The 45269-nt window shown below is 73.6% G+C and carries 51 protein-coding genes and 4 tRNA genes; 30 read left to right on the top strand and 25 right to left on the bottom strand.

The window, feature by feature from the left end; genetic code table 11:
* The 5 genes from NUM_RS30380 to aroA all read left to right on the top strand — a co-directional run.
* Positions 1 to 387 (top strand): hypothetical protein (locus tag NUM_RS30380; protein WP_370467085.1); only part of this gene is annotated, 387 nt, incomplete at its 5' end.
* A 333-nt stretch (positions 388 to 720) separates the two neighbouring features.
* Entirely contained in the window at positions 721 to 894 is a 174-nt protein-coding gene (locus NUM_RS30375; RefSeq protein WP_157034974.1) for a hypothetical protein, read from the top strand.
* 385 nt (positions 895 to 1279) lie between these two features.
* Complete coding sequence (locus NUM_RS30370; RefSeq protein WP_030447754.1) at positions 1280 to 1798, top strand: tRNA adenosine deaminase-associated protein; 519 nt, start codon at positions 1280 to 1282, stop codon at positions 1796 to 1798.
* 29 nt (positions 1799 to 1827) lie between these two features.
* Complete coding sequence (locus tag NUM_RS30365) at positions 1828 to 2250, top strand: nucleoside deaminase (RefSeq protein ID WP_207128347.1); 423 nt, start codon at positions 1828 to 1830, stop codon at positions 2248 to 2250.
* 70 nt (positions 2251 to 2320) lie between these two features.
* Positions 2321 to 3613 carry a 3-phosphoshikimate 1-carboxyvinyltransferase gene (gene aroA / locus NUM_RS30360; RefSeq protein WP_207128346.1) on the top strand — a complete coding sequence of 431 codons (1293 nt, stop codon included), beginning with the start codon at positions 2321 to 2323 and terminating at the stop codon, positions 3611 to 3613.
* A gap of 103 nt (positions 3614 to 3716) precedes the next feature.
* Here the strand turns inward: aroA and deoD are convergent, their stop codons facing one another.
* From deoD to NUM_RS30340, 4 genes are all read right to left on the bottom strand, one after another.
* Complete coding sequence (gene deoD / locus NUM_RS30355) at positions 3717 to 4430, bottom strand: purine-nucleoside phosphorylase (protein ID WP_207128345.1); 714 nt, start codon at positions 4428 to 4430, stop codon at positions 3717 to 3719.
* A gap of 98 nt (positions 4431 to 4528) precedes the next feature.
* Positions 4529 to 4615 (bottom strand) — tRNA-Ser (locus tag NUM_RS30350).
* Between the two features lie 45 nt (positions 4616 to 4660).
* Positions 4661 to 5776 carry a pyridoxal phosphate-dependent aminotransferase gene (locus NUM_RS30345; protein WP_207128344.1) on the bottom strand — a complete coding sequence of 372 codons (1116 nt, stop codon included), beginning with the start codon at positions 5774 to 5776 and terminating at the stop codon, positions 4661 to 4663.
* Positions 5777 to 5946: 170 nt separating this feature from the next.
* Positions 5947 to 6180, bottom strand: coding sequence for a DUF2795 domain-containing protein (locus NUM_RS30340; protein WP_207128343.1), 234 nt, complete (start codon positions 6178 to 6180; stop codon positions 5947 to 5949).
* Between the two features lie 251 nt (positions 6181 to 6431).
* On the opposite strand from NUM_RS30340, the gene NUM_RS30335 reads away from it, so the two are divergent.
* Complete coding sequence (locus NUM_RS30335; RefSeq protein ID WP_207128342.1) at positions 6432 to 6896, top strand: DoxX family protein; 465 nt, start codon at positions 6432 to 6434, stop codon at positions 6894 to 6896.
* 143 nt (positions 6897 to 7039) lie between these two features.
* On the opposite strand, the gene NUM_RS30330 is transcribed toward NUM_RS30335, so the two are convergent.
* Together NUM_RS30330 and NUM_RS30325 are read right to left on the bottom strand one after the other, a co-directional pair.
* Positions 7040 to 8230: a S53 family peptidase gene (locus NUM_RS30330; protein ID WP_207128341.1), complete on the bottom strand. Its 1191-nt coding sequence runs from the start codon at positions 8228 to 8230 to the stop codon at positions 7040 to 7042.
* Positions 8231 to 8246: 16 nt separating this feature from the next.
* The gene (locus NUM_RS30325) at positions 8247 to 10232 is read right to left on the bottom strand and encodes a hypothetical protein (RefSeq protein ID WP_207128340.1); all 1986 of its coding nucleotides are present in this window, start codon (positions 10230 to 10232) and stop codon (positions 8247 to 8249) included.
* A 441-nt stretch (positions 10233 to 10673) separates the two neighbouring features.
* Here NUM_RS30325 and NUM_RS30320 point away from each other — a divergent pair, with 441 nt between their 5' ends.
* From NUM_RS30320 to NUM_RS30305, 4 genes are all read left to right on the top strand, one after another.
* Positions 10674 to 11723 carry an ABC transporter substrate-binding protein gene (locus NUM_RS30320; protein WP_207128339.1) on the top strand — a complete coding sequence of 350 codons (1050 nt, stop codon included), beginning with the start codon at positions 10674 to 10676 and terminating at the stop codon, positions 11721 to 11723.
* A gap of 104 nt (positions 11724 to 11827) precedes the next feature.
* On the top strand, positions 11828 to 12553 hold the full coding sequence (locus NUM_RS30315) for an ABC transporter ATP-binding protein (protein WP_207128350.1): 726 nt from the start codon (positions 11828 to 11830) through the stop codon (positions 12551 to 12553).
* On the top strand, positions 12543 to 13475 hold the full coding sequence (locus tag NUM_RS30310; RefSeq protein WP_207128338.1) for an ABC transporter permease: 933 nt from the start codon (positions 12543 to 12545) through the stop codon (positions 13473 to 13475). Before NUM_RS30315 ends, NUM_RS30310 begins: the two co-directional genes overlap by 11 nt.
* Before the next feature lie 102 nt (positions 13476 to 13577).
* A complete protein-coding gene (locus tag NUM_RS30305) occupies positions 13578 to 13910 on the top strand; it encodes a cupin domain-containing protein (protein ID WP_207128337.1) in 333 nt (110 codons plus the stop codon).
* Positions 13911 to 13980: 70 nt separating this feature from the next.
* Here the strand turns inward: NUM_RS30305 and NUM_RS30300 are convergent, their stop codons facing one another.
* Both NUM_RS30300 and NUM_RS30295 read right to left on the bottom strand, forming a co-directional pair.
* Entirely contained in the window at positions 13981 to 15363 is a 1383-nt protein-coding gene (locus tag NUM_RS30300; protein WP_207128336.1) for a TIGR01777 family oxidoreductase, read from the bottom strand.
* A gap of 53 nt (positions 15364 to 15416) precedes the next feature.
* Entirely contained in the window at positions 15417 to 16292 is an 876-nt protein-coding gene (locus NUM_RS30295; RefSeq protein ID WP_225918946.1) for a phytoene/squalene synthase family protein, read from the bottom strand.
* Between the two features lie 218 nt (positions 16293 to 16510).
* Between NUM_RS30295 and idi the strand changes: the two genes are divergently transcribed.
* The 5 genes from idi (at position 16511) to NUM_RS30270 (ending at position 18895) form a co-directional block, all read left to right on the top strand.
* On the top strand, positions 16511 to 17053 hold the full coding sequence (gene idi / locus NUM_RS30290) for an isopentenyl-diphosphate Delta-isomerase (protein WP_207128335.1): 543 nt from the start codon (positions 16511 to 16513) through the stop codon (positions 17051 to 17053).
* Between the two features lie 247 nt (positions 17054 to 17300).
* A complete protein-coding gene (locus NUM_RS30285) occupies positions 17301 to 18086 on the top strand; it encodes a polysaccharide deacetylase family protein (RefSeq protein ID WP_207128334.1) in 786 nt (261 codons plus the stop codon).
* A 237-nt stretch (positions 18087 to 18323) separates the two neighbouring features.
* Positions 18324 to 18396: transfer RNA gene (locus NUM_RS30280), tRNA-Glu, on the top strand.
* Between the two features lie 20 nt (positions 18397 to 18416).
* Positions 18417 to 18490, top strand: a tRNA-Asp gene (locus NUM_RS30275).
* 328 nt (positions 18491 to 18818) lie between these two features.
* Positions 18819 to 18895 (top strand) — tRNA-Phe (locus NUM_RS30270).
* Positions 18896 to 19219: 324 nt separating this feature from the next.
* Here the strand turns inward: NUM_RS30270 and NUM_RS30265 are convergent.
* Positions 19220 to 19600 (bottom strand): hypothetical protein, encoded by a 381-nt coding sequence (locus tag NUM_RS30265; RefSeq protein ID WP_207128333.1) that lies wholly within the window; start codon positions 19598 to 19600, stop codon positions 19220 to 19222.
* Positions 19597 to 20193, bottom strand: coding sequence for a histidine phosphatase family protein (locus NUM_RS30260; RefSeq protein ID WP_207128332.1), 597 nt, complete (start codon positions 20191 to 20193; stop codon positions 19597 to 19599). The genes NUM_RS30265 and NUM_RS30260 overlap by 4 nt, the downstream gene beginning before the upstream one ends.
* 332 nt (positions 20194 to 20525) lie before the next feature.
* Here NUM_RS30260 and NUM_RS30255 point away from each other — a divergent pair, with 332 nt between their 5' ends.
* From NUM_RS30255 to NUM_RS30235, 5 genes are all read left to right on the top strand, one after another.
* The gene (locus tag NUM_RS30255; RefSeq protein ID WP_207128331.1) at positions 20526 to 20873 is read left to right on the top strand and encodes a hypothetical protein; all 348 of its coding nucleotides are present in this window, start codon (positions 20526 to 20528) and stop codon (positions 20871 to 20873) included.
* Positions 20870 to 21448: a MerR family transcriptional regulator gene (locus NUM_RS30250; RefSeq protein ID WP_207128330.1), complete on the top strand. Its 579-nt coding sequence runs from the start codon at positions 20870 to 20872 to the stop codon at positions 21446 to 21448. The genes NUM_RS30255 and NUM_RS30250 overlap by 4 nt, the downstream gene beginning before the upstream one ends.
* 25 nt (positions 21449 to 21473) lie before the next feature.
* A complete protein-coding gene (locus tag NUM_RS30245) occupies positions 21474 to 22361 on the top strand; it encodes a phosphotransferase (protein ID WP_207128329.1) in 888 nt (295 codons plus the stop codon).
* Between the two features lie 43 nt (positions 22362 to 22404).
* Positions 22405 to 22905 (top strand): GNAT family N-acetyltransferase, encoded by a 501-nt coding sequence (locus NUM_RS30240; RefSeq protein ID WP_225918945.1) that lies wholly within the window; start codon positions 22405 to 22407, stop codon positions 22903 to 22905.
* A gap of 104 nt (positions 22906 to 23009) precedes the next feature.
* The gene (locus NUM_RS30235; protein WP_207128327.1) at positions 23010 to 23615 is read left to right on the top strand and encodes a DUF4240 domain-containing protein; all 606 of its coding nucleotides are present in this window, start codon (positions 23010 to 23012) and stop codon (positions 23613 to 23615) included.
* Between the two features lie 210 nt (positions 23616 to 23825).
* Here the strand turns inward: NUM_RS30235 and NUM_RS30230 are convergent, their stop codons facing one another.
* Positions 23826 to 24350, bottom strand: a complete 525-nt coding sequence (locus NUM_RS30230; protein WP_207128326.1) for a GNAT family N-acetyltransferase — start codon at positions 24348 to 24350, stop codon at positions 23826 to 23828.
* 108 nt (positions 24351 to 24458) lie between these two features.
* On the opposite strand from NUM_RS30230, the gene NUM_RS30225 reads away from it, so the two are divergent.
* Entirely contained in the window at positions 24459 to 25196 is a 738-nt protein-coding gene (locus tag NUM_RS30225; RefSeq protein ID WP_207128325.1) for an aminoglycoside adenylyltransferase domain-containing protein, read from the top strand.
* 43 nt (positions 25197 to 25239) lie between these two features.
* Here NUM_RS30225 and NUM_RS30220 read toward each other — a convergent pair whose 3' ends face one another.
* Together NUM_RS30220 and NUM_RS30215 are read right to left on the bottom strand one after the other, a co-directional pair.
* Entirely contained in the window at positions 25240 to 26043 is an 804-nt protein-coding gene (locus tag NUM_RS30220; protein WP_207128324.1) for a MerR family transcriptional regulator, read from the bottom strand.
* A gap of 128 nt (positions 26044 to 26171) precedes the next feature.
* Positions 26172 to 26696, bottom strand: a complete 525-nt coding sequence (locus NUM_RS30215) for a hypothetical protein (protein WP_207128323.1) — start codon at positions 26694 to 26696, stop codon at positions 26172 to 26174.
* 164 nt (positions 26697 to 26860) lie between these two features.
* Here NUM_RS30215 and NUM_RS30210 point away from each other — a divergent pair, with 164 nt between their 5' ends.
* The 3 genes from NUM_RS30210 (at position 26861) to NUM_RS30200 (ending at position 28616) form a co-directional block, all read left to right on the top strand.
* Positions 26861 to 27493, top strand: coding sequence for a GNAT family N-acetyltransferase (locus NUM_RS30210; RefSeq protein ID WP_207128322.1), 633 nt, complete (start codon positions 26861 to 26863; stop codon positions 27491 to 27493).
* A gap of 138 nt (positions 27494 to 27631) precedes the next feature.
* Complete coding sequence (locus NUM_RS30205; protein WP_207128321.1) at positions 27632 to 27826, top strand: hypothetical protein; 195 nt, start codon at positions 27632 to 27634, stop codon at positions 27824 to 27826.
* Between the two features lie 190 nt (positions 27827 to 28016).
* The gene (locus NUM_RS30200; protein WP_207128320.1) at positions 28017 to 28616 is read left to right on the top strand and encodes a hypothetical protein; all 600 of its coding nucleotides are present in this window, start codon (positions 28017 to 28019) and stop codon (positions 28614 to 28616) included.
* Positions 28617 to 28680: 64 nt separating this feature from the next.
* On the opposite strand, the gene NUM_RS30195 is transcribed toward NUM_RS30200, so the two are convergent.
* Both NUM_RS30195 and NUM_RS30190 read right to left on the bottom strand, forming a co-directional pair.
* Entirely contained in the window at positions 28681 to 29172 is a 492-nt protein-coding gene (locus NUM_RS30195) for an inorganic diphosphatase (RefSeq protein WP_207128319.1), read from the bottom strand.
* Between the two features lie 198 nt (positions 29173 to 29370).
* Positions 29371 to 29937, bottom strand: coding sequence for a DJ-1/PfpI family protein (locus tag NUM_RS30190; RefSeq protein ID WP_207128318.1), 567 nt, complete (start codon positions 29935 to 29937; stop codon positions 29371 to 29373).
* A 238-nt stretch (positions 29938 to 30175) separates the two neighbouring features.
* Between NUM_RS30190 and NUM_RS30185 the strand changes: the two genes are divergently transcribed.
* A complete protein-coding gene (locus NUM_RS30185) occupies positions 30176 to 31084 on the top strand; it encodes a PfkB family carbohydrate kinase (RefSeq protein WP_207128317.1) in 909 nt (302 codons plus the stop codon).
* A gap of 123 nt (positions 31085 to 31207) precedes the next feature.
* On the opposite strand, the gene NUM_RS30180 is transcribed toward NUM_RS30185, so the two are convergent.
* Positions 31208 to 31864 (bottom strand): SDR family oxidoreductase, encoded by a 657-nt coding sequence (locus NUM_RS30180; RefSeq protein WP_207128316.1) that lies wholly within the window; start codon positions 31862 to 31864, stop codon positions 31208 to 31210.
* Positions 31865 to 31954: 90 nt separating this feature from the next.
* Between NUM_RS30180 and NUM_RS30175 the strand changes: the two genes are divergently transcribed.
* The gene (locus NUM_RS30175) at positions 31955 to 32332 is read left to right on the top strand and encodes a winged helix-turn-helix transcriptional regulator (protein WP_225918944.1); all 378 of its coding nucleotides are present in this window, start codon (positions 31955 to 31957) and stop codon (positions 32330 to 32332) included.
* 76 nt (positions 32333 to 32408) lie between these two features.
* Here NUM_RS30175 and NUM_RS30170 read toward each other — a convergent pair whose 3' ends face one another.
* The 4 genes from NUM_RS30170 to NUM_RS30155 form a co-directional block, all read right to left on the bottom strand.
* Positions 32409 to 33800 (bottom strand): NAD(P)(+) transhydrogenase (Re/Si-specific) subunit beta, encoded by a 1392-nt coding sequence (locus NUM_RS30170; RefSeq protein WP_207128315.1) that lies wholly within the window; start codon positions 33798 to 33800, stop codon positions 32409 to 32411.
* 73 nt (positions 33801 to 33873) lie between these two features.
* A complete protein-coding gene (locus tag NUM_RS30165; RefSeq protein ID WP_207128314.1) occupies positions 33874 to 34257 on the bottom strand; it encodes an NAD(P) transhydrogenase subunit alpha part 2 in 384 nt (127 codons plus the stop codon).
* Positions 34258 to 34407: 150 nt separating this feature from the next.
* A complete protein-coding gene (locus NUM_RS30160; protein WP_207128313.1) occupies positions 34408 to 35520 on the bottom strand; it encodes a Re/Si-specific NAD(P)(+) transhydrogenase subunit alpha in 1113 nt (370 codons plus the stop codon).
* Between the two features lie 324 nt (positions 35521 to 35844).
* A complete protein-coding gene (locus NUM_RS30155; RefSeq protein ID WP_207128312.1) occupies positions 35845 to 36777 on the bottom strand; it encodes a LysR family transcriptional regulator in 933 nt (310 codons plus the stop codon).
* 125 nt (positions 36778 to 36902) lie between these two features.
* Here NUM_RS30155 and NUM_RS30150 point away from each other — a divergent pair, with 125 nt between their 5' ends.
* Positions 36903 to 37682, top strand: a complete 780-nt coding sequence (locus NUM_RS30150) for an alpha/beta fold hydrolase (RefSeq protein ID WP_207128311.1) — start codon at positions 36903 to 36905, stop codon at positions 37680 to 37682.
* A 25-nt stretch (positions 37683 to 37707) separates the two neighbouring features.
* Entirely contained in the window at positions 37708 to 38532 is an 825-nt protein-coding gene (locus NUM_RS30145) for an alpha/beta fold hydrolase (RefSeq protein ID WP_207128310.1), read from the top strand.
* Between the two features lie 65 nt (positions 38533 to 38597).
* On the opposite strand, the gene NUM_RS30140 is transcribed toward NUM_RS30145, so the two are convergent.
* Together NUM_RS30140 and NUM_RS30135 are read right to left on the bottom strand one after the other, a co-directional pair.
* A complete protein-coding gene (locus NUM_RS30140) occupies positions 38598 to 39029 on the bottom strand; it encodes an SRPBCC family protein (protein ID WP_207128309.1) in 432 nt (143 codons plus the stop codon).
* 14 nt (positions 39030 to 39043) lie between these two features.
* The gene (locus tag NUM_RS30135) at positions 39044 to 39400 is read right to left on the bottom strand and encodes a VOC family protein (protein WP_207128308.1); all 357 of its coding nucleotides are present in this window, start codon (positions 39398 to 39400) and stop codon (positions 39044 to 39046) included.
* 139 nt (positions 39401 to 39539) lie between these two features.
* Here NUM_RS30135 and NUM_RS30130 point away from each other — a divergent pair, with 139 nt between their 5' ends.
* Positions 39540 to 40364 carry a helix-turn-helix domain-containing protein gene (locus tag NUM_RS30130; protein WP_207128307.1) on the top strand — a complete coding sequence of 275 codons (825 nt, stop codon included), beginning with the start codon at positions 39540 to 39542 and terminating at the stop codon, positions 40362 to 40364.
* A gap of 75 nt (positions 40365 to 40439) precedes the next feature.
* On the opposite strand, the gene NUM_RS30125 is transcribed toward NUM_RS30130, so the two are convergent.
* Both NUM_RS30125 and NUM_RS30120 read right to left on the bottom strand, forming a co-directional pair.
* The gene (locus tag NUM_RS30125; RefSeq protein WP_207128306.1) at positions 40440 to 41717 is read right to left on the bottom strand and encodes an MFS transporter; all 1278 of its coding nucleotides are present in this window, start codon (positions 41715 to 41717) and stop codon (positions 40440 to 40442) included.
* A 91-nt stretch (positions 41718 to 41808) separates the two neighbouring features.
* Positions 41809 to 42690: a helix-turn-helix transcriptional regulator gene (locus NUM_RS30120; protein ID WP_207128305.1), complete on the bottom strand. Its 882-nt coding sequence runs from the start codon at positions 42688 to 42690 to the stop codon at positions 41809 to 41811.
* Positions 42691 to 42792: 102 nt separating this feature from the next.
* Between NUM_RS30120 and NUM_RS30115 the strand changes: the two genes are divergently transcribed.
* On the top strand, positions 42793 to 44229 hold the full coding sequence (locus NUM_RS30115; protein ID WP_207128304.1) for an MFS transporter: 1437 nt from the start codon (positions 42793 to 42795) through the stop codon (positions 44227 to 44229).
* Positions 44230 to 44307: 78 nt separating this feature from the next.
* Here the strand turns inward: NUM_RS30115 and NUM_RS30110 are convergent, their stop codons facing one another.
* Complete coding sequence (locus NUM_RS30110; RefSeq protein ID WP_207128303.1) at positions 44308 to 45117, bottom strand: hypothetical protein; 810 nt, start codon at positions 45115 to 45117, stop codon at positions 44308 to 44310.
* Between the last annotated feature and the right edge of the window lie 152 nt (positions 45118 to 45269).

Below are 45269 nucleotides of genomic sequence, written 5' to 3'. Positions count from 1 at the left end.
TGGCCGGCGCCCGGCCCCGGCGTCGACCCGCGCAGCGCCCGCCCGGCGTGGCCGCGCCCCGGGGTGCCCTGGACGCCGGTGGCGATCGGCCCGCCCCGGCCGTACTATCGCGAGCCGCATCCGATCCGGGCCCGCTCGGTGTGGGCCGGCATCGGGTCGACCGTGGTCTGGTTCGGCATGTTCGCCGCGATCAGCTGGTCGGCCCGGGCGTACGCGTGGAGCACGCTCGGCGCCGCGGCGCTCGCCCTGCTGGCCGCCATCGCGCTGCTGCGGTACGGCGACCGCGGTGTCGCGGTCGGGGTGGCCGCCACCGCCGGCTGCTGCCTGGGTATCGCCGGGATCGTGGTGGTCGTCAGCGCTTTCACCGGGCACTGGCTGCTTTGGTGATTTTGCCGCGCTGATCCGTTGCACCCTCTAAGGTCGCGGTTCTGGGGAGGTCCTGCGCGCGGGGGTCGTCGAGCGTGTCCTCGCAGCCAGCCGGCTGCGCTGTGAAGCACGTTCTGGCAGCAGCGCCGCGCCGTGTGCGGCGGCCTTTCCCGCGCGGACCTCGCGGACCGCTATTCGGAGGTGTCAGTGGAACGGCCGTGTCCGGCCGGGACCGCGACGGACGGTACCGGAACCAACCCGGCAGGTTGCCGGATGCGTACCCACCGTGTGGGGTCGACTGCAAAACCACGCCCGGACTTGACGCTGGCCGCGCCGGCCCGGCACATTCGCGGAATGCCCCCCATGAAGTTGCAGCGGCTCGACCCTGAGCGGCGGCGCCGGCGACTCCAACTGCTCGCCGAGCTGTCCGACGCGAAGGCGCTCCGGGACCGGGTCGCCCCCCGTCGGGCCCAGGTCGACCGGCTGCGCGAACTGATCGCCACCCGTCGCCGCCGCGAGGCCGTCTAGGGCCCCGCCGAGGCCCGGCCCGCGGCCTCGCGGCCACGGGCGTCGTCTCTCGGCCGGCCACCGTCGCCGGCCGCACCGTGTCCGTCGTTCGGCCCGGACGCGGGCATCCTCGTACCCGCGGTTCGCCGGTCCGCCGGTCGGCCGCCGGTACCGTCGTCGACCGCGTCGGGTCGCCGGCGAAACAGAACCCGGCGCGGGGTCTGCGTTCCCCGCGCTTCGGTCTACGATTTCGCTGTGGTCGCACCGCCGGTCAGTGACCTGCCGTACATCCGACGGCCGGGCTGCTGACGGCACCGGGCGCCCACACACAATCTCCGTGAGACGTCGACTCGGTGTTCCGCCGGGCCGGGCGTCGATCATCTCCTACACGTGCCCCGGGGGGATCGTGTCGTACTTCGCTGTCGCGGCGGCTCGCGGACCACGCGACTGGGCTGTCTCCGAGTTGGATCTGGGTCGGCCGGCCGACCTGGCGGACGTGGAGGACGTCGCCGACCTGCTGCGCGACGTGGACGTCGACGCGTCCGTGTCGCTGCTGTTCGTCGAGGTCGACGACGAGTACCTGGCGGTGCTGCGCCTGGACGAGGGCGAGGACCTGCGGGTCTTCGGCTCGGACGCGGCGTTCGTGGACGAGTCGCCGCTCGGCGCCGTGCTGCTGGGTGACCAGGACCGGCACGACACGATCGAGCTGCCGGACGAGGACGACGACTACGAGGCGCCGGAGCAGCCGGCCGGCAACGCCGACGACATCGAGCCGGTCGGCGACTCCGACCTGCTCGCCGACCTGGGCATCTCCGGGCAGAAGCTGGTCGAGCTGTGCGCCGGCGAGGGCATGATGCCGAGCGACGTGACGACCGAGATCTGCGCGGTGCTCGGCTGCGCCGACGCGGTCGAGGAGCTGCGCTGAGCCTGCCGCCCGCCCGTCATCCGGCGCTGATGCGACGCGCGCTCGCGGTGGCGGCGGCCGCACCGGCCGGCGACGTACCGATCGGGGCCGTCGTCGTCGACGCGGACGGGGTCGAGCTCGCCGCGGCGGCCAACGAGCGGGAGGCGGTCGGCGACCCCACCGCGCACGCCGAGGTACTCGCGTTGCGCCGGGCCGCGGCGGTGGCCGGCGAGTGGCGGCTGACCGGCTGCACGCTCGTCGTGACCCTGGAGCCGTGCACGATGTGTGCCGGCGCGCTGGTCCTGGCCCGGGTCGACACGCTGGTGTTCGGCGCCTGGGACCCGAAGGCCGGCGCGGTCGGTTCGCTCTGGGACGTGGTCCGCGACCGCCGCCTCAACCACCGCCCCGAGGTCTACCCCGAGGTACTGGCGGACGAGTGCGGCGCCCTGCTGCGCGCCTTCTTCGGCCGCTGACCTGCGTCCCCACGTGGGACGTCGCGGGGCCGGTGCGGGCCGGGTCCGGTGCCGGCGGCACCATGGGTGCATGACCGACCGCGAGGTACGGGCCGTCGTACCGCTGTCCGCGCCGCCGGACGCCGAGGTGCCGGCACCCGGCTCCAAGAGCGTGACGAACCGGGCGCTGCTGTGCGCCGCGCTCGCCACCGGTACCAGCACGTTGACCGGCGCCCTGTTCGCCGACGACACCGCGGCCATGGTCGGCGCGCTACGCGATCTCGGCGTCGCGGTGGACACCGACGAGTCCGCCGCCCGGATGGTGGTGCACGGCGTCGGCGCGGCGATCGGGGCCGGTGCGGGGGCCGGTGCCCCGGCCGTCACGGTGGACGCCCGGCAGTCCGGTACCACCTCGCGGTTCGTGCTGCCGGCGGCGGCGCTGACCGTGACACCGGTGGTGGTGGACGGGTCGGCGCAGCTGCGGGCCCGGCCGTTCGGCCCGCTGCTGGATGCGCTGGTCGAGCTCGGTGCCTCGGTGCGGCCGCTGGATCGCCCCGGGTACCTGCCGGTCGAGGTCGCCGGTCCGCTGACGGCGCGGGAGGTGACCATCCCGGGCCACCTGTCCAGCCAGTTCCTGTCCGGGCTGATGCTCGCCGCGCCACTGCTGCCGGACGGACTCACCGTCCGGGTGGCCACGCCGCTGGTGTCCGTGCCGTACGTGCGGATGACCGGCCGGGTGATGGCCGCGTTCGGTGCGGCGGCCGACGTCACCGAGACGCTGGTGTCGGTGCCGGCCGGTGCGTACACGGCGAGCGAGTACCCGGTCGAGCCGGACGCGAGTGCCGCCTCGTACCTGTTCGCGGCGGCGGCGCTGACCGGCGGGCGGATCACCGTGCCGGGGTTCGGCGCCGACCCGCTGCAGGGGGACGTGGCGTTCGTCGACCTGCTGGCGAAGATGGGTGCGCAGGTGGAGCGCGGCGCGGACGCGATCACCGTGCGCGGCACCGGCACGCTGCACGGCATCGACGTCGACATGGCCGACATCTCCGACACCGCGCAGACCCTGGCGGCGGTCGCGGTGTACGCGGACTCGCCGACCCGGGTGCGCGGGATCGGCTTCATCCGGGGCAAGGAGACCGACCGGATCGCCGCCGTGGTCACCGAACTGCGCCGGGCCGGCCTCGACGCCACCGAGGACGAGGACGGCTTCACCATCCATCCCGGGCGGCCGCGGCCGACGACGTTCGAGACCTACGACGATCACCGGATGGCGATGAGCCTGGCACTGCTGGGCCTGCGCAGCCCGGGCGTGGCGATCGCCGACCCGGGCTGCGTCGCCAAGACCTTCCCGACCTACTTCGAGGTGCTCGACTCGCTCCGCTGACCGGTCCGCCGCCTCGCTGGCTGGCCGAGCCGTGCGGCGGTCATCGCGCCCGGCCGTCGACTCACCTCGCCCGGCCGTCGGCGTGCCGGGCGAGGCTCGGCGGTCAGGACTCGGCGGTGACCGTGTCGAGGGCGATCTCGACCATCTGGGAGAACGAGCGCTCCCGGTCGGCGGCCGGCAGTGCCTCGCCGCGGACGATGTGGTCGGACACGGTCAGCAGCGCCAGTGCCCGCACGTCGAACTTCGCGGCCAGCGTGTACAGCGCCGCCGCCTCCATCTCCACCGCCAGCACGCCGTAGCCGGCGAGGCGTTCCGGCAGGTCCGGCCGGTCGGTGTAGAACACGTCCGCGGACAGCACCTGGCCGACCTTGACGTCGATGTCACGTCCGGCCGCCGCGTCCACCGCGCCGCGCAGCAGGCCGAAGTCGGCCACCGGGGCGTAGTCGATCATGCCGTCGAACCGCTGCCGGTTGATCGCCGAGTCGGTACTCGCGCCGATCGCCGCGATCACGTCCCGCAGCTGCAGCGAGTCGGCCAGCGCGCCGCAGCTGCCGACCCGTACCAGCGTCGTCGCGCCGTAGTCGTTGATCAGCTCGTGCGCGTAGATGGAGATCGACGGGATGCCCATCCCGGATCCCTGCACCGACACCGGCACCCCGCGGTACGTACCGGTGAAGCCGAACATGTTGCGCACGGTCGAATAGCAGGTCGCGTCGGTGAGGAAGGTCTCCGCGATCCACTTCGCCCGCAGCGGGTCGCCGGGCATCAGCACCCGTTCGGCGATCTGCCCGCGCTCCGCCCCGATGTGCGTACTCATGATCACTCCAGTCCTCGCGCTGGTCGGCGCCGCCGACCGGAAAGCAGAAGGCCGGCGCACCGCCGCGGAATCACCGCAACCGCACGCCGGCCGACCGGCGGTGGTGGTGGGATTTGAACCCACGGAGGGCGTGAACCCTCACACGCTTTCGAGGCGTGCTCCTTAGGCCGCTCGGACACACCACCGCGAAGGACTGTACCGGATGGGTCCGAGCCGGCTCCAATCCCCCGTCAGGCGCTGGCCGCCGCGACGTCGACGGCGTCGGCGAGGCGGGACAGCGCCTCGGCGAAGTCGGGCTCGGGCAGGTTGCCGAAGCCGAGCCGGAACACCCGGTCCGGCTCGCCGAAGGTGGCGCCCGGCTCGACGCGGGTGTCCAGTTCGGCCAGCCGCGCGTGGAACGCGGGTACCGCGGCGTCCGGGATCCGTTCCGGGGACAGCCGGACGCAGCACAGCGCGCCGCCGTCCGGCCGGACCAGATCGACCGGCACGGTGTCGACCCAGCTCGACAGCATCGCGAGGGTGCCGGCGAGGAACGCGGCGCGCGGCGCCAGCAGTTCGCGCTGCCGGCGCAGTACCGCGGCGCCGAGCACCTCGTCGATCCGGGCGCCGGACAGCGCGGTGACGAACTTCGCGTTCCGCAGCTGCTCGTACAGGTCGGGGTCGGTGCAGGTGAGCCAGCCGAGCCGGAGCCCCGGTGCGCCGTGCGCCTTGGACAGCGACGAGCAGGTGAGCACCCGGGGCGAGCGCGTCGCCGCGGACGGCGGGACGGGCGCGGTGCCGTAGGTGGAGGCGCGGTACGTCTCGTCGAGCAGCACGACCGCGTCGGGTGCGGCGCGCTCGGCGACGGCGGCGAGCAGCGCGGCCAGCTCGTCGTCGGTGTAGCGCACGCCGGCGGGGTTCTGCGGGGAGGCGAGCGAGACCAGCCGGGTCGCCTCGGTGAGCCGGTCGGCGACGGCGCCGATCGGCAGCCGGTACCCGTCGTCGAACCGGCCGGACACCACCTCGACCTCGGCGCCGAGCCCGGCCGGCACCGTACTGGTGGGCGGGAAGCAGGGGCCGACGACGAGGACCCGGCCGGGGGCGCGATCGAGGGCGAGCAGCGACATCGCGCCGGCGGCACCGGTCGTCACCAGGACCTGCTCCGGCCGTACTCCGGTGTCGGCGGCGATGAGCGCGCGCAGCTCGGCGTCGCCGGGCGAGGTGCCGTAGCCGAGCGTCAGCGCGGCGAGTTCGGCCGGGTCGACGATCTCGTCGACCCGCAGCGCGGGACAGGTGCTCTCGGCCAGGTCGTACCGGACCGAGGTGTCGATCAGGTTCGACATCGTACTGAGCGGAAACCGTGCCATGGCGCCGATCCTGACGGCCGGCTCCGAGGCCGCCAAGAGCCAATCCGGGCTGGCTGGCTCCCGCGCTCCCGCCGGCCGGGCGCGGTTCCCCGACCGCCCGGGGGCCCGCTACGGCCGAGCCGAAGGACGTCCGGGCGTGCGGCGGTGTTGCCGCCGGCGGGTTGCGGGGCTCAGCGGGTGATCGGGACCTCGGGGAGGTCGGTCCAGAGCTGGCGCAGTTCGGCGTACGGGCGGTCGGGCAGGTCGCCGAGCACCGCGAGCAGGGCGGGCCGGGCCCCGGCGGTACGGGCGGCGGCGAGCAGGTCGTCGCGGGTCGCCGGGCCGGCGACGAACGCGGGTTCGACGTGGTCGGCGATCTCGATCCGGGTGACCGTGGTGGCGTCGGTGGCGAGCGCAAGCGTCATCGGAACTCCGTACGTAGCAACGGATCCCGCCGTCGTAGCGGGCGACGGTGGGTGGGGGAGTGCGGCGCGGGTCGGTGGCCGTACTGCCGGGATCAACGACGTGCCAGCGGTTTTGGACGCGCGGGGGTTCGCCCGATCGGAGTGCCGGCGTCCCCGGCGTGACGGCGGACACCGCAATCTAGCCATTGACAAGATGTAGTCGATCGGGGAATCTAGCCAGTGTAAAGATCGCTCGTCGGAGGGGGAGAGTCGTGGCACCGTTCGTCGTACTGCTGGTCGTGACCCTGGCGGTGCGCCTCGCCGGCGCCCTCGGAGTACGGCCGGCCCGGTCCTGGCTCGTCGCGCTGCGCGGTGGCGTGGCCGCGATGTTCGTACTGACCGGCGTCTCGCACTTCGTCGGGATGCGGGCCGAGCTGATCGAGATGGTGCCGGCCGGGCTGCCGGCGCCCGGCCTGCTCGTCACCGTCTCCGGGGTGCTGGAGTTGCTCGGCGCGGCGGGCGTGCTGTGGCGGCGGACCGCACCGCTCGCAGCGGGTTGTCTCGCCGTGCTGCTGCTCGCGCTGTTCCCGGCGAACGTGCACGCCGCCCTGGCCGGGCTCAGCGACGCCCCCGAGGACGCGCTGCTGCCGCGCACCCTGATGCAGCTGGTGTTCCTCGCCGCGACGATCGCGATCCCGCTCGACCACCTGCGCCGCCACCGCGCCGCCACCGCCTGACGGCTCGGGTCTGGCGCCCCTGCGGCGCCCGCGCCGTACCGCCGACGTGGGGCGGCCCCGGTCCTGGCGAGGGGACCGGGGCCGCCTGGTGCGGTGTGTGGTTGCGGCACGGTGCGGTGCCCCAGCGGCACCGCACCGTGCGGTCACTGGAAGGGCGTGATGCCCTTCGGGGTACCGAGGCCGGTCGGCCCGTCGTACCCCTTGACGCCGGTGCACAGGTAGTCGCCGCCGCAGTACCCGTTCGACCCGCCGACGGCGTCGTGGAACGCCTTCGGCTCGCCGTACAGCCGCTTCGGGGTGACGGTGGACGGGTGACCGGCCAGCGCGATCACGCCGGCGACGAACGGCGACGCGGCACTGGTACCGCCGACGACCAGCCAGCCGGCGTCCTCGCCCAGCTCGTACGTGTCGTAGACGGCGACGCCGGTGTCCGGGTCGGCGACCGCGGACACGTCCGCGACGGTGCGCATCGAACAGTTCCGGTCCTTCTGCCAGGACGGCTTGTCGAGGTACGCGGAGCAGCCGCTACCGGCGCCGGACCAGGCGCTCTCCTTCCACCCACGCGCGTTCTTCGCCTTCTTCAGCGAGGTGCCGCCGACCGCGATCGTCGCCGGCAGTACCGCCGGGAACGCCGCGGCGACGAACCCGTCGTCCCCGGACGACACCGTGATCGGCACACCCTTGTGCGTGTAGTAGTGCGCGTAGTCGGCCATGCCGTTGAACTCGTCGGTGCCGTAGCTGTTGGACACCACCGAGGCGCCGAGCTTGACCGCGGTGTCCACCGAGGTACCGAGCGCGTCCAGGCTGGCGTCGTCGCCCTGCACCAGCAGCAGCTTGCAGCTGGGGCAGGCGGCGGACGCCATCTGCAGGTCCAGCGCCGACTCCACGCCCCAGCCGGAGTCCGGCTCGGGCAGCGGCGACGTCTTGCCCCGCTGGTTGACGATGCGCAGGCAGCCCGACTTCACCGTGCACGCGGGCAACCCGTACTGCTTGCGGTAGATGGCGAGGTCCTTCTCGGCGGTCGGATAGCCGTACGCGTCGACGATCGCCACCGTGCCGGTGCCGCCCTTGGCGGGCAGCCCGTACGCGGCGCGCAGGTCCTTCGCGCCGAACCCGTCCGGGGTCGCGTCGGCGTGCACCGCGTTGCGCTGCATCCGCCCGGTGCTGCGGTACTCGGCGAGGCAGCGGGCCTCGCCCGGGCCGGCCACCGAGCACGCCGCGCGCAGCCCGGTGGTCGGTGTCTGCGCCGAGGCCGGGTTGGCCGCGGCGACCATCCCGACGGCCAGCGCGGCGAGCGCGGCGCCCGCCAGCGTGCGGCGAACCGTTCTGATCATCGATCCCTCCTCGAACTCAGGACTGCGCGACGGTGGCCGCGGCGTGCACGATCTGGGTGACGGTGGCGTGGGTGGAGTCGGATGCGGTGACCTTGAGGGTCATGGGGTGTCCGGCGGTGGTGGCGGGGTTGTTCCAGTGCGCGCGGAAGGTGCCGGCGCCCAGGTCGTTGACCTTGGCCGTGGTCCAGGTCTTGCCGTCGTCGAACGAGACCGACACGGTGGCCGACTCGACCGGTACCCGGGGGGCACCGGCGGAGTGGTCGACGGTCAGCGTGAGGGTGTTGCGGCCCAACGGGATCCGCCCGTCCAACCCCTGCGTCAGCTGGTAGTGCGGGAGCAGCAGGGACACCGGCGAGCAATGCGTGGTGTCGCCGTCCGCGCCGCAGCCCCACCGGTCGGTGGGCACGGTGGTCGTGCCGGAGTGCGCGGAGCTGAACGTCCACTCGCTGTGCGACGCCGTCGACTGGCCGGTCCACGGCGCCTTCCGGGTCTGGTCGTACGAGATCCGGTAGTTCTTGCGCGCCGCCGGTACGGCGATGTCCGCGCCGGTCACGTCCTTCTGGTCGACCAGCCGGGTACCGCCGGAGAACAGCTGGAAGCGCGAGGTGGAGACGGTACCGGGCTGGCTCGGGTCGTCCAGGTAGCCGGCGTGGTCGGGGGTGGAGTCGCCGACCGGGGCCAGCGCGATCGACAGCGTGTCGTCGATCCGGCAGGCGCCGCAGAAGTACGGCCCGACGCCGGTGTCGGCCGGGATCGTCGGCGCCAGCGGCCCGCGCAGCCAGTCCACCCTCTCGTGCTGGCCGCCCCGGAACACGTACGAGCCGGACTGGAACGTGCCGCCGAACGACTCGTCGGACATCGACGCGTCCATGATCGCCGAGTAGGTCAGGTCGGAGCCGCCGGTCAGGTACTCGGTGCGGCGCATCGGCTGCGGCAGCGGGATCCCCGTCCGGAACTGGAACAGTTCCCAGGACGGCGAGTCGAACCAGACGCTGTCCCCGGTGCGCGGCTTGTCGGCGTAGTAACTGGTGTTCAGCGTGGCCAGGCTGCCGGCGGTGGCCTGGTAGTGCTGGTTCGCACCGATCGCGCGATCGCTCGGGAAGATCACGTCGTACAGGTACGGTTTGGCCGCCGAGGCGGGCGAGGTCGACGTCTCGTGCACGTAGAAGTGCTGGATGCCGACGCCGGCCGGACTGGTGGAGAGGCGGATCGGGTGCCCGGCGTAGGTGCTGACGCCGGACTCGAGCGAGTAGTCCTCGCTGGAGCCGCGGGCCCAGGTGAAGTCGACGGACTGCGCCTCGGCCGGTTTCGGTGTCGTCACCGACACCTCGTGGGTGGCCCGGCGCAGGTCGACCGCCGTACTGGTGGCCTTGCCGGCCACGGTGAACTGCCCGAACGACATCCACTCGCCGGTCAGCTCACCCTGGTCGTCGGCGGTGTAGTAGTACGCCATCAGCGCGTAGTGGCCGTCCGGCACGCTGATCCGCGCCTCGCCGTTCACCGCCTCCGGGAACGCGACGTACTTGCGGGAGTCGTCGACGTTGATCACGCTCAGGCTGGCGTCGTCGACCGGCTTGCCCTGCGGGTCGGTGACCTTGATCGTGGCCGTACGCATCGGGAAGTCCGGGTGCGCGACTCCGCTGCCCGGCGTCACCCCGGGCCGCCCCGCCACCAGTGCCGACACGTCGAACTGCGCCAGCCGGTAGCTGCCGGTACCCAACTCGTGCAGCGCGGTCGCCGGCACCACGTAGGTGTCGGCGCCGTACCGCTGGGTCAGGTACGTGCGGTGCGCGGTGCCGGCCGGATGCGCGGTGCGGACCCGGCCCCGCGCGTCGGTGCCGACGACGACCCGGTCGCCGGTGGGCAGGGTGACCCGGGTGGTACGGGCGTGCCCGGCGCCGGTGCGGTCGATGGTGAGGGCCGGTCGCGCGGTCGGCCCGGCGACGGCGGGTAGGGCCGCGGCGGTGGTGCCGAGCGCTGCCGCCGCGGCCAGGGTCGCCACGGTGGCGGCTCGTCGGCCGCGGTGCGGTCTGCGTGCTGGGGTGGTGTGTGCTGGCATGAGTCCTTCCCCGTGTGTCGAGCGACGACAGGTCGCTGCCGGGTAGTGGTAACGGAACCATAGATGGGCAAGAAAACCCTTGTAGGACAACGGATCCCGCCGTCGAGGCAGCGACGGGCACGGGTCGCCGAGCGCTCCACCTCGGGCCGCCGTGGAGTCGCGTCGCGATCGTGCCGTCACCTGTCCAGACGCACAAAGTGCCTGAAAAGTTGATTGGTCCGGCGGATTCTTTTCGCTTCTTGTGAATTGCCTATGAGCTGGGCCACACTTCGGTCGTCGTTCGGTTGCTCGGGCGTGTCGCCGAGACCACGCCGATGTCCGGTTGACGAGCAGCGCCCGGTCGCGCATTCTCTATAAAACCGATCGAGTTTGAGGGATAAGCCGATGACCGCACGCCGTCGCCTGTTCGCCGTGACCGCCGCCGGACTGCTCGGGCTCGCCGGACTGGCCGGCTGCTCCTCCGGTTCCGGCTCCGCCACCGACGGCAAGACCACCCTGCGCCTCGGCTACTTCCCGAACGTCACGCACGCGGTGCCGCTCGTCGGCATCGGCACCGGCCGGTACGCCAAGGCGCTCGGCTCCACCGCCACCCTCAAGCCGACCTCGTTCAACGCCGGGCCGGACGCGGTCACCGCGCTGCTGTCCGGCTCCATCGACGCCGCGTACGTCGGGCCCAACCCGACCGTCAACGCCTGGGCGCAGAGCCACGGCAGCGCGGTCGAGGTGATCGCCGGCGCCGCGTCCGGCGGCGCCGCACTGGTGGTCGACCCCAAGATCAAGAGCTGGTCGGAGCTGACGGGCGCCGACATCGCCACCCCGCAGCTCGGCAACACGCAGGACGTGTCCGCCCGGTACTTCCTCAAGCAGCACGGGCTGTCCACCACCAAGTCCGGCGGCGGCGACGTGCACATCAAGCCGATGGCCAACGGCGACGCGGTCACCGCGTACAAGTCGGGGGCGATCGACGGCGCCTGGATCCCCGAGCCGTACGCGTCGCAGCTCGTCGGGGCGGGCGGCCACGTGCTGGTCGACGAACGTTCGCTGTGGCCCGGCGGCAAGTTCGTCGTCACCGACCTGCTGGTACGCAAGGACTTCGCCAAGGCGCACCCGGACGTGGTGACCCGGCTGCTGCGCGGCCAGGTGCAGACCGTCGACTACCTGAAGAAGGAGCCGGCCGCCGCGCAGCAGGTGGTGTCCGAGCAGATCGGCACGGTGTCCGGCAAGCCGCTCGACCCCGCGCTGGTCAAGCAGGCCTGGCCGAAGATCGAGTTCACCAACGACCCGCTCGCCGACACGCTGGTCGCCGGCGCCAGGCACGCCGAGTCCGTCGACCTGCTCGACCCGGTCGACCTGAAGGGCATCTACCAGCTCGACCCGCTGAACAAGGTGCTCAGGGCCGCCGGCGAACCCACCGTCTCGGCAGGCACCTCGTGACCGCCACCCGCGGTACCAGCGCCCCCGACGTCCGGCAGACCGACCCGGGCCCGGCCGGTGCCGGCCCGGGCCCCGCGAACGGCACGGCGGTTCCGGCGGTACGGATCGAGGCGGTGAGCAAGGTGCACGGACGCGGCGCCGGCGCGGTACTCGCGCTGGACGCGATCTCGCTCGACGTGGCGCCCGGTGAGTTCGTCTGCGTGGTCGGCGCCTCCGGCTGCGGCAAGTCGACCCTGCTGTCGCTGGTCGCCGGGCTGGACGCGCCGACCGCCCGCACGCTCACCGTGCCGGGCCGGCCGGCGCTGATGTTCCAGGAATCCGCGCTGTACCCGTGGCTCACCGTCGCCGGCAACGTCGAACTCCCGCTCCGGCTCGCCGGCGTGGGCCGCGCCGAGCGCCGTGAGCGCGCCCGCGAGCTGCTCGCCTCCGTCCACCTGGCCGAGTTCGCGCAGCGGCGGCCGCACCAGCTGTCCGGCGGGATGCGGCAGCGCGTGGCGCTCGCCCGCACCCTGGCGCTGGACAGCCCGGTACTGCTGATGGACGAGCCGTTCGGTGCGCTCGACGCGATGACCCGCGACCTGCTGCACGACGAGCTGGAGACGCTCTGGCGGCAGCGCCGGCCGGCGGTGGTCTTCGTGACCCACAACGTACGGGAGGCAGCCCGGCTCGGCGATCGCATCGTGCTGCTGTCCAGCCGTCCCGGCCGGGTCGTCTGGCAGACCACGGTCGACGCGCCGCGGCCGCGCCGGATGGACTCGCCGGAGACCGCCGCGGTCGCCGCCGAGGTGACCGACCGGCTGCGCGCGGAGGTACGTCGCCATGGCCACTGACACCAACCACGACGGCGTCCGCCCGTCCCCGGTCGGTCCCGCCGCCTCCGCCGGCCGTGCGGCGACCCCCGGAGGTACCGCGGGCGGGTCCGGGCAGGAGCTGTCCGGGCTGGACGCGCTGGAGCTGGCCGGTGCCGGCCGGGACCGGTGGTGGGCCCGGGTCGGCCGCGGCGCCTGGCCGAAGCTGCTGGCCCTGGCCCTGGTACTGGTCGGCTGGCAGCTCGTCGTCTGGTCCGGGTGGAAGCCCGACTACCTGCTCCCCGGCCCGGTGGCGGTGGCCCGCGGGCTGGCCGACATCGTGCCGACCGCCGACTTCGCGTCCGCGGTCGCCACCACGATGCGCCGCGCGGTGACCGGGTTCGCGTTCGCCGCGGTGGTCGGCTTCGTGCTGGGCATCCTGGTCGCCCGGATCCGGGTGCTGCGCGCCGCGATCGGCTCGATGATCACCGCGCTGCAGACCATGCCGTCGATCGCCTGGTTCCCGCTGGCGATCCTGCTGTACCAGCTGACCGAGGGGGCGATCGAGTTCGTCATCGTGCTCGGCGCCGCGCCCGCCATCGCCAACGGCGTCATCGCCGGCGTCGACTACGTACCGCCGGTGCTGGTGCGGGTCGGCCGCAACCTCGGCGCCCGCGGCGTCGGCCTGTACCGGCACGTGATCGCGCCGGCCGCGCTGCCGTCGGTACTGGCCGGGATGAAGCAGGGCTGGGCGTTCGCCTGGCACAGCCTGATGGCCGGCGAGCTGCTGGTCACGATCGCGAACCGGCCGGCGCTCGGCCAGCTGCTCGGCGTCTACCGGGACCAGTCCGACTCGCTGCACCTGATCGGCATCATGCTCGTCGTACTGGCGATCGGCCTGATGGTGGACGCCGGGTTCGGCGCCGTCAACGGTGCGATCCGCCGCCGCCGCGGCATGACCTGACCCCGGCGCGCCGCGCGGCCGGCGGGCAGTTGGCCGCGTTCGGCGTGCGGCGGCCGGTCGCGGCCGGTACGGTCGGCGTCGGACCGCCGGAGGGAGTCGGGCATGGAGAAGTCGTCACTCACCGCCCTGGCCCGCGAGCAGCTGGCCGCCGCGCTGCGGTCGGCGAACGGCCGCAGCGCGTCCACCGTGTACGGCGGGCACGAGCGGCGGCTGCGCCAGACGGTGATCGGGCTGGCCGCCGGCGAGGTGCTCAGCGACCACGACAACCCCGGCGAGGCGACCGTGCTGGTGCTGTCCGGCCGGATCCGGCTCGCCGCCGACGAGGTGTCCTGGGACGGTGCGGAGGGCGACCTGATCAACGTCCCGCACGCCCGCCACAACGTCACCGCCCTGGAGGACTCCGCCATCCTCCTCACCGCGGTACCGCTGCGCTGACCGCGCCGCGCGGCCGGGCCCGGCGCGGGCACGCGCGGCCGGGCGGGGCCGGCACCAGCGGCGCGGGCGGTCAGGTACGGCCGAGGACGTGGCGCAGGCACGACTCCAGGTCGGGCTGGCGGAACCGGTAGCCGGTGTGTGTCAGCACGTCGGGCCGCACGTTCTGGCTGGCCAGCACGGTCAGCTTCGCACCCTCGCCGCCGAGCAGCAGCCGCGGCGCGAACGCCGGTACCGGCAGCACCGCCGGCCGGTGCAGCACACCGGCCAGCGTGGCGGTGTGCGAGGCGTTCGTGACCGGTGCCGGCGCGACGCCGTTCACCGCGCCGGACACCTCGTCGTTGGTCAGCGCGTGGTGGAAGATCCCGACGATGTCGTCGATCGACACCCAGGACAGCCACTGGTCGCCCGGGCCGAGCCGGCCCCCGGCCGCGGCCAGGAACTGCGGCAGCTGGTACCGGAGCATCCCGCCGGCCGGTGACTGCACCACGCCGGTGCGTACCTGCACGACGCGGACGCCGGCCTCGCGCGCCGGCCCGGCCGCCGCCTCCCACTCCCGGACCAGGGTGGCGAGGAAGTCGGTACCGGGGCCGGACTGCTCGTCGACCCGCTCGGCGCCGCGGTCCGCGCCGTAGTACCCGATCGCCGAGCCGGACACGAACACCCGCGGCCCGGTGCCCTCGCGCCGCAGCGTGACGAGCGTCCGGGCGAGCAGCCCGGTACCGAGGATCCGGCTGCGGCGCACCGCATCCTTGTGCGCGTGGGTGAACCGGCCGGCGATCGGCGCGCCGGCGAGGTTGACCACCGCGTCCGCCGACCGCAGCGCGGCCGGGTCGAGCGAGGCGCGTTCGGGGTCCCAGTACACCTCGTCGGGGACCCGCGGGGTGCGCCGGACCAGCCGGATCACCCGGTGCCCGCCGGTGGTCAGGAACGCGGTGAGAGCCTGCCCGATCAGCCCGGACGCCCCGGCCACCGCCACCGTGAGCGGCGGGCTGCCGGCTGCGGCGTGCGCGGCGAGATCGTCGGCGAGCTGCCGGTGCCGGTACGCGAACATCCGGCGCAGCCGCGCCTGCACCTGCCCGGCGGCGAGCTCGCCCGCCGACCCGAGCGGCAGCTGGTACGACACCTCGTCGCGCAGCCCGGTGCCACCCTCGGCGTCGTCGAACACGTGCCGGTGCCGCCAGCTGTCGAACGGCCCGGAGATCTGCACGTCGGTGAACTCGTGCGGCGGTTCCAGCCCGGTGTGCCGGGCCACCCAGCGCGGCGCGATCGAGGCCGGCGGGCCCGCGAGCCGGAGGATCGCCTCAGCGCCCTCGGTCAGATCCGGCGCCTCCTGCGCCACCGTGACCGGCTCCCACGGCGGCAGCAGCCGACGGATCGCGCCCGGCCGGGTGTGCCAGTCGAACACCTCCCGCACCGGATGTGGCAGCGACGTCTCGGCAGTGAACCTGTGCACAGCAAACCCCCAACCGCGGACTTCTCAGTCTGCCCGCTCCCGGCCCCGCCCGATCACCAACCCGCCAGGTTCGTCCCGGCGGCGAGGCGGGCGAGCTCGCGGGCGGCGACGGCGGCGCGGTGCCGGCGGGGGACCCGGGCGCGACGGGACAGGACGTCGAAGTCCGCGCGGGCCACCTCGTCCAGGATCCCCCGGTACAGCACGGCAGCGGCGCGGATGCCGGGCCGCGCCGACCGGCTCAGCAGCTCGATTCCGGGCATCGCCGCCTCGTACAGCTCGTGCGCGCGGGCGACCTCGAACGCGATCAGCGCCCGTACCGGCTCGTTCGCGGTCGGCGCGGCCAGCATCGGCCGGGTCACCCCGAACCGGGCCAGGTCCTCGCCCGGCAGGTACACCCGGCCGCGGTCGACGTCCTCGCGCACGTCCCGGATGAAGTTCGTCAGCTGGAACGCCACCCCGAGCCCGCGCGCCGCCTCCCGCGCCTCGGCGACCGGGACCCGCTCGGTACCGAGGATCGGCAGCATCATCGACCCGATCGCCGCAGCCGACCCCGCCATGTACCCGCACACGTCGGCCCAGCTCGGGTAGTCGGTCACGGTCAGGTCCATCGCCATGCTGGCCAGGAACGTCCGGAAGTCGGTGACGTCCAGGTCGAACACCCGGATGGTGTGCAGCACCGCCGGCAGGATCGGATCGGTCACCGGCCCGCCGGCCAGGCCCGCCTCGAACCGGGCGGTGAACCCGCGCAGCGCCGCCTCCCGCGCCGCGACCGGGCCGCCGCGGTCCACCGCGTCGTCCGCGTACCGGCTGAACCCGTACAGCGCGTGCACGTGCCGCCGCTTCCACCCCGGCAGCAGCATCGTGGCCAGGTAGTACGTCCGGCCGTGCCGCCGGTGCAGCGCCCGGCACCGCCGGTACGCGGCGTCCAACGGCTCCCCGCCGCCCGGCCCCGGCACGTCCCCTGACGTGCCGTCCGGCTCCAGCCCGCGTACCGACACCTCGCCCGGCCCTCCCGTCGCCCCCGACGATTCTCACGTACCCGCCGGATCGGTGTTGCGGCCCCCGGCCCGGCGCGGGCGGTAACGTCGCCTCCGGTACCAGGCGTCGGGCCGGGCCCGGCGCGCCGCGCGACGAGCCGGGAGCGAGCATGCCGGAAAACCGGGAAGTACACCCCGTCGAACTGGTCGACGCGGCAGGCCGGGCGATCGGCACGTGCACCGTGGCCGAGGCGCACACCCTGCCCGGCCGGCATCACCGCGCCTACTCGGTACTGCTCGCCGGGCCGGACGGGGTGCTGCTGCAGCGCCGCGCCGCGGCGAAGACCCGGTTCCCGCTGCGCTGGTCGAACACCTGCTGCGGCCATCCGGCACCGAACGGCGACCTGGCCGCGTCGGCGGCGCAGCGGCTCGCCGAGGAGATGGGCGTCACCGGGGTCGAGCTGCACGAGGTCGGCGAGTTCGACTACCGGGCCGAGGACGCCGCCACCAACCGGGTCGAGGACGAGCACGACCACGTCCTCGTCGGCTACGTCGACGGCGCGACCCCGGAGCCGGACCCGGCCGAGGTGGGGCAGTGGCGCTGGGTGCCGCTGCCGGAACTGCGGGCGGCCGTCGAGGCCGACCCCGACTCGTACACGCCGTGGCTGCCCGGCGTCCTGCACCTCGCTGAACCCGCCGTCCTCAACACCTGAGCCCGGCACTCCGGCCGCGCCGTACCCCCGCGGCGGCGCGCGGCTGAGGTGCGGAACACCTGAGGCGCTGGCCACCCGAGTACCCCCGCGTCGTCCGGCGTGCGTCGCGGGCGCTGCTGACGCTGCGCGGTTTCCCTGCCACACGACGCATCCGGCGTGCCAGCAGCCAAACATTCCGGCACGTCGGTCGCGTGCCGACGCGTTCTAACCTGACCCCGGGGATGGCTAACCGGACGGGGTGGGGCAGATGCGGCACCGTTGGCGATTGGTGGTGGCGGCGCTGGGGCTGACGCTGCTGCCCGCGGGATGCGGAAGCGCACCCGCGCGGGCCGGTGGGCCGGCCGCCGCCCGGCCCCGGTCGCACTCGCCGTCGCCGACCGCGAGCCCGTCACCGAGCGTGCAGGCCGAGCTGGTCAGATCGACGGCGCTGCCCGGCGGCGGCGACGGCCCCAGCGGGTCGCTGCGCACCACCGGGACCTCCGCGGTCGCGCTCACCTTCGACGACGGCCCCAGCCCGGTGTGGACGCCGAAGGTGCTCGCGTTGCTGAAGCGCTACCACCTGCACGCGACGTTCTGCCTGATCGGCGAGCAGGTCAAGGAGTACCCGAAGCTCGTCGCCCGGATCGTCGCCGGCGGCCACACCCTGTGCAACCACTCCTGGGACCACGACGAGTTCATGTACCAGCGCTCCACCACGTACATCCGGTCCGAGCTGACCCGGACCGACAAGGCCATCCGGAAGGCCGCGCCCGGCGCCACCGTGCGTTACTACCGGCAGCCCGGCGGGAACTGGTCGAAGCGCATCGTCCGGGTGTCCCGTCAGCTCGGCATGGCGCCGCTCGACTGGTCCGTCGACCCCTCCGACTGGAAGCGCCCGCCGGCCAGTTCGATCGTCGCGAACGTGAAATCCAACACCGGACACGGGTCGATCGTGCTGATGCACGACGGCGGCGGCGACCGCTCCCACACGTACGCCGCGCTGCGCACCCTGCTGCCGTACCTTTCCCGCCGGTACGACCTGATTCGGCTCTAGGGCGTGTCTTCATGACTCCGCCCGGGCAAACGGGCCCGGCGCAGCCGGGTGGCTGGCTATCCGGGTCGCTGGCTATGCAGACACGCCCTCGGTTTGCGGGTGTCGGGGATCGGATTTGGACGGTGGGGCGGCGTCACGTATGCTTGCGTCGCTTCCAACGGCAGGCCGGCGGAGGTGCTGGGACCGGTTGCAAGGTGCCGTGGTGGTTCTGCCATCATGGTTCAGCAACAGCCAAGCGCCCTCATCGTCTAGTGGCCCAGGACGCCGCCCTTTCAAGGCGGTAGCACGGGTTCGAATCCCGTTGGGGGCACGACCGGGTCTTCCGGACCAGGTCCCGTGGAGCAGTTGGAGTGCTCGCCGCCCTGTCAAGGCGGAGGTCGCGGGTTCAAGTCCCGTCGGGACCGCCGACTGGCCGGCGCATGTTCGCGGAAAGCGCGAACGTGCGCCGGCTTGGTGTTTTCTGGGGGCGCAGCCCCCAGACCCCGCGCCGGAGGGGGCTCCGCCCCCCGGCACCCCCCGGGCTCGTGTCACCGTTCGCTGTCGGCTTGTTCGCCGGAGGGGCTTCGCCCCCCCGGCCCCCCTGAGCTCGTGTCGCCGTTCGCTGTCGGCTTGTTCCCGGGGGCTGTGCGTCGGGCTGGTGTGTGGGCGTGGTGGGGCCGGGGCTCTCGGTGGGTGCGGGAACCGGGTGGGAGGCCGACGGGGTGGGCGGGTACGATGTGGCGAGCATGCTGCGGTCAGGTAGCTCAGTTGGTACGAGCGTCCGCCTGAAAAGCGGAAGGTCGGCGGTTCGACCCCGCCCCTGACCACCACGAAGGACCAGGTGTTTTGCCTGGTCCTTTTGGTCTCTAGGCGCTCATGAACCGCGTTGCGAGTGCCTGTGGACGACGGTGATTCCGCTTGATCATCTGCCCTTGGGACACGCGGAGGGCACGCCGACCTTGGTCTTGCAAGGTCCATGCTGATCATGGTCGGGTGTGTGACGGCGTCGGTCTATCGCATGCGGTGACCGCCGTTGCTGGCCGACGGCCCGCCATGCCGCTGTCTTGGCTGTACGAGTCGACGCTGGCTGCTGGCCTCCACGATCCCTCGACCTCGCCATCATCGGTTGGCGGTTCTGAGCGCTTGTCGAACGATCAGCCCGTGGGCCCTGCCTTGCCGATGCCGGAACGAGTGCGACCTTGCTGGAGATCGAAGCACCCGAGGCTCATCTCAGAGGCGAGTCGAGCAGCGTCGGCGGAGATCGCAACGGCGTGAGCCGAAGTGATGGGTAGACAGACGATTGGCCCGTGCACCTCGGTGATCAGATCGCCAACCGCCCATGGTGCCGATGCCGTGTCAGCGAGGTCGCCATGCCGCGCGACCAGCGCTTCGACGTAGGTACGGATGCGGTCTCTCGGTGCGTGCCCCTGACCATCGAACTCCAGGTATGCCTCCGCCAGCCGTTCGAAAGCTGCTTGTGCCGCGTCACCGTCGGCAGGTTGGTCTCCTTCCCAGACCGCCAGGTCGTAGCTCACGGACACCGAGCTTGCTGCCCGTCCCTTTTCTCGTCGAGGAGTGGGGCGCGCGGTGTGATGGTGAGGGCCGTGGGGGTGAAGTGGAGGTTCCACCAACCGCCGCGGTCGGGCGTGGCGCTCGGCGGTGGTACGGCGTAGATCGCGCAGAGCGTCGACAGGAGTACCGGAATCAGGTCGCCGTGGGATGTGGCCACCACGCGTCCGCCCGGGTGGTGCTCCGCGATGGTCAGCAGGGCGCGTACACCTCGACCTGCGGCCCAGGCGCCGGCGACCGGTTCGGCGACCGGCGCGAGGATGCCGTGTTTCCAGGTACGCGGTTCGGCGAAGTCCTGGGTGTCACGGAGCTCCGGCAGTTGCTCGACGGACAGCCCGGCGGCGCGCGCCAAGGGCCGGACCGTCTGGATGCAGCGCAGCATCGGACTCGACCAGATCGCCACGACGTCCGTTCCGATCCTGCTGGCCAGGTCCACAGCCTGCCGGTGTCCCGTCTCCGCCAGAGGACGTGCGATGGGGTCGCCGGGCCAGTCGGCGGGACGTACCGAAGCGCAGTGCGGCACCAGTTCCAGCGTGAGACCGGCCAGCGTCGGGATCATCCGTGCGACGTTAGCCGGGTACATCATGTCCGAATGCGGGCCGCGGGTGCTCAGAGCAGGGCGCCCGAGGTGCCGATCGGGGGCGGGCCCAGGGCGACGCTGGCCAGGATCCCATCCACGGTCCGTTCCAGGGACCAGATGGCCGGGACGATCTGTTCAGCCACGAAGTCGAGCGGAACCGGTGGCGAAGTCCGGACCCCGAGTTGCCCCGGAGTACGACGAGGCCGGTCCGTGTGGTCCCGGTGATCGGCACCTTCGGAACCTATCCGGCGGAAGATCAGTCCGGTTCTCGGGTTGCAGTCGGTACCTGGGTACGGGTTTACCGTCGAGGTATGAAGGACCGGGTCATGACGTGGGTACCGGACGCGTGCACGCTGCCGACCGTGGACCAGCCGTTGCGGCTGGCGGAGTTCGACGACGTGTTCGCCGAGTCCGGGCGGTCCGTCGAGCGGTCGGCCGAGACGGCGGTACGGGTCGAGTTCGAGCCGGCCTCGACGGTGGCGGCGCGGCTCGCCGACCTCGCGATGCGGGAGAGTTCCTGCTGCTCGTTCTTCGACTTCACGCTGCGGATGTCGGACGCCCGGCTGCTTCTCGACGTCGAGGTACCGGCCGCGCACGTCCCGGTGCTGGACGCGCTCGCCGCCCGCGCCGCCGAAGCGATGGCGGGCGAACGGGCATGACCGGCCCGCTTCGACTCACGCAACTCGGCGTCCACCAGCAGACCCCGCAGCTCCGGCAGGTCGGCATCGCCCAGCGGGCCGAGCGATCCGGGCGGGTCGGCTCCGACGAGCAGACCCCGCGGTCCGGGCAGGCCGGCGTCGATCAGCGGGGCCAGCGGTTCGGGCGGGGCGGCTCCGAACAGCAGACGCTGCGGTCCGGAGAGGTTGCCGCGGCGGCCGGGGTCAACCAGCAGACCCTGCGGTACTACGAGCGCCGCGGGCTGGTCGCCGAGCCGGCGCGGACGCTGGGCGGGCACCGGCAGTACCCGGCCGAGACCGTACAGTTGCTGCGCACCATCAAGTCGGCGCAGCGTCTCGGCTTCACGCTCGACGAGATCGCCGACCTCGTTGCGGTGGGGCGGCGGCACGCCGGGCCGCACCGGCTCGCCGCCACCAAACTGGCCGAGGTCGAGCAGCGCATAGCCGACCAGACGGAGATCCGCGACACGCTGCGGGAGGCGGTCGCCGCCGGCTGCGACGACCTCACCAGCTGCGCCGCAACCCCCCGCTGCCCCCTCCCGTACGCCGGTTCCTAGCCGCTGGCGGCGGTACCGTGCCGGGATGGCGGTACCGCGGCTGGACGCGGAACGGTGGGTGGAACAGCTGAACGCCGACACGGGTGTCGGGCTCACCGTGCTGTCCCGGGCCGAGCACGGCGACTCCGGTGGCGCCGCGTACGTTCGCTGGCCGGACGGTCGGCCGGGCGTCCTGACCGTGGCGCCCGGTACACCCGACCGGCTGCGGCGGATCGGCCGGATCCTCGACCTGATGCGCACGAACGGCATCCCGGTGCCGCGGTACGAACTGGTCACGGTCACCGGCGGGCGCACCGTCGTGGTGCAGGAACGGCTCCCCGGCCAGCCGGCGCGGCACATCACGCGCGGCATCGTCGACGCGATCGACGAGCTGTCCCGGCGGTTCGTCGGGCTGCTCGCGGAGCATCCCGAGGTGCCCAACCCCGACCTGCATCTCCGGATCGGCGGGCGGGTGCTGTGCCGGCACGACAGCCTCGCCCGGTACGACGACCGGAGCAGGCGGCTGCTGGCCCGGATCCGTGCGGTCGGCGCGACCGGCGGCGACCGGATGACCGGCGACGACGTGGTGCACCTCGACCTCACGCCGGGAAACATCCTGGTCGACGACGCGGGCGGGATCACCGGCGTCGTCGACTGGCACGGGTACAACGGGTTGGCGCGGGGTGATCGGCGGTTCGGGCTGGTCACGTTGCGGTTCGACCTCGCCTGGGGCACGGCCCTCGACCCGCGGTACCCGCCGGTCGATCCGGACGCGGTCGAACGACTCGACGCCCTGCTCGACTCGATCCCGCCGTCCACGCTGCGCCGGTACTGGGCGCACCTGAGCCTGCGCATGGTCGACTGGACGATCCGGCAGCACGGACCGTCCGATGTGGACCATCAACTCGCCTTCGCCGCCACCCGACTGCCCTGAGCCGGCCGGGGCCGATGCGACGATGGAGGCCGGAGGTGTTGGTGTGTTGCAGGGGTTGTTGCTCAGTGGGCGATTGCGGCTGGAGGCGGTCGTCGCGGCGGACGCGGCCCGGTTGTACGAGGCGTTCGTCGAGCCGGTGCCGCCCGGTGCGAGGACCGGGGCGTTCCGGTCGCGGGAGCTGTCCGAGCGGTGGGTCGGGCGCCGGATCGAGGAGCGGGACAGCGACGGGCTCTGCTCGTACGTGCTGCGCGACCGGGTGACCGGTGGCCTCGTCGGTACCTGCGGGGTACGGCGCGGGCCGGCCGCCACGGAACCCGAGCTCGGCTACCGGATCGCCGCGCGCTACCGCCGCCGCGGCCTGGCGACCGAGGCCGCGACGGCGGTCGTCGACGAGTGTCGGCGCGCCGGGCTCCACCGGGTCTGGGCCACCATCCGCCCGGACAACGTCGCGTCCCGCCGCGTCGTCGAACGACTCGGCATGCACCTCGCCGCCACCGACCAGGACCGCTCCGGCCCCCTCCACCGCTACACCGTCGACCTGTAGCGCGTCGGCGCGATCCCGCCCGGGGGCCGCGATTGCGGGACCCGCGCGGCGGAATGCCGAGAACGGAGTACCGTTCCGGCCGGCCGCGGCGGAAAGGCGTTCAGGTGGATGTCGAGAGGTTCTGGCAGGTCGTGGGGCAAGCTCGCGCGGCGGCCGGCGGCGAGGCCGACCGTGCCGTGACGGAAGGTCGATCCAGTGCCGTCGCCGAGGCGCTCGTGACGGAGCTGATGCGGCTGCCGCTGGCTGAGATCGCGGTGTTCGGGCGCCTGCTCGACGAGATCTGCGACCGGGCGAACAGGTGGAACCTGTGCGCGGCGTGCTGGCTCATCGAGTACGGGTTCCTGTCCGACGATGGGTTCTCCTCGTTCCGAGCCGGCCTGATCAGGCTGGGTAGAGCTGCATTCGATCAGGCTGTCCTCGATCCGGACTCGCTTGCCGCACATCCGGCGGTGCGGGAGGTCAGCGTCGGCGACGGTGACCGGTGGATCGGTGACGAGCAGCTCCTGTTCGCGGCTGCGAAGGCCTACGAGAACGTTTCCGGTGACGCCGACGCGTTCTGGGAAGCGGTCGAGTCGGCGCAGCACGTCACGGTCGTTCCGGCGCGGGATCCGTTGGCCGAGGACCGTTGGGACCTTCGGGACCGGTCGGAGTGGCGTCGCCGGCTGCCTGAACTCGACGCTCTCTTCGCATCACGCCGGCGGCGCCCGTGACGTCCCCGGCGCCCTACCCCATCGAGGTGCCGCAGGTCGGCGAGGCGGCGGTGCGGCTCGGGTGCACTTGCGGGCCTGGTACGAGGCGTACGACCGGGACGGGTGGAAGTCGACGCCGGGTGGATCGCGCAGCGCCTCGGGCATCTCGGCACGGAGGAGGGAGCCGCTCAACGTTCGCATGGTCCGGCCGGCCGGCGGCTCGGGGCCTCGCTAGCGGGCCGGCCAGTCGGCGGCGTGCAGGTGGACGGGGAGGTCGTGCGAGGTCGCGGTGCGTTCGAAGGGGAGCCCGATCTTGGTGGCGACGCGCTGGGAGGGCACGTTGTCCGGGCGGATGATCGCGACCAGCCGGGTCGCGCCGAGTACGTCCCGGGCGAAGTCGCGGCAGGCCGTCGCGGCCTCGGTGGCGAGGCCGCGGCCCTGCAGCTCGGTCCGTACGTGGTAGCCGACCTCCAGCTCGGTGACCCCGTCCACCTGCTGCGGGGTGAGGCCGCAGTCGCCGACGAACTCGCCGGTCCCGCGCAGCTGGACCACCCACAGCCCGTACCCTTCGTCGCGGTACAGCCGCTGGTTCCAGTCGATCCAGCCGCGGGCCTCGTCGCGCGTCTTGGGTCGCGGGTAGTACCGCATCACGGCCGGGTCGCCGAGCAGCGCGGCCAGGTCGTCCAGGTCGTCGCTGGTCATCGGCCGGAACGTGAGCCGTGCGGTCGGCGGCGGGGTGCGGGCTTCGCGGTCCATGACATCCTCCCGGCGTGGTCGAGCCCCGGCAGCGTAGCCGGCGGTCCGGCGCCCCTCACCCGGTTTCCCGGCCGCGCGGGGGCGGAGGGGACGGCTAGATTCGTCGCGGTGGACGAGGCGATGGAGCGGTACCTGTCGGGGCTCGCGGCGGCGGCCGCGCGAGCGCTCGGTGACGACCTCGTCGGCTGCTACCTGCACGGCTCGGCGGTACTGGGCGGGTTCGATGCCCGGCACAGCGACGTCGACGTGCTCGTGGTCGCGGCCGGTGCGACGAGTGCGGCGCAGCGGGCCTCGCTGACTGCGGGGTTGGCGGCGCTGCCCTGCCCGGCGGTCGGCTTGGAACTGAGCGTGGTGACCCGCGCCGCGGCCGCCGGACCGACCGCGGCGCCGCGGTTCGAGCTGCACCTGACCACCGCGCGGGACGACCCGAAGGTGGTCGACGGCCATGCCCGGGGTGGCGACCCAGATCTCGTGCTGCACTTCGCGGTCTGCTGCCGCGCCGGCCGGGTGGTGGGCCCGGGGCCGGCCGCGGCGGCCGTGTTCGCTCCGGTGCCGGCCGCGCTGGTGCTGGCGCAGCTGGTCGCCGAGCTGGGCTGGGCGGTCGGCCACGCCACCGGCGAGTACGCGGTCCTCAACGCCTGCCGGGCCTGGCGGTTCGCCGTCGACGGTGCCCTGGTATCCAAAGTAGACGGTGGGCGGTGGGCCCGGGATCGGGTCGGTGCCGCCGACCGCGCGCTGATCGCTGCCGCGCTGGCGCGGCAGCGACGCGAGGCTGCCGTGCGGCTGCATCCGGCCGCGGTCGCCGCGTTCGTCCAGCGCATCGGCGCGCACCTCACAGCACCCTGACACCGCTCGGCCGCGTCTCGCCCAGCACCACCGCGCCCCGAGTTCACTGCCAGGTCGCGGTGGCGGGGTCGACGCCGTGGGCGGCGGCGTTGGCGGCGATCGCCTCGGACAGCCAGCCGGCGAGGCCGGGCGCGAACCGCTCGTAGTACTCGACGTAGCCGGGGTCGGCGGCCATCATCCGGCCCAGGCACACGTGCATCGAGTGGGTGCAGTCGAAGTACGTCTCCATCATCGTGCGGTGCCGCTCGGCCAGGGCGTTCGCCTCGGCGGAGCCGGCCACCACGCCGGTACGGCAGGCAGCGGCCAGCTCGCCGGTCAGCTCCTCGATCGAGGCCGCCACGTTCCGCCAGTCGTCGGCGTCGAGCGCGCCGGCCCGTTCGGTGTACTGCTGCCACTGCACGGTGTCGCCCCACCGCTGCTCGGCCTCGTCGACCCGCCCCGGCTGCCAGTCCGTACCGAAGATCTCGACCTGTTCCTCGGCGGTCAACCGGATGCCGCGCCGGGTGGCGTCGAGCATCCGGTCGACCGCGGTGATCATCTCGTCGATCCGGGACCGCCGTGCCGCCAGCTCGTCGCGCTGCCGGCGCAGCTGGTCGCGCGGATCGGTACCGGGATCGTCCAGGATCGGGCCGATCTCGGCGAGCGGGAAGCCGAGCTCGCGGTAGACCAGCACCCGGTGGATCCGGGCCACGTCGTCGGCCGAGTAGACGCGGTAGCCGCCGGGGGTGCGCCCGCTCGGCCGGACCAGCCCGATGGCGTCCCAGTGGTGCAGCGTCTTCACGCTGACGCCGACCAGCGCCGCCGCCGGCCCCACCGTGTACCCGTCCGCCCGTTCCTCGGAGCTCATCCGCCCAGTGTGGCGCGGCGCCGCGGCCCGGCCGTACCGGGCGGTGCCGGCGGCCGGGTCACGGTGTTGGACCGATCCGGGCCCGTACGCGTGGGCCGGGCCGGCGAGCGGACCGCGGCGGGCGGCCGTCACGGTTGCGGGATGTCGAAGCCGCTGTCGCGCAGGTAGTCCGCGGTCGGGCTCGCCGGGTCGAGCGGGCGCGCGGCGGTGAACACGACCTGCTGCCGTTCCGGCGTGACGACGGTCAGCTCGACGCAGTTCCACGGCTTCTCGTCCGGGCCGCTGGTGCAGCCGGGCGCGAGCTGCTCGCACCGGTCCCGGGTCGGCCCGATCTCGCCGAGCACGCAGGAGAAACCGATCCGCCCGGCGGACGGCGCGGTGGCCGGCTCGCCCGGTACCAGCAGGACGTCCTGGAAGGCCCACCGGCGCAGGTGTACCACCTGGCCCGGCACGGCGAACAGCTCGACGAAGCCGAGCCCGCGTACCCAGAAGTCGGTCGACGCGGTGAGGTCGCCGGTCGGCACGCTCAGGTACGCGGGCATGCCGTAGATCTGGCGGCTGATCCCCGGTGCGGCGGCGTCCTCGGCCGGCACCGGTACCGGGCTGAGGTAGTGCTGTTCGTCGGTGCGCTCGGACACGCTGTTCTCGGTCATGCCCCGATCGTGGAGCCTCCTGCGACGTCAGGGTCAAGCGCCGGACAACGATCCCGCGCGGGGACGAACCACCCGCGCAGAGCGTGTCGGGGAACCCCCGGCCGAGCGGCCCGCACGCGGGACTCCACCACCCCGTACGGCTGCGATCCGGGTTACCGTGCCGCATGACCAGCAGGACGACGGAGCCGGCGATCGACCCGGCGGCGGTGACGGTCGTACCGGCGAACGAGGCGAGCCGGGCCGACCTGCGCGCGGTGTTCGGCACGGCGGACTACTCCGGCCGGTGCAACTGCCAGCGGTTCAAGGTGCGCGGCTGGCTCTGGACCGAGCTGACCGACGAGCAGCGCCGCGACCGGCTGTACCAGCAGACCCGGTGCGGCGAGCCCGGTGCCGGGCCCACCAGCGGCCTGGTCGGCTACCTGGACGGCGAGCCGGTCGGCTGGGTGGCGGTCCAGCCGCGCACCGCCTATCCGAAGCTCCACACCAGCCGCATCGTGTGGCGCGGCCGGGACGAGGACAAGCGGGACGACACGGTCTGGGCGGTCACCTGTTTCGTGGTACGCAAGGGATTCCGCAAACGAGGCCTGACCTACCCGCTGGCCGCGGCGACCGTCGGGTACGCCCGGGGCCAGGGCGCCCGCGCGGTCGAGGGGTACCCGATGCGCACCGAACCGGGCAAGGAGATCACCTGGGGCGAGCTGCACGTGGGCAGCGTGCAGGTGTTCGCCGAAGCGGGCTTCCGCGAGGTGAGCACGCCCAGCCTGCGCCGGGTCGTGATGCGCGTCGACTTCCCCTGACGGACGAGCGTCAAACCGGAAAGTGGTATGGAGCACGGCGAAACTGCCCCGGGTAGGGGTGACAACGCGCTGCGTTTGATGCCTACTGGGGATGAGCGTGGATTGCTCGACCCCAGGAGCCCGACCCAAGGAGCGGGGATGGCCAACACGATCCGCGACCTGGCCCACGAGGTGCGCACCAGCACCGACGGGGTGATGTCACTGGTCAATTCGCTCACCACGACCACCACCGAGCAGCCGACCCCGACGACCTCGTCGGCGGCCGGGCCGCCCGCGGACCGGAGCATCCGCGCCCTGTGGGCGCGCCGGTTCTGGCGCCCGACCCGCCGCTGACCCGCGCCGCGGTCCCGACAGCGTTACTCCCACCGCCACGCCGGCCGCACTGCCCGCCGGAACGCCCGGTACCCACGCCGGACGTCCCCTTGCGGGCAGGGACCCGCCGACCGGCCGGCGTGGCCCGCCCGCCGGTGCCACAATTCGCTTGTGGCACCGGCGTTGGCGTCCGTGCCACCGGGGAGGAGCGATGCGCAGTACCCACCGGTGGCGCGACGACGACCCGGGCGACGACGACGAGCCGATGCCGCTGATCGAGCTGACCGACGACGTCGACGACGAGGGCACCGTCGACCAGCTCACCGAGGACGAGGCGGAGCCACCGTCTCGCCGGCGGTCGCTGTCGCTGCCCCGGCGGTACCTGGTGGGCGGGGCGGTCGTTCTGCTCGCGATCGGGTTCGCCGGCGGCATGGTGGCGCAGCGCGCGAGCGCACCACCGGCGGAGGACACCGCGACCACCGCCAGCACGACCCAGATCCCGGTCCGCCAGCCGGAGTTCGCGGTGCCCTCGCCGGACGCCGCGACCTGCCGGTACGTGGACGGCTACGGCGCGGTCGGCATCACGACGGTGTGCACCGGCACGCTCTACTCGATCCATCCGATCAAGCACGGCTGGCAGCTGACGCTCACCATGGACAACGGCGCGACGATCGGGATCGAGGCGGACGACGGTACCGCCGTCGACGGCTTCCCGTCGCTCGGTGCGATCACCGTCGGTACGACGCTGGTGGTCAGCGGGCGAGCCGACCGGGACGGCACCCTGCACGCCACCGCGATCACGTTCGCCTAGGGCTCCCGCGCGCATCGGCTGCGGCGGCCCGCTGCGGGCCCGCCGCCTCCCGGCCGGGTGGCGGTCAGAGGTGCTCGCCGGCGGCGCGTTCCCAGGCGGCGTTGACCTCGGCCTCGGCGTGCAGCCGGCCCTGCCAGCCGCGGATCTCGGTGTCCTTGCCGGGCTCCAGCGCCTTGTACACGTCGAAGAAGTGGCTGATCTCGTCCCGCAGGTGGCGCGGCAGGTCACCGATGTCCCGGATGTGGTCGAACCGGTCGTCGCCCGCCGGTACGCACATCACCTTCGCGTCCGGGCCGTGCTCGTCGCGCATCCAGAACACCGCGACCGGCCGTACCGCGATGACGCAGCCGGGGAAGGTCGGCTCGTCCAGCAACAGCACCATCGCGTCGAGCGGATCGTCGTCCTCGCCGAGCGAGTCCGGGACGAAGCCGTAGTCGGCCGGGTACCGCGTCGCGGTGAACAGCGTGCGGTCGAGCCGGATGCGCCCGGTCCTGTGGTCCATCTCGTACTTGTTCCGCGAGCCCGCGGGGATCTCCACCACCATGTCGAATTCCATCCGCCGACCTCCTCGCGCACCATCATCACCCGGCGCGGGCGGTTCGGCGGGGAAACGGCGGTCGGACGGACCGGGGAGGGCAGCCAGTTGTCCCGCCACCGTGGCTCGATGGCGGGACAGGTGCTGGTAGTCCGTGCGCCGGCGGCGCACGCATGACAGGATGCCCGGTCACCGCGGCGCCGCCGCAACCGGGGCGGGTCACGTACTGGCGGGTGCCTTCTTGCGCAGCAGCGTCATGAACTCGCCGAACCAGGACGGGTGGTCCGGCCAGGCCCGCGCCGACACCATCTGCCCGTCCACCACCGCCGAGGCGTCCACGAACTCGGCACCGGCGGCCTCGACGTCCGGCTTCAGCGCCGGGTAGGCGGCGGTGCGGCGGCCCTCCAGTACCCCGGACGCGGCCAGGCCCTGCGCGGCGTGGCACAGGTGCGCCACCGGCAGGTCGGCCTCGAAGAAGTGCCGGACGATGCGCTGGAAGTCCGGGTCGTTCCGGATGTACTCGGGTGCGCGGCCGCCCGGCACCACCATCGCGACGTAGTCGTTCGGGTCGACGTCCGCGAACGCCACGTTCGCCGGCCAGGTGTAGCCGGGCTTCTCGGTGTACGTGTCGAAGCCGTCCACGAAGTCGTGCACGACGAACTGCAGCTTCTTCACCGCCGGCGCGGCGATGTCGACCTCGTACCCCTCCTCCTGGAGCCGCTGGTACGGGTACATCACCTCCAACGACTCGGCCGCGTCGCCGGTCAGGATGATCACCTTGGGCATCGTTGGCCTCCCTTCCCACCCCACTATCGAGCGCTGCCCCCGATCCTGCCGCCGGAACCCCCGGATCGGTAGGGCCCCCGGCCGGGACGGAAGCGACGCCGCGGGCGGATCGGCCGGGTCGGCGCCGGCGGCGGCCGGTGCCCGGATCGGGCCGGTGCGGTGCCCGTTTGCAGGGCGGGGGCGATCCGACCCGCGGCGCGGCGGTCGCCGCACCGGGCGGCGGATACGATCGGCAACCGTGTTCACGGTGATCGGCGAGGCGCTGGTGGATGTGGTGTGGCGGCCCGGGGCCGCCGCACCGGTCGAGCTCGTCGGCGGTTCGCCGGCGAACGTGGCGCTCGGGCTGGCCCGGCTCGGCGACCCGGCCGGCCTGATCACCCAGTACGGGCCGGACGAGCGCGGCGCCCGGATCGCGGCCCGGCTCGGCGCCGCCGGCGTCGCGTTGGACCGCAGCGACGCGGGCGCTTCCCGTACCGCCACGGCGACGGCGCGGCTGGGCGCGGACGGCGCCGCGGCGTACGAGTTCGACCTGAGCTGGGCGCCGAAGGACCTGACGCCCTACCCCGGCTCGGTGGCGGTGCACGCCGGCTCGCTCGCCACGCTCGCCCCGGGTGACGAGGTACTGGCGGACATGCTGGCCGGGGTGCGCGGCACGACCGTCGTGTCGTACGACCCGAACGTGCGGCCGACGCTGCACGGCCCGGTCGAGCACGCCCGCGACCAGGTGGCCCGGTTCGTGGCGCTGGCGCACCTGGTCAAGGCGTCCGCCGACGACCTGGCCTGGCTGTACCCGGGCGAGCCGGTCGAGACGGTCGCGGCGCGCTGGCTCGCCGCCGGCCCCGACCTGGTCGTCGTGACGCTCGGTGCCGACGGCGGGTTCCTCGCCACCACCGGGTACCAGCTGCGGTGCGCGGCGCCGCCGGTCGACGTGGTGGACACCGTCGGCGCCGGCGACGCGTGCATGTCCGCGCTGCTGGACGGGCTGTACCGGGCCGGTGCGCTGACCCTCGACGCGCTGCCGTCGCTGCCCGCGGACACCGCCCGGCAGGTACTGCACCGGGCCCTGACCGCGGCCGCGATCACCTGCGGCCGGCCCGGAGCCGACCCACCCACCGCCGCCGAGCTCGCCGCCCGCCTCTCGCCCTGACGCGGCGGCGGGTCGGGCTCCCCGGCCGGGTACGGCGGATCGTCGGGTGCCGCGGCCGTGCGGATCAGGGCCGGCCGCACGGTGGTGCTGGCCAGCTCCCGATTCTGCCGCGGCCGGGCGGGGTCAGGGCCGGCCACCGTCGAGGTGGATGGTCTCGCCGGTGAGGAACTCGGCCCGGAGCAGCCACAGCACCGCGTCGGTCACGTCGGTGACGGTGCCGGTGCGGCCCACCAGGGTCTGCTGCGCGGCGGTCGCGAGGAAGTCCGGCTTGCCGTCGCCCTTGCCGTCCCAGGCGCCGGAGTCGATGATCCCCGGCGACAGCGCGTTGACCCGTACCGGCGCGAGTTCGACGGCGAGGTGCCGGGCGGCGAACGCGGCGGCGCCGTTGGTCACGCCCGTCACGATCTTGCCGCGGGCCGGCCGCCAGCCGACCTGGCCGGAGAACAGCAGCAGCGAGCGTCGGATCGTGAAGTGCTTCGCGAGCAGCAGCGGGCCGATCACCTTGGCGGTGAAGGCATCGACGGTACGGTCCCGGTCGAGCTCGCCGATCGGTCCCGCGTGCGGCGAGTTCGCCGTGTTGACCACATGGTCGACCGGGCCGAGCTCCGCGGCCGCGGCGGCGATGGTCGTCTCGTCGTGCAGGTCGATGTGCAGCCCGCCGGGCCGGTGGGACGCGACGTGCACCCGCGCGCCCTCGGCGATCGCCGCCGCCGCGATGGCCGCACCGAGGTGCCGCCCGCCCAGTACGAGCACTGTCTGACCGGTCAGTCCGTTGCCCATGGTTCCGCTCCGCTCCGTCGACTGTCACTGCCGGCGTATGCTATGGAAAAGTAACCAGGTACTTCAACGTAACCGGAGGCAGCGGTCGCCGTGGGCTACAACGTCATGTCCGTCACCTGCCCGTCCCGGCTGGTGCTGCACCGCATCGGCGCGCGCTGGACGGTGTTCGTGGTCAACGCGCTGGAGGACGGCCCGCTGCGGTTCACCGCCCTGGTGGCGAGGATCCAGGGCGTCACCCCGAAGGTGCTGACCGAAACGCTGCGCTCGATGGAGGAGGACGGCCTGCTCACCCGCGTCGACTACGGCGAGCAGCCGCCACACGTCGAGTACGGGCTCACCGACCTCGGCCGGTCCCTGCTGGTCCCGCTGCGCGCCGTCCGCGAGTGGGCGGAGAGCCACGTCCCCGAGATCCTCGAAGCGCGCGAGCGGGCCGGCGCGGACCCGCAGCCGACCCGCCAGCGGGCGTGACGGCGGGCCGGAGCGCACCCCCGCACCCCGGCGGCGCCGACCGGGGTCGCGCTCGCTCCCGGCCCCCCGCTGACGGTCAGCCGACCAGGCTGCGTACCGAGGTGGTCAGCTCGGCGAGCGCCGACCTGGCGTCGGCGAACAGCATGCCGGTCGCCGGCGCGGTGTAGAGCTCGTTGTCGATCCCGGCGTACCCGTGGCCCATCGAACGCTTGATCACGATGACGCTGCGGGCCGCGTCCACGTTGAGGATCGGCATGCCGGACACCGGATTGCCGGGCCGGCGGGCGGCCGGGTTGGTCACGTCGTTCGCGCCGACCACCAGCGCCACGTCGGTCACCGCGAACTCGTCGTTGACCTCGTCCATCTCCTTGAGCATCGGGTACGGCACGTTCGCTTCGGCGAGCAGCACGTTCATGTGGCCGGGCATCCGGCCCGCCACGGGGTGGATCGCGTAGCAGACGTCGACGCCGCGCTCGATCAGCAGCTCGGCCAGCGCACTCAGCTCGTGCTGCGCCTGCGCCGCGGCCAGCCCGTAGCCGGGCACCACGATCACCTTGCGCGCGTACGCCAGCTGGATCGCGGCGTCCTCGGCGGTCACCGACCGTACCGAGGCGTCGGCCGAGCCGACCGCGGCCGGCCCGGCGTCACCGGTGCCGAAGCCGCCGACCAGCACCGCGACCACCGACCGGTTCATCGCGTCGGCCATCAGCTTGGTCAGGATCGTGCCGGACGCGCCGACCAGCGCACCGGCGATGATCAACGCCACCGAGTTCAGCACGAACCCGGCCATCGCCACCGCGGTACCGGTGAACGCGTTCAGCAGCGAGATCACCACCGGCATGTCGGCACCGCCGATCGGCAGCACCATCGCCACCCCGAACGCCGCCGCGGCCACGATCACCACGACCAGCACCGGCACGTTCGGCGTGATCAGCAGCCAGACGGCGCCGGCGACGACGATCGCGACCAGCGCGACGCTGACCGCCCGGCGACCCGGGAACAGCACCGGGTTGCCGGTCACCCAGCCCTGCAGCTTGCCGGCCGCGATCAGCGAACCGGTGAACGTGACGCCGCCGATCACCACGTCCAGCAGCGCGCTGACCGTGGTCTGCGCACCGACCGCGGGGGCGAGCCGGACGTACTCGGTGACCGCGACCAGCGCCGCCGCGCCGCCGCCGACCGCGTTGAACAGGCTGACCAGCTGCGGCATCCCGGTCATCGGTACCCGCCGGGCCAGCAGCGCGCCGCCGGCCGCACCGACCGCCACCCCGGCCAGCAGCACCACCGGGCCGGTCAGCGTCTCGGTGTTTCCGGCGAGCCGTACCGCGGTGATCGCCAGCGCCAGCACCATCCCGGCCGCGGACAGCAGGTTGCCGCGGCGCGCGGTGGCCGGCGAGTTCATCAGGCGCAGGCCGAGCACGAACGCCACCGCCGCGGCCAGGTAGCCGAGCTGCTCCACCGCGCTCATCGCCGTTCCTCCTTCGCCCGAACGACGACGAGACACGACGCGCAGTACCGCCGAATCACTCGCGCACGCCTGCTCATCGCGCCACCTCCGAGCCGGTCGCGCCGCGCGGCGCCGGTACCTTCCCGCCGGCTGTCTGCGGTGTCGAGCCGCCGCGCGCCGCTTGGCCGCGGCGGCCGTCCCGGGTGCGGAACATCTCCAGCATCCGGTCGGTGACCAGGTACCCGCCGACCACGTTCGCGGTGGCGAAGGCCGCGGCGACCGCCACCAGCGCGTACTCCAGTGGGGTGCGGGCTGAACCGGCGACGATCACCACGCCGAGCAGGATGATGCCGTGGATCGAGTTGGCGCCGGACATCAGCGGCGTGTGCAGGGTGGCCGGCACCTTGCTGATCACCTCGAACCCGACCAGCACCGCCAGCACGAACATCGTCACGTCGGTGACCAGACCGCCACTCATGCCCGCCCTCCGCTTCGCCGGGCCTGAGGCACGAACGCGCAGTGCCCACGATTCGCTCGCTCCCGCTCGCTCATGCCCGGCCTCCGCTTCGCTCCGGCCGGGCCTGATGCACGAACGCGCAGTGCCCACGATTCGCTCGCTGCCGCTCGCTCATGGGTTGGTCCTCTCGCCGGCGTGGGTGATCACGATGCCGGCCTGGATCTCGTCGTCGAGGTCGACGTGCACGGCGCCGTCGAAGACCAGTACGGCCAGCACCGCGCTGACGTTCCGGGCGTACGCGGTGGACGCCGCCGGCGCCATGTCCGACGCGAGGTTGCCGGCGCCGATCACCGTGACGCCGTTGTCGGTGCGGATCGTGCTGTCCGGCACCGACACCGCGACGTTCCCGCCGTACGGGCCGGCGGCCAGGTCGACGATGACCGAGCCGGGCCGCATCGCCTTCACCGCCTCGGCGGTGACCAGCAGCGGCGGAGCCGCACCCGGCACCTGCGCGGTCGTGATCACCACGTCCTGCCGGGCGATCTGCGCGGCCAGCCGCTCCTGCTGCACCCGCTGCTCGTCGTCGGACAGCGCCCGGGCGTACCCGCCGGTGCCCGCGGCCGGGCCGACGTCGTCGAGGGTGACGAACGTACCGCCGACCGACTCGACCTGCTCGCGCGTCTCCGGGCGCACGTCGTACGCCCGGACCTGGGCGCCGAGCCGGCGGGCGGTGCCGATGGCCTGCAGCCCGGCCACGCCGGCGCCGAGCACCAGCACCTCGGCCGGCCGTACCGTGCCGGCGGCGGTGACGAGCATCGGGAAGAACCGCGGGTACGCCGCGGCGGCGACCAGCACCGCGCGGTACCCGGCGACGTTCGCCTGGGAGGTCAGCGCGTCGGCGGCCTGCGCCCGGCTCAGCGTGCGCGGCAGCCGGTCCAGGCTGACCAGCGTGACGCCGGCGGCGGCCAGCCGGTCGACCAGCTCCGGGCAGGTCGCCGGGCGGTACAGCCCGATCAGCGTCTGTCCACTGTGGACTCTGTCGGGCAGGTCGTCGGGCGGTGGGCCGACGGACAGCAGCACGTCGGCCGTGCCGTACACCGTGTCGGGCTCGACCACCTGGGCGCCGGCCTGCGTGTAGTCCGCGTCGGCGAACAGCGCCGCCTCGCCCGCACCGCTGGCCACCAGCACCTCGGCGGGCAGCCGCGCCAGCCGGGACACCACCTCCGGCACCATGGCCACCCGGCGCTCGCCGGCCGCCGTCTCCCGCACCACGCCGATGCGCACCCGCGCCTCCCGATCCGGGCCGCGGGCGCGTTGACGCGGCGGGGCCCTCGGTACCGCTCCGGGGCTGCCCGGGCAGGCTCGACGGGTCGCGTCGCCGCCGGCTCGGACAACCTCCTGCCGTCTTTGCGTGACGCTTGTCACGCTAGCGCGTCGCGGGTGGTCCGCGCCATGCCGGAACTTCTCGATCCGGCGTTTCGGTGCGAAGGATCAGCCGTTCGAAGCGTCCCGAGGACGTGCGCGCTGCGCCGACCGAACACGAAGCCGCCACACCGAGCCGGTCGAGCCGGACCGTCGACCGTCGGGTCGGAGGGTCGAGCCGGGCCGTCACTCGGGGTCGGTCGAGTCCGGCGGTGCAGCCCGGCCGGCCCCGGGTTCGTCCACTGTGGACATGCAGGCCTCGATGAGGGCGCGCAGTTCCGCGCGCGGCGGGTCCGGCCGTACCGCGAGGTAGGTCGGCATCGCGGGGGCCGGCGCGGCGAGCGGCCGGAACACCACGCCGGGTGGGGCGATCTGGCCGGCCTGCGCCGCGTAGTACACCGTCCAGGAGGGCGCACCGAAGCCGATCGCGGCCAGGGTGTCCTGGTCGGTGGTGAACTCGGGTCCGAGCGTCGGGCTGAATCCGGCTCGCCGGCAGCAGTCCAGGACCAGGTCGTACAGCGGGGGATTGCGCTGCCGGTTGGCCAGCCGCAGCGGCAGGTCGGCCAGCGCCGCCAGCTCGATCCGGGACCGGACCGCGAGGTCGTGCCGGGCCGGCAGCGCCACCACCAGCGGATCGTGCCAGACCGCGAGCAGTTCCAGCCCGGCGTCCCGCTGCTCGCCGCGGACCAGGGTGGCGTCCAGCTCGCCGGAACGCACCCGGCGCAGCCGGTCCGCGACCGGTGCGGTGACGAGGTCGAGCGTCGCCTCCGGGGCCAGCTCGCGGAACCGGGCCAGCAGCGCCTCCAGCCGCGAGCCGAGCCCGGTGCTGGTACCCAGCCGCACCGTACCGTCGCGCCGGGTGCGCAGGTCGTCGATCGCCGCCCGGGCCGCGTCCACGTCGGCGAGCACCCGCTCGGCGTACGGCAGCAGCCGGTGCCCGGCCTCGGTGAGCCGGACGGTCCGGGTACTGCGGTCGAACAGGTCGACGCCCAGCTCGCGTTCCAGCCGGCGCAGTTGCTGGCTGACCGCCGACTGGACGATGTTCAGCCGCTCCGCGGCGCGGCCGAAGTGCAGTTCATCGGCCAGCGTCAGGAAGTAGCGCAGCTGCCGCAGCTCCACGATCACCCCGTTCGATCAGTTTTCGTGATCAGTGTAGTCGCAGGTCACGCGTTGATCGCCGGCGTCGTCGGCGGTTGGCTGGCTTCACCGAACGGGGTGAGCTCATCGAAGGAGGAGGAGCCGAGATGCCGTACCTGACCGTCGAAGACACCACGCTCTACTACGAGGACGCCGGTGCCGGCGCGCCGATCCTGTTCCTGCACGGCTGGGGTACCAGCGGCCGGGTGTGGGGCGCGCAGGTCCCCGAGTTCGCTGCCGACCACCGGGTGGTCGTACCCGACTGGCGCGGCTGCGGCCGGTCCGACCGGCCCGCCACCGGCAACGACATCGACGGCGTGGTCGGCGACCTGATCGGACTGATCGGCGCCCTGGGCCTGACCCGGCCGGTCGTCGTCGGCTCCTCGATGGGCGGCGCGTTCGCCACCGAACTGGCGCTGCGCCGCCCCGACCTGGTCGGCGGCGTCGTCTCGGTCGACAGCCCCGGGTACTGGCCCGCGCAGGGCATGGACCTGCCCGCGATCATGTCCGCGATCCGGGGCGACCGCGCCGGTTTCGTCGCGTCCTGGGTCGCCCACTGGTACGCGCCGGGCACGTCCCGGGCGCTGATCGACTGGACGGTGCGGCAGATCCTCGACTCCGGCACCTTCGCCGACGCCCAGTTCGCCCAGTTCGCCACGTACGACCCGCGGCCGGTGCTGCCCGACCTGCAGGTACGGATCCACTACCTGCACGGCGAGCTGGACACCGAGACGCCGGTCGCGGTGGCCGAGGCCTGCGCCGCCCGTACCCCCGGGGCCACCGTCACGGTGATCCCCGGCGCCGGCCACCTGCCGCACCAGGAACGCCCGGCCGAGTTCAACGCGGCGCTGCGCGTCGTGCTGGACCGGATGCTCGCCACCGTCTGAACGTCACCGGGAACGGAGAACCGCGATGCCCCACGCCCCGACCATGATCGGCGGCCGGCCCGCCAGCGTCGGCTACGACATCACCGGTACCGGGCCGGGCCTGGTCCTGGTGCACGGTACCGGCGCCGACCGGCGCCAGTGGCAGCCGCTGATCGACCACCTCGCCGGCCGGTTCACCATCGTGGCGCCGGACTACGCCGGGTCCGGCGCCACCACCGACCACGGTGGTCCGGTCGGCCTCGCCGACCTGGCCGACGAGGTCCTGGCCGCGGCCGACCACGCCGGGCTGGTCGACTTCCACCTGGTCGGCCACTCGCTCGGTGCGGCGGTGGCCACCCGGCTCGCCGCGACCCACCCGGACCGGGTCCGGTCGCTCGCCCTGCACGCCGGCTGGGTGCGCACCACCACCCGGATGGCGATCGAACTGCGGTACTGGCTGACCCTGTTGCGGCTCGACGCCGCGCACGGCAGCACGCTGTTCTGCGAGCTGCTGCTGCTCACCGCGCTCGGCCCGGGGTTCTGGCGGTCGGTGACGCCGGAGCAGTACGCGCTGGTACTCGCCGAGTTCGCGGCCGGCCTCGCGCCGGGCACCGACCGGCAGACCGAGGTGGACCTGACCGTCGACCTCACCGCCGAGCTGTCCGCGATCACCGCGCCGACCCTGGTGCTGGCCAGCGCGCACGACCAGATCATCCCGCCGGAGCAGCAGCAGGCGCTGCTCGCCGGGATCGCGCACGCCCGGTACGCGGAGATCGACGCCGGGCACGGCGCGCCGGCCGAGGATCCGGCGGGTTTCGTCGCGAAGCTCGCCGGCTTCCTGCTGGACCAGCCTGCCGTCCCGGCCTCCTGACCGGCGACGGGTAGCGGCCGGCGGGTTCGACGCGACCGTGTCGAACCCGCTGACCCACGCCGCGGTCAGCTCGACCCGTGCGCCTGCCCCACGGTACCGGCGGCGGACAGCGCGGCCTGGATCACTGCCGAGCCGCGCTCGACGAACTCGGCGATCGGGCCGGCGAGCTCGGCCGGGATGACGTCGGTGTGCCAGACGAACCGGGTCGTTCCGTCCGCCTCGGGGACCGCCTGCATCCAGGCATGGTGGTGCGACGGATGCAGGCTGCCGCCGACGACGGTGTACGCGACCCGGCGGCTCGCCGCGTCGAGATCGACGAGCCGCTCGTACACGATGGTTCCGTCGGCGAACGTGACGGTGCGGGTGTCGTCGTGCAGCTGCGTGTCGATCACGAAGCCCGGCGCGAGGCGGCGGTGCACCGCGCCGTAGTCGGCGAGGACGTCCCAGACGGCCTCGGGACGGGCGTCGACGACGAACTCCTGATGGATGGCGGCCATTCGGTACTCCCTGGTCAGGCGGTGGCGAGGCAGAACGGGTGGCCCTCGGGGTCGGTGAGTACCGTCCACTGGTCGCCGCCGGGCTGGAAGTCCGGCTTCGTGGCGCCGAGGGCGAGCAGTTCGGTGACCGCGGCGGCCACGTCGGCGACCGCGAAGTCCAGATGCGCGTGCTTGCCGGCGTCCGGCCAGCCGGGCCCCTGGTAGCCGTCGACCCGCTGGAACGCGAGCTGCACCGGCCCCTCGCCCAGGTAGGCCGAATCGGCGTCGCTGTCGGTGATCCGCCATCCGGTCGCGTTCCGGTAGAACTCGGCCAACCCCTTCGGGTCGGCGCAGTCGAGGATGATCGCGGTGGGCGTTGCCTGGACTGACATGGGTTGCTCCCTCGGGTGATCTCGTGCGTGTCCTCGGAACTGGCCGAGGACACGCCCCAGCATCCGGTCGACGTCCCGGCGGCGTCTTGAACATCCTTGCGGCGCGCCGCCGTCGTACCCCCGGCGTACGGTTCGGCGCGTGCTGGCCACCGTGACCCTCGCTGCCCGGGCCGAGTTCGCCGTGACCGCGGTGACCTGCCGGGACGAGCAGGTGCGCTGGACACCGCCGGCGGCCCGGGGCGACCACCGGCTGGTGCTGGTGCGCCGCGGCCGGTTCCGCCGGGCGGCCGACGGCACCGCCGCCGATCTCGACCGCACCGTCGGCTATCTGGGCGCGCCGCACGAGGAGGAGCGGTTCGCGCACCCGGCCGGCGGTGATGCGTGCACCTCGGTGACGTTCGCCGCCGGGCTGTGGGACGGCCGGGTCGCCGGCCGTTCGGTGTACGTCGACGCCCGGGTCGAGCTGGCGCACCGGCGGCTGCTGGTCGCGGCGCGCGGCGGCGATGTCGACTACGCGCTGGTCGAGGAGCTGCTGGGCCTCGTCGCGGTCGCGGCGGGGCATCCGGCGCCGCGGCCGGGGGTGCGGGACGAGGCGCTGGTGGCGGCGGCCCGGGCGGCGGTCCTGGACGACGCGCCGGAGGCGGCGCGGCTGTGCTCGCTGGCCGCCCTGCTGCGGGTCTCGCCGTACCGTCTGAGCCGGGGGTTCTCGGCCCGGATGGGCGTGTCGCTGACCCGCTACCGGAACCGGGTGCGGGTCGGTCGGGCGCTGGAGCGGCTCGGCGCGGGCGAGTGCGACCTGGCCGGCCTCGCCGCCCGGCTCGGCTTCGCCGACCAGGCGCACCTGACCCGGACGGTCCGGGCGCAGCTGGGGCACACGCCGACCGCGCTGCGCCGGCTGCTGACCCCGCCGGCCGGAGCAGCCGAACCGGGGGAGGCCCACACCGCGCCCGGCCGGCCGGGCTGAGCGGGATCGGGCCCGGCCGGCAGGGCTGAGCGGGATCGGGCCCGGTGCGCGGCCGACGGGAGCCGGCGGGTCGGATCAGGCGCGGTGCGCGGCCGGCGCCTCGACCGCGTCCGGGAGCCGGGCCGGCGGCGCCGCGCGCCGGGTGCGGTAGAGGATGCCGCCGACGGCCGCCGCGGCGAGCGCGGCCACGCCGCCACCGACGACCAGGCCGACGCGCGCGCCGTAGGTCTCGGTGATCCAGCCGATCAGCGGGCCGCCGATCGGGGTGCCGCCGGTGAACACCAGCATGTACACGCCCATCACCCGGCCGCGCATCTCCGGTGCCGCGGCCAGCTGCACGGTGGTGTTGGCGGCGTTGTTGAACGTCATCCCCACCAGCCCGATCACCAGCAGCAGCGGCGCGAAGACGGCGAACCACGGGGCCAGCGCGGCGACGATCTCCAGCGCGCCGAACCCGACCGCGGCGAGCACCAGCAGCCGCAGCCGGGTGGTGGTGCGGCGGGCCGCGAGCAGCGCGCCGACCAGCGAGCCGAGCGCCATCAGCGTGTTGAACAGCCCGTACGTGCCGGCGCCGTGATGGAACACGTTCTTCGCGAAGGCGGACAGCACGATCGCCCAGTTGTACCCGAACGTGCCGACGAACCCGACCAGCACGATCGGCCAGATCAGCTCCTTGCGGCCGGCGATGTAGCGCAACCCCTCCCGCAGCTGCCCCTTGGCGCGGGCGATGCGCGGCGCCGGGAACAGCTCGTGCGGTCGCATCAGGACCAGCCCGGTGAGTACGCCGCCGAAGCTGAGCGCGTTGAGCCCGAACGCCCAGCCGGCGCCGACCGCGTTGATCAGGATGCCGGCGACCGCGGGGCCGATCAGCCGGGCCGACTGGAAGATCGCCGAGTTGAGCGACACCGCGTTGCGCAGGTCCTTCTCGCCGACCATCTCGGTGACGAACGACTGCCGGGTCGGGTTGTCCACCACGGTGGCGAACCCGAGCAGCAGCGCGATCAGGTACACGTACCAGACGCGGACGGTGCCGGTGAGGGTGAGCACCGCGAGCGCCGCGGCGAGCAATCCCATCACCGACTGGGTGAAGATCAGCGTGCGGCGCTTGGGATAGCGGTCGGCGAGCACGCCGCCCCACAGCCCGAACAGCAACATCGGCAGGAACTGCAGTGCCGTGGTGACGCCGACCGCGGTGGACGAGTTGGTCAGGCTCAGCACCAGCCAGTCCTGCGCGATGCGCTGCATCCAGGTACCGGTGTTGGAGACGATCTGGCCGGTCGCGAAGAGCCGGTAGTTGCGGACGCGCAGCGAACGGAACGTGCCACCGGCCCACGTGCCGAACCCTGCAACCACTCCTGCCGCACCCACCTTCCACGCCAGCCTCCATTCTGGCGCAGAAGTCATTTACTTAGCTAACAAAATCAGTCTTGCTGTGGGCCAGCTCTCAGGTTCGCGGGACCGCGGCGTCGACCGCGGACTCGTACAGCCGCTCCAGCCGGACCGCGGTCTCCGGGTCGGCGGGGGTGTAGGTGGTCAGCAGCGTCTCGCTGCGCGGGCCGAACCAGAGGTGCGTGTACCGCAGCCGGATCAGGCCGACGTCGGTGGCCAGGAACTCCTTGGTCAGGTTCTCCGGCTCCCGCACGTCGTGCCGGGTCCACAGCTCGGCGAACTCCGGGGACTCCCGCTGCAGCGTGCGCAGCAGCTCCTTCCACGCCGGTTCGCCGACGTGCCGGGACATCGCCGCGCGGAACTGCGCCACCAGCATCGGTGCCTTCGTCTCCCAGTCGACGCTGCGTTCCCGCAGCCCCGGATCGGTGAACAGCAGCAGCGTGGTGTTCCGCCGCTCCACCGGCACCGCGGACAGCCCGCCCAGCATCCGGTCGTAGGTCCGGTTGTAGGCCAGGATGTCGCTGCGGGCGTTCTTCACGCACGCCGGGAACGGCTCCAGCTGGGTGAGCATCAGCTGGATCTCCGGCGGCACCGCGGCGCAGTCCTTCGTCACCTCCGGCGCCGGCACGTTCGCCAGCCGGAACAGGTGCGACCGCTCGTGCGGATCCAGCCGCAGCGTCCGGGCGACCGCCTCCAGCACCTGCCGCGACGGCTGGATGTCACGTCCCTGCTCCAGCCACGTGTACCAGGTGACCCCGACGCCGGCGAGCTGCGCGACCTCCTCCCGGCGCAGCCCGGGGGTGCGGCGGCGCCGGCCGGGCGGCAACCCCACCTGGGCCGGGACCAGACGTTCCCGCCGGGTACGCAGGAAATCGGACAGCTCGCGCCGGCGCACCGCGGCCGTGCTCCGGGTGTCCGTGCCCACCAGCTCTGCCATGCTCCCCACTGTGCCGCGCCCACCAGCCCGTTACCAGGTAGTGCCGATACCCGGATAAACACACTCTGGTACCAGGTTGGGCGCCGGCGGAGCGTGGTGGTCATGACCAACACCCTCGCCACCCGGCCCACCCGGCAGCGGCGCGCGACACCCGGCGGGCTGACCGCCGCCGGTCTGACCACCCTGCTGATCGGCGCCGCGCTGGCCCCGATCGACTTCATGGTCGTCAACGTGGCACTGCCCACCATCGACCGGGACCTGCACGCCTCCACCGCCACCCTGGAGATGATCGTCGCCGGCTACGGCATCAGCTACGCGCTGCTGCTGGTGCTCGGCGGCCGGCTCGGCGACGCGTTCGGCCGCCGCCGGCTGTTCCTCACCGGGCTCGCCGCGTTCACCCTGACCTCGCTGGTCTGCGGCCTCGCCCCGAACGTCGCGACGCTGATCGTGGCCCGGATCGCGCAGGGCGCGGCCGGCGCGCTGATGCTGCCGCAGGTGCTCGCCACCATCCAGGCCACCACCACCGGGACCCGCCGGGCCCGGGCGATCGGCCGCTTCGGCGCCACCTCCGGTATCGCCAGCCTGATCGGCCAGGTCGGCGGCGGGCTGCTGCTCGCCGCGAACGTCGCCGACACCGGCTGGCGGCCGATCTTCCTGATCAACGTGCCGATCGGGCTCACCGCACTGCTGCTCGCGGTGCGGACCGTCCCGGCGACCCGGTCCGACCGGCCGACCCGCGCCGACCTCGCCGGTACGGTGCTGCTCGCGGTCACCGTCGCCGCCGTGCTGGTACCGCTGACCGAGGGCGGCGCGCTCGGCTGGCCCGGCTGGCTGCTCGCGCTGTTCGCCGTGGCGCCCGTCGCCGCCGTCGCCTTCTTCCTGACCGAGCGGCGGATCGAACGGTCCGGCCGGCTGCCGCTGCTGCCCCCGTCGCTGCTGCGGTTGACCGGGGTACGCGGCGGGCTGCTCGCCGCGGTCCCGTTCTTCGTCGGCTTCGGCGGCTTCATGTTCGTCTACGCCCTGGCCATGCAGCAGGGACTCGGGCTCGGCCCGCTCGGCGCCGGCCTCGCGATCAGCCCGCTCGCCGTGTCGTTCTTCGCCTTCTCGATGCTCAGCCCGCGGCTGATCGGCCGGTTCGGCCGGCGCGCGTTGCCGCTCGGCGTGGCGGTACAGGGGCTCGGCGTCGCGGCGATGATCCCGGTCGTGCTGTTCGGCTGGTCGGATCGGGCGCCGCTGCTGCTGATCGTGCCGCTGGTGGTCGCCGGCGCCGGGCAGGCGGTGGCCGCGCTGTCCATCTTCCGGATCGTGCTCGCCGAGGTACCCGCCGACCGGGCCGGCGCCGGCAGCGGCATCCTCACCACCACCCAGCAGACCGCCATCGCCCTCGGTACCGCCCTGCTCGGCAGCCTCTACGCCACGGTCGCCGGCTCCGGTGGCGGCGCTGGTGCGGCGCACGGGATGGCCGCCGTACTGGCCGCCCAGCTCGCCGCCTGCGCCCTCATCGCCGCCCTGGGCCGCCGCCTCCCGCAGCCGCGCTGACGCCGCGCCTCCGTCGACGAAGGCCGTGCCTCCGCAGTCGGGTTGGCGGCACAGGGCCACCTCGGGGCGGAGCCGGGGTCAGCCGGAGTTGGCGGGGTGCCAGGCTTCGGCGTCGGTGAAGATCGCGGTGGCGCTCTGGTCGGGGGCGAACACGCCGAGATCGAGCCGGCCGGTGGTGACCTTGTCGTCCGTGTCGTCGGTGACCGGACCGCCGAGCTGCTTGCGGTCCACGTACACGGAGATGCTGTCGTTGACGGCGAGCACGCCGACCTCGATCGGGCCGTCGGACGCCGACGTGCTCAGCGGCCAGCTGTGCAGGGCGGTGCGGTCGGACGGATCGGTGTCCTTGACCCGGTGCAGCGTGATCGAGTCCGAGCAGACCTCGACGAAGTACCCGTGCACGTCGCCGGTGCGCAGCCAGATCCCGGCGCAACCGGCGTCGACCTGCACCGTGGCGTCCAGCGCCACGTTCCGGTAGTGGGTCTGGGCGCCACCGCAGCTGAACATGCCGGTACCGGAGTCGTCGTCCCGGGTGCGGGTGGCGGTCAGCTCGCCGCCGTCGAGGTGGCACGAGCCGGACGTGCCGGTGTTGTCGTGCCAGCCGTTCTGCGCGTCCAGCGAGCGCACCGCCACCTGCCAGCTCGCCGGGACGAACCCGGGCCGCCCGTCGCTCGCCGACGGCGACGACGTGGGTCCGCCACCGCCCCCGCCGCCGTCGGACGCGGTGGCGCGCTGGAAGCCGTACCAGGCGGCGAGCCCGCCGCCGGCCAGCAGCAGCACCAGCACCCCGGCCAGCACCGCCTGGCGGGTCCGGCCGCGCTTGCTCAGGTACGCCCGGCCGGCGCCGCCGTTCGCCGACCGCCCGCTCGATCCCGGCGGCGTCGGCATCCGTCGGGTCGCCGCGGTCTCCGGCGTACCGGCCCGGTCACCGCCGGCAGAACCACGCCGCGGTGCCGAAACCGGGAGTTGCGCCGCCGGCGACTGCGGCGGCACGGATCGCGCGGCCGGCGGCTGCGGGGCCACGGATCGCGCGGCCGGCG

It is taken from the genome of Actinocatenispora comari (genome assembly GCF_017312725.1).
Lineage (GTDB): Bacteria > Actinomycetota > Actinomycetes > Mycobacteriales > Micromonosporaceae > Actinocatenispora > Actinocatenispora comari.
Note: the sequence above shows the minus strand (reverse complement) of the source record. Positions and strands in the feature narration are given on the sequence as shown.

What these genes read in the sequence shown, in the direction of transcription:
- NUM_RS30120 (WP_207128305.1), bottom strand. Translation starts at nt 42,690, where the DNA reads ATGGCAGAGCTGGTGGGCACGGACACCCGGAGCACGGCCGCGGTGCGC.
- NUM_RS30200 (WP_207128320.1), top strand. Translation starts at nt 28,017, where the DNA reads ATGCGCAGTACCCACCGGTGGCGCGACGACGACCCGGGCGACGACGAC.
- NUM_RS30230 (WP_207128326.1), bottom strand. Translation starts at nt 24,350, where the DNA reads ATGGACCGCGAAGCCCGCACCCCGCCGCCGACCGCACGGCTCACGTTC.
- NUM_RS30110 (WP_207128303.1), bottom strand. Translation starts at nt 45,117, where the DNA reads ATGCCGACGCCGCCGGGATCGAGCGGGCGGTCGGCGAACGGCGGCGCC.
- NUM_RS30310 (WP_207128338.1), top strand. Translation starts at nt 12,543, where the DNA reads ATGGCCACTGACACCAACCACGACGGCGTCCGCCCGTCCCCGGTCGGT.
- NUM_RS30255 (WP_207128331.1), top strand. Translation starts at nt 20,526, where the DNA reads ATGAAGGACCGGGTCATGACGTGGGTACCGGACGCGTGCACGCTGCCG.
- NUM_RS30220 (WP_207128324.1), bottom strand. Translation starts at nt 26,043, where the DNA reads ATGAGCTCCGAGGAACGGGCGGACGGGTACACGGTGGGGCCGGCGGCG.
- NUM_RS30365 (WP_207128347.1), top strand. Translation starts at nt 1,828, where the DNA reads ATGCGACGCGCGCTCGCGGTGGCGGCGGCCGCACCGGCCGGCGACGTA.
- deoD (WP_207128345.1), bottom strand. Translation starts at nt 4,430, where the DNA reads ATGAGTACGCACATCGGGGCGGAGCGCGGGCAGATCGCCGAACGGGTG.
- NUM_RS30320 (WP_207128339.1), top strand. Translation starts at nt 10,674, where the DNA reads ATGACCGCACGCCGTCGCCTGTTCGCCGTGACCGCCGCCGGACTGCTC.
- NUM_RS30305 (WP_207128337.1), top strand. Translation starts at nt 13,578, where the DNA reads ATGGAGAAGTCGTCACTCACCGCCCTGGCCCGCGAGCAGCTGGCCGCC.
- NUM_RS30150 (WP_207128311.1), top strand. Translation starts at nt 36,903, where the DNA reads ATGCCGTACCTGACCGTCGAAGACACCACGCTCTACTACGAGGACGCC.
- NUM_RS30375 (WP_157034974.1), top strand. Translation starts at nt 721, where the DNA reads ATGCCCCCCATGAAGTTGCAGCGGCTCGACCCTGAGCGGCGGCGCCGG.
- NUM_RS30165 (WP_207128314.1), bottom strand. Translation starts at nt 34,257, where the DNA reads ATGAGTGGCGGTCTGGTCACCGACGTGACGATGTTCGTGCTGGCGGTG.
- NUM_RS30215 (WP_207128323.1), bottom strand. Translation starts at nt 26,696, where the DNA reads ATGACCGAGAACAGCGTGTCCGAGCGCACCGACGAACAGCACTACCTC.
- NUM_RS30140 (WP_207128309.1), bottom strand. Translation starts at nt 39,029, where the DNA reads ATGGCCGCCATCCATCAGGAGTTCGTCGTCGACGCCCGTCCCGAGGCC.
- NUM_RS30115 (WP_207128304.1), top strand. Translation starts at nt 42,793, where the DNA reads ATGACCAACACCCTCGCCACCCGGCCCACCCGGCAGCGGCGCGCGACA.
- NUM_RS30170 (WP_207128315.1), bottom strand. Translation starts at nt 33,800, where the DNA reads ATGAGCGCGGTGGAGCAGCTCGGCTACCTGGCCGCGGCGGTGGCGTTC.
- NUM_RS30250 (WP_207128330.1), top strand. Translation starts at nt 20,870, where the DNA reads ATGACCGGCCCGCTTCGACTCACGCAACTCGGCGTCCACCAGCAGACC.
- NUM_RS30190 (WP_207128318.1), bottom strand. Translation starts at nt 29,937, where the DNA reads ATGCCCAAGGTGATCATCCTGACCGGCGACGCGGCCGAGTCGTTGGAG.
- NUM_RS30135 (WP_207128308.1), bottom strand. Translation starts at nt 39,400, where the DNA reads ATGTCAGTCCAGGCAACGCCCACCGCGATCATCCTCGACTGCGCCGAC.
- NUM_RS30205 (WP_207128321.1), top strand. Translation starts at nt 27,632, where the DNA reads ATGGCCAACACGATCCGCGACCTGGCCCACGAGGTGCGCACCAGCACC.
- aroA (WP_207128346.1), top strand. Translation starts at nt 2,321, where the DNA reads ATGACCGACCGCGAGGTACGGGCCGTCGTACCGCTGTCCGCGCCGCCG.
- NUM_RS30195 (WP_207128319.1), bottom strand. Translation starts at nt 29,172, where the DNA reads ATGGAATTCGACATGGTGGTGGAGATCCCCGCGGGCTCGCGGAACAAG.
- NUM_RS30285 (WP_207128334.1), top strand. Translation starts at nt 17,301, where the DNA reads ATGCGGCACCGTTGGCGATTGGTGGTGGCGGCGCTGGGGCTGACGCTG.
- NUM_RS30260 (WP_207128332.1), bottom strand. Translation starts at nt 20,193, where the DNA reads ATGATCCCGACGCTGGCCGGTCTCACGCTGGAACTGGTGCCGCACTGC.
- NUM_RS30210 (WP_207128322.1), top strand. Translation starts at nt 26,861, where the DNA reads ATGACCAGCAGGACGACGGAGCCGGCGATCGACCCGGCGGCGGTGACG.
- NUM_RS30345 (WP_207128344.1), bottom strand. Translation starts at nt 5,776, where the DNA reads ATGGCACGGTTTCCGCTCAGTACGATGTCGAACCTGATCGACACCTCG.
- idi (WP_207128335.1), top strand. Translation starts at nt 16,511, where the DNA reads ATGCCGGAAAACCGGGAAGTACACCCCGTCGAACTGGTCGACGCGGCA.
- NUM_RS30245 (WP_207128329.1), top strand. Translation starts at nt 21,474, where the DNA reads ATGGCGGTACCGCGGCTGGACGCGGAACGGTGGGTGGAACAGCTGAAC.
- NUM_RS30330 (WP_207128341.1), bottom strand. Translation starts at nt 8,230, where the DNA reads ATGATCAGAACGGTTCGCCGCACGCTGGCGGGCGCCGCGCTCGCCGCG.
- NUM_RS30145 (WP_207128310.1), top strand. Translation starts at nt 37,708, where the DNA reads ATGCCCCACGCCCCGACCATGATCGGCGGCCGGCCCGCCAGCGTCGGC.
- NUM_RS30340 (WP_207128343.1), bottom strand. Translation starts at nt 6,180, where the DNA reads ATGACGCTTGCGCTCGCCACCGACGCCACCACGGTCACCCGGATCGAG.
- NUM_RS30180 (WP_207128316.1), bottom strand. Translation starts at nt 31,864, where the DNA reads ATGGGCAACGGACTGACCGGTCAGACAGTGCTCGTACTGGGCGGGCGG.